We start from the raw sequence: 55,558 nt of genomic DNA, 5'->3' as shown, positions 1-55,558 counted from the left end.
CCCTGGCGGCGAATCGCCAAGGCACCAAACAGGGTGCCAAGAATCACCGCAGCGACAGTGCCAACAATGATGCCGAGCTCCGGCGTCAGGCCCGGATAGCTCGACAGCAGGAAGCCCGTCACGTAGCCCCCTGTAGCGAGAAAGGCGGCATGACCGAAGGACAGCAGCCCCGCGAAGCCAAGCAGCAGATTGAAGGCACAGGCGAACAGTGCGAAGCACAGGACCTTCATCAGGAACACCGGATAGGCGAACAGGGGAGCCACCAGCGCCAGTGTCAGCAGCGCCACCAGCAGCATGCCCCTGCGGCGGCGGGCGGCGCGTGCTCTGGCCTTCCCCGCCACCGGGGAAGCCGTTGTCGTCGTTGTGGTCATGTCACGCCTCCTTACCAAACAGGCCAGCAGGCCTGAGCATCAATACCATGATCATCACCAGGAAGATCACGGTATTGGCCGCTTCCGGGTAATACACCTTGGTCAGTCCCTCGATCAGCCCCATGGCGAGACCGGTGAGGATAGCCCCGAGGATGGAGCCCATGCCGCCGATCACCACCACCGCAAAGACCACGATCAGAAGACTCGATCCCATGGTCGGCGACACCGGGTACAGCGGCGCCGCTAGCACGCCGGCAAAGGCCGCCAGCGCAACGCCAAATCCGTAGGTCAGGGTGACCAGCAGCGGCACATTGACGCCGAACGCCTGCATCAGCGCCGGGTTTTCCGTGCCCGCACGCAGGTACGCCCCCAGCCGAGTGCGTTCGATGATGAACCAGGTTCCCAGGCATACCACCAGTGCCGCCACCAGCACCCAGCCACGATAGGTGGGCAGGAACATGAATGGCAGCTTGATGCCACCCGCAAGGGCCTCGGGAACCGGATAGCTGGCCCCAGAAACGCCGAACAGGTTGATCAGGCTACCCTCGAAGATCAGCGCCAGACCGAAGGTCAGCAACAGCCCGTACAGATGATCGAGGTGAGCGATGCGCCGCAGCACGAGTCGTTCCAGCAGAGCGCCGAAGGCACCGACGACCAGTGGTACCAGCAGCAGCGCCAGCCAGTAATTGATGCCCAGATACTGGGCTCCCAGTAGAGCGGCGAAGGCCCCCAGCATGTACTGGGCCCCGTGAGCAAAGTTGACGATTTTCAGAAGGCCGAAGATCACCGCCAAACCAAGGCTCAAAAGTGCGTAGAAGGCGCCGTTGATCAGCCCCAGCATCAGCTGGCCCATGAATACCGCCAACGGTACGCCAAAGATCATGGTCATGAGGACATCCCTCGAGAAGGGGCGGTAGCGAGACCGCCCCGGAATGATTCAGCGCTTCCTGGAAACACCGTGGCATCGTGCCAACTGACACGGTTTAGTTGCTGACCAGCTTGCAGGAGCTTTCCGACAAGGGGCGATAGGCGTCTTCGGCAGGAATGGTTGCCTTGATCTCGTAGAGATCCCACTCACTCTCGGAATCGGCAGGCGCCTTTACCTCAGCCAGATACATGTCATGGACCATGCGTCCGTCTTCGCGAATACGTCCATTGCGGGCAAAGAAGTCATTGATGGGTGTCTCACCCAGCTTGGCGCGCACCGTGGCAGGATCATCGGTACCCGCCGCCTCGACCGCCTCGAGATACTGTGTGGTGCTGGAATAGATGCCCGCCTGAACCATGGTTGGCATCTTGCCGACCCGTTCGAAGTAACGCTCAGCCCATTCGCGGGAGGCGTCGTCCATATCCCAGTACCAGCCGGTCGTCAGCAGCAGTCCCTGGGTGGTTTCCAGACCCATGGCATGTACGTCATTGAGGAAGATCAACAGGCCCGCCAGCTGTTGCCCGGTCTGCGTCAGGCCAAACTGGCTGGCCGTCTTGATCGCGTTGACGGTATCGGAACCGGCATTGGCCAGGCCGACAATCTTGGCCCCAGAGCCTTGGGCCTGAAGGATGTAGGAGGAGAAGTCGCTGGTCGGGAAGGGGTGACGGACGCGATCAACGATGGTGCCACCGTTGTCCGTGACGACCTTCTCGACATCGCTTTCCAGCGCATGACCGAAGGCATAGTCCGCCGTCAGCATGAACCAGCTGTCACCGCCCTGCTCTACCACCGCCTTGGCCGTTCCGTTGGCCAGGGGATAGGTATCGTATACATAGTGAATATGGTTGGGAGTGCAGTGCTCGTTGGTGATGCTGGAAGCCGCAGAGCCTGAAATGATCGCCAGGCCGCCGGCTTCTTCCAGTACCTTGGTCACGGCGATGGAAACCGATGAGGCCACCATGCCGGCGACCAGGTCCACGTTTTCCTGATCGACCCAGCCACGCACGGTGTTAGCGCCCACATCGGCGCTGTTGCGGTCATCGGCATTGAAGATCTCGATAGGTGCATCACCGACGCTTCCACCGAAATCTTCCACCGCCATCTTCATGGCTTCAAGACCACCCGGGCCAGCCAGGTCGCGATAGGTGCCTGACATGTCCGCGAGATAGCCGATACGGATCTCGCCATCGCTGATTCCGTCCTGGGCCAGCGAGGGTGCGGCCATTCCCAGCATACCGGCCACCAGCAAGGTGTTGGCGGCAACGGCACGAGCCAGCGGCAAACGGCGGAAAGAACGGGTCTGTGACATCATGGAAGGCTCCTGGGCCCATGGCCCTTGTTGTTGTTGAATATGTCGCTGTTGAGTATGTTGTTGAACGTGTTGTAGAGCAGGTGCTGAGACGTCGGTACTGGCCGTCCACACAGCGCCGTCCGCGCTGTGTGCACGGGCAGTGGGAACGGCTTCGCGAAGGGATGGGTGACGCGCCTGGCGAATAGCACGCTAGACCCCCAGCAGTGCATTGAGGTCGTCGCGCCGGGCGTCGAGATCGGCGGCTTCGATGGTATCGATGATGCGGCCGTGCTCCATGACGAAGTGGCGATCGGCTAGAGGGGCCGCGAAGCGGAAGTTCTGCTCCACCAGCACGATGGTCATCCCGCGGGATTTCAACGTCACCAGCACCTCGGCAAGCGCCTGATTGATGACAGGAGCCAGCCCCTCGGTAATTTCATCGAGCAACAGAATGTCGGCACCGGTGCGCAGGATGCGCGCCATGGCCAGCATCTGCTGCTCGCCACCGGACAGGCGGGTCCCCTGACTGCGCCGGCGCTCGTAGAGATTCGGAAACATCCCGTAGATATCGTCAAGGCTCATGCCACCGGAGCGTACCGTAGGCGGAAGCAGCAGGTTCTCCTCGACGTCCAGGCTGGCAAAGATACCCCGCTCTTCGGGGCAGTACCCCACGCCAAGGCGCGGTATGTGGTGGGGCTTCATGCCCAGCGTTTCCTGGCCATTGATGACAATGGAACCGCTGCGCGAGCCGACCATGTTCATGATCGTCTTCAGCGTGGTGCTGCGGCCTGCGCCATTGCGCCCCAGCAGCGTCACCAGTTCACCCCGCTTCACCCGCAGGTCGACGCCGTGCAGGATATGTGATTCACCGTAGAAGGCGTTGACGCCCGCCAGGCAGATCGCTTCATCGCTGCTGGTGCTGATCCCATGGGGGGAGCGGGTAGCGTTCATCACAGAGGTCATGTGGTGGCCTCCTCGGCAACGCTGGCTTCGCTGCCCATGTAGGCCTCGCGCACTGCTGGGTCCGCCGAGACGCTGGCATAGTCACCCTCGGCCAGCACAGCGCCCCTGGCCAATACCGTGATGCGGTCGCATAACCGGCTGACAACGCTCAGGTTGTGCTCCACCATCAGCACCGTTCTGCCCGCCGAGACCCGGCGAATCAGCGCGACGATGCGATCCACGTCCTCCGCCCCCATGCCTTGGGTGGGCTCATCCAGCAGCATGACAGTGGGCTCAAGGGCCAGGGTGGTGGCGACCTCCAGCGCTCGCTTGCGGCCGTAGGGCAGTTCCACCGTCAACACATCTGCGACGTCCGCCAGACCGACCTCCTCCAGCAGCTCCATGGCGCGCTGATTCAGCGGCTCCAGCGAACGCTCCGACTTCCAGAAATGAAAAGAGGTACCGAGCTTACGCTGCAAGGCGACTCGTACGTTTTCCAGCGCCGTCATATGGCCAAACACGGCAGAAATCTGAAAGGAACGCACCAGCCCCAAGCGCGCGATTTCATTGGCACGCATGCGGGTGATGGGCTTGCCGCGGTAGAGGATATCGCCCCTGGTAGGCGGCAGAAATTTCGTCAACAGGTTAAAGACCGTGGTCTTGCCCGCTCCATTGGGGCCGATCAGAGCATGAATATGCCCCTCCGTGATCTTCAGATCCACGCCGTCCACGGCGGTAAAGCCTCGAAACGACTTGGTCAGGCCACGGGTCTCTAGCACGTACAGCTGGCTCATGTGGCGTCCTCGCCGGGACCGTAGCCCCTGTCTTGAGGTTGTTGTGGTTGTTCGACTCAGTACTGGAGACGCTTAACTTTACGTTTACGTAAGCTAGAAGAGACGTGCGTCCGACGCAATTCGCCATGCGTTGAACTCGACCAAAGATGTATCCCACCGAATTTCAATAGGTTGCTTACTTAAAGCCCACAAGGTTTCCGCTCAGGTCCTCTGCGGCAGGACACAACACTTCGGTACGTCGCTGACACTAGGGCAAAAAAGCGCGGCCCGGGGAGCCGATCCCCGGGCCGCTGCTGGCATACGAATGGTCAGGTGGACGTCAGCACTCGATGACGTTGACGGCCAATCCTCCCTTGGAGGTTTCCTTGTACTTCTCCTGCATGTCGGCGCCGGTATCACGCATCGTGCGAATCGCCTTGTCCAGAGACACGAAATGTTCGCCATCCCCACGGCATGCCATCAAGGCGGCATTGATGGCCTTCACCGCCGCAATCGCATTGCGTTCGATACACGGCACCTGAACCAGCCCGCCTACGGGGTCACAGGTCAGCCCCAGGTTATGCTCAAGGCCAATTTCAGCGGCGTTCTCGACCTGAGGAACGTTGGCCCCCATCACCTCGGCCAGACCGGCAGCCGCCATCGCGCAGGCAGACCCCACCTCCCCCTGGCAGCCCACTTCGGCCCCGGAAATGGAGGCATTCTTCTTGCACAGGATGCCAACGGCACCCGCCGTCAGCAGAAAATTGACGACGTCCTTCTCCGATGCGCCAGGCTGAAACTTCATGTAGTAGTGCAACACGGCAGGGATGATGCCAGCAGCGCCATTGGTAGGCGCCGTCACCATGCGCCCGCCGGCGGCATTTTCCTCGTTGACGGCCAACGCATACACATTGACCCAGTCCATCGCGGAAAAGGTCGAGGCGATCAGACCCACATCGTCAGACATGGCTTCCAGGCGACGATACAGCGAGGCGGCGCGGCGCTTGACGTTCAGCCCGCCAGGCAGCACGCCCTCTGCCTGGATGCCCTGGTTCACGCAGGCCTGCATCGCCTGCCAGATGTCCCACAGGCCCGCGCGCACCTCGGCCTCGCTGCGCCAGGCCTTTTCGTTCTCCAGCATCAGCTCACTAATGCTCAGACCATGCAGACGGCACAACGCCATCAACTCAGCGCCGCTGTTGAAGTCATAGGGCAGCGCCGTGTTATCGGCGTCCAGCGCGCCATCTTGTGCCTGGGCCTCGTCCACCACAAAACCCCCGCCGACCGAATAGTAGGTCTCGCGCCGGATGTCACCTGCGTGCCCCTTGGCGACCAGGGTCATGGCGTTGGGGTGATAGGGAAGACTCTCCTCATGCCAGACAAGATCACGAGCCCACAAGAAGGGCACGGCGACCTGCCCTCCCAGCATCAGGGTCTGGCTCTCCAGTAGCTCCTCGATGCATGGCCCGATCACCGCGGGATCAATGCGGTCAGGGCGCTCCCCCATCAGCCCCATGACACAGGCACGATCCGTGGCATGCCCCTTGCCCGTGGCAGAAAGTGACCCATAAAGGTGAATCTCGACCGCTGCGACCCGCTCCAGAGCGTCATCGCGTCGTAGCGCCTCGACGAAATCATGGGCTGCCTTCATCGGGCCAACGGTATGCGAGCTCGATGGGCCGATGCCAATCTTGAAAAGGTCGAAAACGCTGATGGCCATGAGGTGCCTCTTGAAAGTAGATTCGCGTCTTGAAGGGATGCTGGTAGCCGACGATAGAACACTGCGCTGTCAGACGTTCCGATCAGTCTCGCTAAAGCGACAGGATGTCGTCGCATGCCATTATGGGTATGCTGGCTGCCAAAAAGCCCTGGGACAAGGCAGAATATCTTGTCTTCAATATAGCTCAGCTAAATCATAAGCCCACAAGAGCGCATCCATGAGCCGACTTCTCAATGCCCAGACCCATGCCTGGCTCAAGGGCTTTGCGGTCAGTGCAAGACACCTCTCGTTTACCCGCGCAGCAGAAGAGCTGCATGTCACCACCGGGGCGGTCAGCCAGCAGATCAAGCAACTGGAGGACAGGCTGGGATTCAAGCTGTTCCGGAGGTTGCCACGCCGGCTGGAGCTGACAGAGGAAGGCAAACGCCTGGCTGCCGTGGTCGATGACGCCTATCAGGCGGTCGGGCTCGAAGTCAGCCGGCTGCGCAGCGGTGTCATGAGCGGCGTGATCCGACTACGCTCGATCCCCTCGTTCCTGAACAAGTGGCTGATGCCGAGACTGCCGCGACTGCAGGCACGATTTCCGGATATCGAGCTGCACATCAGCTCGGAAGACAGCAACATTTCCCTGCGCGACGGGGATTTCGACCTGGCCCTGGACCTCAACGACGGCCACTATCCGGGGCTATCGATCACCCCCTTGATGGAGGAGCGCATCTTTCCGGTATGCTCACCCAGCCTGCTCAAGGGGCGTCCTGCCCTGCGTCGTCCAGAGGATCTGTCCTGGTATCCGTTGCTGCACGACATCACCGCCTGGCGCGGCAGCCAGGAGTACGGTGAATGGCGCCACTACCTGTCTGCCATCGGTGCGCCGTCGATCAATCTTGAAAGAGGCTATACCTTCAACCGAAATCACCTCACCATGGAGGCGGCTATCGCCGGCATGGGCGTCGCGATCGCCAGGGAAACCCTGATGACCAGCGAGCTCAAGAGTGGTGCCTTGATCGCTCCCTTCAAGTCACGGGTCGATACCGGCAAGCACTATGGCATTGTCCACGCACCGGGGGCGACCGATGATCGCCGGATCAAGGCCGTGCACGACTGGCTGGTGGAGGAAGCGCGGCGATAACGTGCAACGAGCGACAGCGCAAACGAGTCAAGAATACCTCGGGGAATTTCACACACACATGCAAAGCTGTAGGTATAATCCCCGCCTGATACACGCCTTACCTGGAGATTGAGAGGGATGCTAGATACCCCCCCATCCGCCGCGCCCACGATCAGTTTCCGCGCGACCTGCGCCAGAGCCCTGCTCTACCTCCTGGTCATCGGCGCCATGATGCAGGGCGTGCTGTGGGAAACCGGCCTGCCGGAAGAGATTCGTTTCAGCGAGACGGGCTTTACGGAAAGCATGCAGACGCTTTGGCTGACGATCAGCTGTCTACTGCTGGTGTATGCCCGGCAAGTGCTGGGCGGGCTACCGCGGGTGACGCTACTGATGTTTGGCCTGCTGGCCGCCGCCCTGATTCGTGAGCAGGATGCCTTTCTCGACGCCTATGTGTTCGACGGCGCCTGGCAGACCTTGGTCACGCTGCTGCTGCTGCCGATCCTGTATATCGTCCTGCGCGAGCGCCACGCCTTCGTGCGCGAATTCGAGGGCTACGTCGAGAGTTTTTCCTTTGGCCTGTTCGCCGCAGGCTTTCTCGGCACCTTTGCCTTCTCGCGGCTCTACGGTCGCAGCGAGATGTGGGAGTCGCTGCTGGCGGAGCGCTATATCCGGGTGTTCAAGGACGCCGCGGAGGAAGTGACCGAGCTCTTCGGCTATACCCTGCTGCTGTTCGCCATGATCGAGCTGGTGCTGTGGATTCGGCGTCGCCAGGCCAAGCAGGCCTGAGCCGCCGCGAGTCCCTACCCTGCAGTACAGCCGCTACAGCCCCAGACGTCATGACAACGCCCGCTCATCGCGGGCGTTGTCATGTTGGTGGTACCCACATGAAGAGCGAGGGCAGGCGCCGACATCCGCCTGACGCGACACCCCCAGCAGATTGGCGAAGGGACACACCACAAAAAACGCCCGCGGCATGTGCCGCGGGCGTCTTGTATGACGACTGTCTGACCAAGGGCGTCGTCAACGCCCTCGGCCGACAAGGCGTGCGCTGAGCTTACTCGTCGAGGAAGGAGCGCAGCGGCTCCGAACGAGTCGGGTGGCGCAGCTTGCGCAGTGCCTTGGCCTCGATCTGACGGATCCGCTCACGGGTGACATCAAACTGCTTGCCCACTTCCTCGAGGGTGTGGTCAGTGTTCATGTCGATCCCGAAGCGCATGCGCAGCACCTTGGCTTCGCGAGCCGTCAGGCCGCCCAGCACGTTGCGCGTGGCTTCCACGAGCCCTTCCCCGGTGGCCGAGTCGATCGGCAGCACCATGGTGGAGTCCTCGATGAAGTCGCCCAGATGCGAGTCGTCATCATCGCCGATGGGCGTCTCCATGGAGATCGGCTCCTTGGCGATCTTGAGCACCTTGCGGACCTTGTCCTCCGGCATCTCGAGACGTTCGCCCAGCTCTTCCGGGGTCGGCTCACGCCCCATTTCCTGCAGCATCTGACGCGATACGCGGTTGAGCTTGTTGATGGTCTCGATCATGTGCACCGGGATGCGGATGGTGCGTGCCTGGTCCGCAATCGAGCGCGTGATCGCCTGACGAATCCACCAGGTCGCATAGGTCGAGAACTTGTAACCGCGACGGTACTCGAACTTGTCCACCGCCTTCATCAGGCCGATGTTGCCTTCCTGAATCAGGTCCAGGAACTGCAGGCCACGGTTGGTGTACTTCTTGGCGATCGAGATGACCAGGCGCAGGTTGGCCTCGACCATTTCCTTCTTGGCACGGCGGGCCTTGGCTTCACCGATGGACAGGCGACGGTTGACTTCCTTCACCTCGCTCACCGGCAGCTGGATCATCTCTTCCTCGAAGGCGATCTTGCGCTGAGCGCGCTGCACGTCGGCCTTCAGCGGCTCGAGGCGGTCGGCATAGCGAGCGTTCTCGGCCATGAAGTCGTCCAGCCAGTCCAGGCGCGACTCATTGCTGGGAAATGCCTTGATGAAGGCCTTGCGCGGCACCTTGGCCTGCTTGACCAGGAGCTGCATCACGGTCTTTTCCTGAGCCCGCACCTGCTCGACGCTGATGCGAACCTGCCCCACCAGACGCTCAAAGTGCTTCGGCACCAGCTTGATCGGCGAGAACAGCTCGGCCAGACGCGCCAGCTCTTCCTTCGCCTCGGGTGACTGGCGCCCACCGCGTTCGATAGCGGCATTGGCAATGCCGCTCTGCTCGCGGATCTGCTCGAAACGGGCACGCGCCTCCTCGGGATCCGGACCGCCGCCAGAGTCGTCCTCTTCGCCCTCGTCCTCGTCGTCATCCTCGTCGGAGCTGCTTTCCTGCTCCTCCACTTCCGGGACTTCCGCCTCGGCAACGCCGGGGATTCCCTCATCAGGGTCGATGAAGCCGGAAAACAGGTCTGACAGGCGTCCAGGAGCCTCTTCGTCCTGAGTGGCGTCGTAGGCGTCAAGAATGGACTCGACCGCGCCCGGCACGTAGGCCAGCGCCGACATCACCTCGCGAGTCCCTTCTTCGATGCGCTTGGCGATCTCGATCTCGCCTTCGCGGGTCAGCAGCTCGACCGTCCCCATCTCGCGCATGTACATGCGCACCGGGTCGGTGGTCCGACCGACGTCGCTTTCCACCGCTGCCAGCGCCGCTACCGCCTCTTCGGCAGCGGACTCATCGGTTGAGTGATCCGACATCATCAGGGTATCTTCGTCGGGAGCTTCCTCGACGACGTTAATACCCATGTCATTGATCATGCCGATGATATCTTCCACCTGGTCGGGGTCGGCGATATCTTCGGGAAGGTGGTCGTTGACCTCGGCATAGGTCAGGAAGCCCTGCTCCTTGCCGCGCGCGATCAACTCCTTCAGACGTGACTGCTGCTGCGCATTTCCAGCCATAGAAACCCTATCTCGACGAAGAAGAATGAAGCACCTGAAGCGCTAAGGTGGAGAAAACTCGGTAAGCCGGACAGTATAGCGGTTTTGGGGCCACTTCTGCCAGTCTGGAGTGTTTGCGCGATGTCTCAGGTGTGTTAGCTTATCTGGTTGCGCCCAATATCAGCGCCTAGTCCCTTAGATGGTGATAGTAGTTGAGAATTCAACCCTGACACCTTCTATACCTCCTATTCGTCGCCAGCAAAGCGTGAAGGCTTACCTCAGAAGGTAGACCAGTGACGCTGCGGGATCGTTCGCTGCGACGTCTTCAATCACGTGCGGCCAGCAGACTCATCAGTCGCGAGCGCTCCTCACTCGAGAGACGCTCCCCTGATTGCTGCTTTGCCAGCAACGTATCAATCTCCTGCTGTCGCGACGGGGTCTTGCAGGCCCGCTGAAAATAGCTCACCAGACCGTCCAGCTCCGCCGCCCTTGCCGGCCCAGGGATCAACAGCTCCTTGCGCGCCAGTGCGGCCAGACGCTCGCCGTCCTCACTGCCATGAAAGTGCATCAACAGCACCTGAGCACTGGAATACCCCCCAGCACGCAACAGCTCGATCACGTCGCGACAGAGTCGCGCATCGTCGCCCTGACCGTCACACCACTCAAGCGATTCGGGGAGACGCTCCACCAGGCGCGGCTCGTGCACCAGCAGCTGCAGGGTACGGCCCATCAGGCCCAGGGCCGCGGAGGACTTTCTGCGCCGCTGCGGCAACTGGCCCTCTTCAACAGCGGGCTCCATGGCGTCGTCGAAGGGCATCAGCTCGGGCTCTTCGGCAACCACGGGCGCCAGAAGCGCTTCAAAACGCGACTGTTCGACCCCGGTACGTCGCGACAGCTCAGTCAGCATCAACGACTTGAGCACTCCCTGGGGCATCTTCTCGATGGCCGACAGCACTTGGCTGGCGTAGCGTTCGCGCGACTCCAGCTGCGCCAGGTCACGCCCCTGGGCGGCGTGCTCGAACAGAAACTCCGACAACGGACTGGCGCACACCACGCGGTCTTCGAACGCACTGGCACCCTCACGCCGCACCAGACTGTCCGGATCCTCGCCCTCAGGCAGGAACAGGAAGCGCGCCTGACGCCCGTCGATCATCTCAGGCAACACGGTTTCCAGCGCCCTGGCCGCCGCCTGACGTCCGGCCTTGTCACCGTCGAAGCAGAACACGACCTCACTGACCAGGCGAAACAGGCGCCGCAGATGATCTGCCGTGGTGGCCGTGCCCAGGGTGGCCACCGCATTATGGATGCCGTACTGCGCCAGCGCGACCACATCCATATAGCCTTCGACGATCAACAACCGTTCCAGTTTCGGGCTGGCCTGGCGGGCTTCGTACAAGCCATACAGCTCGCGCCCCTTGTGGAACACGGGGGTCTCGGGAGAGTTCAAGTACTTGGGCTTGGCATCCCCCATGACCCGACCGCCAAACCCCAAGGTCCGCCCGCGAATATCGCGGATCGGGAACACCACTCGATCGCGAAAACGGTCGTAGCTGCGACCACTATCTTCATGGTGAACCAGCAGGCCATACTCGATCTGCACCGACTCGTCGACGCCCTGCCCGCCGAGGTGCCGCTTCAGCGCCTCCCATTGGGCCGGCGCATAGCCAATGCCGAATAGCTCGCGGATCTCGTCTGACACCCCGCGCTGTTCCAGATACTCTCGGGCAACCTGGCCCTCCGGCATCTTGAGCCGCTCGCGAAAGTAGCTGGCAGACATTTCCAGCAGGTTGACGCCTTCCTTGCGCTTTTTTTCTCGCGCCTGGGCTCTGGGATCGTCGGCCCCCTCTCTGGGCACCTCCATCCCCAACCTGGAAGCAAGCTGCTCGACCGCTTCCGGGAAGCGTAGCTTGTCGTACTCCATCAAGAAGCGCAGCGCGTTGCCGTGGGCACCACAGCCAAAGCAGTGATAGAACTGCTTGTCCGCGCTGACCGTGAACGATGGGCTCTTTTCCTGATGAAACGGACACAGACCAGAGTGGTTGCGCCCGGCCTTTTTCAGCTTGACGCGCTCACCCACCACCTCGACCACGTCCACGCGCGCGAGGAGGTCATCAATGAAGCGCTGGGGAATCTGGCCGGCCATAGTCTCCTCGACAGGAGCGGTATCCTGAGAAGAACAAGAATCGTCCAGAGGTCTGGACGGGACACCCTCATAGGATGTCAGAAAAACAAGCGGCCACCTCAATGGCGGCCGCTTGGCGTCCTCCTGAATCGAGAGCGGCGAACCACGCTCGACTCAAGTACGGATCAATAGAGCCGTTCGAAACGCTTGCGCTCGCGCTGGAGCTTCTTGGCGTGACGCTTTACAGCGGCAGCGGCCTTGCGCTTGCGCTCGGCAGTCGGCTTCTCGTACTGCTCACGACGACGGACTTCAGACAGAACGCCGGCTTTTTCACAGGAACGCTTGAAGCGACGCAGAGCGACGTCAAACGGCTCGTTATCACGTACTTTGACAGAAGGCATTAAGCACTCACCTACCTTAGGTAACTTGAGTTCGGTTTGTACGCACACCTTCAAGGCCAATACCCCACGACACTTCGTTCGACCGCCTTAACTCATACAGGAAGGCAACGCTATCGCGAATGCCATAATCAGCAAGGAAACGAAACAGTGACGGGGGACAGCGAGCCCTGGATGCACGACCCAGTCTTGCAGCGGACAGTATTTTAGTGAGCGAAGCCGAGCCTTGCAAATTCTTTTTGGAAAGATAGCGCCTACCAGCCAACCAGCACGCACCACAATGCGGACGCCACTCTGCCCATGGGATCAGGCGAAAACAGCGAGTTGCAGGACACAGGTGCGCCCGTGAGACGGCATCACGCTGGCCGCCGCCACACTTTCCCTCGCGCGCCCACTGTCGCAGCCACTCTCAAAACGGCGTAGAATCACGCCCCTTCCCGCTTTTGCTTCCCGAGTCGACCCATGCGAGTACTAGGCATCGAAACCTCCTGCGACGAGACCGGCGTCGCGCTCTACGACACCGAGTGCGGTCTGGTGGCCGACGCCCTGCACAGCCAGGTTGCCATGCACGCCGACTATGGCGGCGTGGTGCCGGAGCTGGCTTCCCGCGACCATACTCGACGCCTGCTGCCATTGATCGACCAGGTTCTGGAGCAAGCCGCTATCGGGCGCGAACAGCTGGATGCTATCGCCTACACGGCAGGCCCGGGGCTGGTAGGCGCCCTGATGGTGGGTGCCAGCACCGCGCACGGCATGGCCCGAGCGCTCGATATCCCGGTTCTTGGTGTCCATCACATGGAAGGCCACCTGTTGGCCCCCATGCTCGAGGATGAGCCTCCGGCCTTCCCCTTTGTGGCGCTGCTGGTCTCCGGGGGCCACACGCAGTTGGTGGAGGTCGCCGGTATCGGCCAGTACCGCTTGCTGGGCGAGTCCGTGGATGATGCAGCGGGTGAAGCCTTCGACAAGGCAGCCAAGATGCTCGACCTCGACTATCCGGGCGGCCCCCGGGTCGCCGCATTGGCGGAAACCGGTGATCCGGGGCGCTTCCAGTTCCCGCGTCCCATGACCGACAGGCCGGGACTCGACTTCAGCTTTTCGGGATTGAAGACCCACACCCTCACCACCATCCGCCAGCTGGAAAGCGCGGGACAGCTGGATGCACAGGCCCGTGCGGATGTGGCGCGTGCGTTCGAGGAAGCCGTGGCGGACACCCTGGCCATCAAATGTCGCCGTGCGCTCAAGCAGACTGGACTGAAGCGTCTGGTGGTCGCTGGAGGCGTCAGCGCCAATGTCCGCCTGCGCGCTCGGCTTGAAGACGCCACCGCCAAGCAGGGAGCCAAGGTGTACTACCCCCGCGGCCGTTTCTGTACCGATAACGGCGCCATGATCGCCTATGCCGGTGCGCAGCGCTTGCTGGCGGGCGAGCGGGACGTGGTAGGTCAGATGCAGGCCGTGCCGCGCTGGCCGATGGACCAGCTGAGCGCCCCTGCCTGATCGGGCCGGGCTTGGCCAGTCCAAGCCAGGTCAGGTCAGGCTAGAACAGGTCAGGCCGGATCATGCCCAGGCCAGCGCGCTAGCTGCCTCGGCGCCCTAACATGTCAAAGCCGCGTCAAAGCCGAATCATAGCCGAATCACAGCCGTGGCTCCTTGCCACGGCGCAATCGATCTATATTGAGCGCATGCCGGGCCAGCACCAGCGCGGCAAACACCAGCACCACCCAGGCAAACTCGGGGGACAGCCACAGGCTCAGCAACGGTGCCAGGGTGGCACTGGTCAGTGAGGCGACCGCCGCGGTATGCACCCGCCAGGCCAGCAGCCCCCAAATCACGGCACATGACAGCGCGACACCGGGGGTCAGCAGCAGCATCACGCCAAAGGCACTGGCAACAGCCTTGCCGCCGCGAAAGCGATACCAGGCGGGATAGCAGTGCCCCAGCAGCACCCCCAGGCCCACCAGTCCGAGCCCCCAAGGCGTCAGCCCCTGGTGCATGCCCAACAGCAGCACGGGCCAGCCCTTGAGCGCATCGATGGTCAGGGTTGCCAGCGCCAGCACGGGCCCATGCAGCCGCAGCACATTGGAAAACCCCGGATTACATGACCCGCTCAAGCGCGGGTCAGCAAGCCCCGCCACCCGGCATACGGTGATCGCCCCCAACCAGGTTCCACTGAGATAGCCCAGCGCCGTCAGCGGCAGTAATACTTCTATGGTCGGACCCACAACGACTCCTGCGCCATGAGGACGCCTCGGTGCGCACATGGTAGCCCCATGCGCGCGATCATGCTGGCAGCGCCGCTGCACCAGCGACGCCGGGAACCGCGACAGTGTCCTGGTGGTGCCAGACGATTGGCGTCCGGCCAAACCTCCAGGGAAGTACCACGCAGGCCGCCCCCTTTGAAGGACCAGTTTGCCAGCCCGGGCTCGCTGTCGCCATCTGCGGCCTGTTTCGCGACCGCCTGGTCAAGTACAATTGGACGCCTTGTTCATTCTGCGTTCCCGGCCACGACCGGGACACCACGACCGGGAAACATCATCGATGGATCAGGTGCTGATCGAAGGCCTTGAGCTGGACACCGTCATTGGCGTCTACGACTGGGAGCGCTCCATTACCCAGCGTCTGATAGTGGATCTCACGCTGGCGACGGATATCCGGGCAGCGGCCGCGGATGACGACCTGAGCAAGACGCTCGACTACGACGCCATCAGTCGTCGCATTGGCGTCTTCGCCTCGGAGCATGACTTCCAGCTGGTAGAAACCTTTGCCGAGCGCCTGGCGTCGCTGCTGATGCAGGAATACGGGATCAGCTGGCTGAGAATGACCTTGCGCAAGCCCGGCGCTGTGGCCAATGCCGCCTCGGTAGGCGTGCGCATCGAGCGTGGTACACCAGCGGGAGGACATTGATGCGACTGGTCACCCTGAGCCTGGGCAGCAATATCGAACGGGAGCACCACATCACGGTGTGCCTGGATGCCTTGGCCGACACCTTTGGCCAGTTGGCCGTTTCCCGCGTATTCGAGAGCACACCGGTGGGCTTCGAGGACGGCCGCAATTTCTTCAACCTGGTGGTCGCCCTTCACTGCGACTGGAGCGTCGGCGAGCTGCAAGCTTGGTGCAAGCGATTGGAGAGCGCCAACGGCCGCAGCAAGGACAGTCCAAAGTTCAGCCCCCGCACCCTTGATGTCGATATTCTTACCGTCGACTCGCTGACCGGGGAGGTCGACGGCGTGAGCCTGCCACGCGGCGAGATCCTGCACCACGCCTTCGTCCTGTGGCCGATGGCAGAGCTGCTTCCCGACCATCGCCATCCCGTCGTGGGGCGCCGGTATCAGGAGCTCTGGCAAGCGTTCGGCGACGGCAGCCAACAGCTGTGGCCCGTCGAGTTTCACTGGCGCGGAGAAGCGCTACCGCTGCCCTCCCGTTGAAGGATCAGCGCCCGCCCTGGTGAAAGCACGCCAGGCGACGTCGCCTCAGCTCCTGCCCCAGCTCCGCCCCTTTGAAGCCCTGATCAAGCAGCTCTCGCGGGGCAAGCGAGCGCGCCTGATCGACCCCACGCGCCAACCAGGCTGCCTGCTCGGGCATCTCCATGGCCAGCAACGACAGCAGGGGCGCGACTCGCTCGCTGCGCCGCCAGGCATCGATGCCGTCACACCAGGTCATGGCTATCCTGCTGGCCTCTTCTGAGCCTGCACCGTCGGCCAGCTGCGCCTTGAGCTCACGGGTCAGCGCCAGCTGGTGTCCCAGATCACGATACGGATTGGGCACCTTCAAGGCCTGTTCAAGCTGGCGACGCTGCTCGGCCGGCAGGGCCTCCACCAAACGACCCCAACGCCATACGGGCTGGCCCGCAAGGGCCGGGGGCAATGCGCTCATTCTCTCGCAGGCGCGCTTGAACTCGGCCGCTCCTGGCTGCACCAAGCCAGGCATCAGCCGTGACAGTGCACCGCATGAGTCCAGCGCTTCGAAGTAGCGCCGGGGCTCTGGCTCGCCCAGCGCCTTCTCGGTTTCCACCCAGACTCGCTCAGCCACCAGGTGATCCAGCTCGCCGCTGTCGGCCAGCTGTTTCATCAGCGCTTGCGTACTCTCGGCAATGGCAAACCCGAGGCCGGCGTAGCGAGCGAGAAAGCGCGCTGTGCGCAACACCCTCAGCGGATCTTCGACGAAGGCCTGACTGACATGACGCAAGCGCCGCTGCTGCAGGTCGCGACGCCCGTTGAAAGGGTCCACCAGGTGCCCATCGAGCGACTCGGCCATGGCATTGATCGTCAGGTCGCGCCGCCCAAGGTCCTCCTCCAGGGTGACATCAGGACTTGCATGCACCTCAAAGCCGGTATATCCGTGCCCGGACTTTCGCTCGGTACGGGCAAGGGCATACTCCTCATGGGTACGGGGATGCAGGAACACCGGAAAATCCCGGCCTACCGGCGTGAAACCACGCTCCCGCATCGACGCTGGGGTCTCGCCAACGACCACCCAGTCCGTGTCCTTGACTGGCCATCCCAGCAGCGCGTCACGCACCGCACCCCCCACCCGGTAACGTTCAAGACCGGCACATGGGTCTGTGCTGCCGTGGTGCTTTCCCGGCATCTCAGGGGCCATGTTCAGCCCTTGCTGACGCGTTCAGGCAGAACGTGCTGCCACTGGGTGAAACCGCCGTCGAGGCTATAGACCTGGGTAAACCCCTGAGCGGCCAGCCAACTCGCCGCCTGCTGGCTGGAATGGCCGTGATAGCACACCACCACCAGCGGAGTATCCTTGGCGGTTTTCGCGACAAGCGGGCCCACGCTGTCATTGTCCAGGTGGCGGCTACCGGGGATATGCCCTTGGGCAAAGCTGCCCGGATCGCGAATATCGACAAGGCAAAGCTCACTGCCCTGATCCAGCCATTGTTGAAGGCGTTCGATATCGAGGTGCTCGAAGGTCGCCGGTGTCATGCAAAACTCCAGAAGGCAAAAGCAAGAGGCCCATGGGCAACGCCGCACATGAGCGTGGCGGATGCCGCACAACGGGCTTGGTATCGGTTATCGCGTGATCTGCTGGCGGCTCGGAACGCTGATTCGCTCTCCGCTTGCCATATCCAGCGCGGTCAGGCTGCCGCCCCAGACGCAGCCGGTATCCAGGGCCTCTGCCCTCACCCTGCGATCTGGCGCAGTGCCATTGAGCGCCGCCCAATGGCCGAACAGCAGCCACGGATCGTCGTCACGGGGATACTGAAACCAGGGGGAAAATCCCTCAGGGGCACTATCCAGGCCTTCCTTGGCGTCAAAATCGAGACGCCCCTCGGCGTCGATGAAACGCATCCTGGTGAGGGTGTTCACGATGGCCCGGTAGCGATCTACGCCCTCCTGATGGGGCTTGAAGCGTCGCGGCCGGTTGCCATACATCCGCGACAGGAAGTCGCCGGACTGCTCTCCCGTCAGCACCCAGGACACCTCTCCGGCGAGCCCCTCGGCCTGCTCCACCGACCACTGAGGCGGTAGCCCGGCATGGGTCATCACGGCCTCTCCGTCACGCAGCAGCAGCGGCCTGGCCTGGAGCCAGTCGAGCAGCGTATCGCGATCGGGCACTGCCAGAATGTCGTCAAGGGTGTCCTTGCGCTTGAGCGAAGCCCCACCTCGTGCCACCGCCAGCAGATGCAGGTCATGGTTGCCCAGCACCACCTTGGCAGCAGAACCGAGGGCCATGACGTCCCGCAGGCAATCCAGGGATCCGGGCCCGCGATTGACCAGGTCCCCCGCAAGCCACAGTTCATCACGACGCGGATCGAAGCTGAGCGCCTCCAGCAGCTCGACAAACTCCTGATGGCAGCCCTGCAGGTCTCCAATGGCGTATCGGCTCATGCGTCTCCCGCTGTCGTCAGACATTCAATGAATCTGGTTGGGCGTGGCCAGGCGGAACACCGAGATCGGCACCTCGAACGGTCGCTGGCTGGCCGTATCGACGCAGGTGTAGGCGCCTTCCATAAAGCCTACCGGCCCATCGAGTATCGCCCTGCTGGTGTACTGAAATGTCTGGCCAGGACCAATCATCGGCTGCTTGCCGACCACGCCCTTGCCACGCACTTCCTGCACCTGCCCGCTCGTCTGGGTGATCTTCCAGAACCGGGCCATGAGCTGGATATTACCGCTTGAGTGATTGTGAACCGTGACCGTATAGCTGAACACAAAGCGATCTTCCAGCGGCGCAGACTCGTCCTCACGAAAGGCCGGTGTCACGTCAACGCGCACGTCGGGGTGCTCGTTCATGCGGGTGTCTCCTCCCCAGTGTCCTGATCCCCCTGTGTGTCATGATCCGCTGAAGCATTACCTTGCTGCTGGTACACCGCATTGGCGATCGCGACAAACTCTGCCACCTCCAGGGTCTGCGGACGGCGACCAGGATCAATCCCAAGTTCGGCCAGGGCATCGCCATCAATGCGCCCCTTGAGGTTGTTGCGCAGGGTCTTGCGGCGCTGGCCAAAGGCCTCTCGCACGATATCGAACAGCAGCGTCTCATCCTGGGCCGGCGCGACCTTCTGCTGACGCGGGGTCATGCGCACAATGGCAGAGTCTACCTTGGGCCGCGGAACAAACGCCTCAGGGGGAACCACAAACAGTGACTCGACCTCGCAGAAATACTGCGCCAGCACCGACAGTCGGCCACGATCTCCGCCACCGGCGGGAGCGGCCAGACGATCCACCACTTCCTTCTGCAGCATGAAGTGCATGTCCTGGACCGCAGAGCCAGCGCGCAGCAGGTGTGAAATCAGCGGAGTCGATATGTTGTAGGGCAGGTTACCGACAACACGCAGCGGCTGTCCGTCGCCACGCAGCGCCTGGAAATCCATCTTGAGGGCATCGCCCTCATGGATCACGAACGCCGGGTGATTGAAGAACTGCACACGCAGGCCCGGGATCAGGTCGCGGTCCAGCTCGATAACCTCCAGGTGCCCTTCGGTCGCCTCCAGCAATGGCTCGGTCAGCGCTCCCTGACCGGGGCCGATCTCGACCACGCGCTCACCAGGGCGCGCGCCGATGGAGCGAACGATGCGGGAAATGACGCCATGGTCACGCAAGAAGTTTTGACCGAAGCGCTTGCGAGCCCGGTGCGCCGTAGGGCGGGATAACATGCTTGAATCCTTTATGAAACCAAGGGGAGCGCCAAATCAATATAGCGAGCGATGATAGGGCGCTGATGGCCAGAGCGCAAAGGCTGGCCAAGGTCGGGCTGGGGAAAACGGCCAGTTCAGCCCGCCTGGGCCAGGGCCCCCATCTGTTCGGCCAGGCTAATCGCCACTGCCAGGCTCTGCGGGCTGGCCTGCCCGGTCCCTGCCAGGTCAAGAGCCGTGCCGTGATCGACCGAGGTGCGCGCCAGCGGCAACCCTAGCGTGATGTTGGCGGCCTGACCGAACCCTGAATACTTCAGGACAGGTAGACCCTGGTCGTGGTACATCGCGAGCACGGCATCGACGCCGGCAAGGTGTCGAGGCGTAAACAGCGTATCCGCGGGCAGCGGACCATCGAGGCAGAACCCTTCGGCCCGCAGCCGCTCCAGCGTCGGGGTGATCACCTCTATTTCCTCACGCCCAAGGTGGCCACCCTCTCCCGCGTGGGGGTTCAAGCCACATACGGCGATGCGCGGAGCCTTCACCGCGAAGTAACGGGTCAAGTCCTGCGCCAGGATCCGCAAGACCCGCTCGAGGCTTGCCTGGGACAGGGCGTCGGCCACTTCTCGCAGCGGCAGGTGAGTCGTGGCCAAGGCTACCCTGAGGGGCGTCGGGAGCGTGTCACTGGCTGCCTCCACACGTCCATGCAAGGCGTGGTCGGTCGCCAGCATCATGACCACCTCCTCTACCCCGCATGCATCGCGCAGGTATTCGGTGTGGCCGGTAAAACCGTCATGACCGCCGTCGCAGATCACGCCCTTGTGCAGGGGCGCGGTGACCATTGCGGCAGCGTTGCCCGCCAGACACTGCGTCACCGCAAGGTCCAGGGTCGCCAGCACATAGTCAGCGTTGGCGGGATCGAGCACCCCGGGAATGCAGCGGGCTTTCATATCCACCGGCCACACCGCCAGGCGCCCGACCCTGGGGCCCGGATGCGGCTGACCCGGCGCCGTGACGGCCACCTCGATGTCCAGCGCCAGCGCCTCGGCCCGCTCCCTCAACAGCACTGGGTCGCCAATGGCGACCCAGTCAGTGGCATCTGCCGCCGCCAGCATCAACGCGAGCTCCGGGCCAATGCCCGCAGGCTCTCCGGTGGTGACTACGATAGGCGCTTTCACTTGCCGCTCACCTGTTGCGCTTTCACATCCACCTCATTGGCCTCTTCACGACAATGACACCCGCCTGCTGACGCGCCTTCACCCCTGGTTCAGGCGCTTCTCGACGAAGGCTTCGCCGCGAATTTCCTGCATCCACTTCTCCAGCTCATCACCCACCTTACGCTGGAAAATCGCCTGACGTGCCTGGTCGCGGGTAGCACCCACGCCTTCCTGCTGCAGGAAGCGCTCGACTTCAGCCTCGGAAATATTGACGCGGCTGGATACCTGAGCCTGCTGGACCTTCATGATCAGCATCTCGCGACGGATCTGGTCACGCACCTGGGCAAGGCTGGTGCCCTGTGACTCTAGTCGATCCGCAAACTGCTCCAGTGTGGCGCCATTCTGGTTGGCCACGGAGCGTACCTGGCGATTGAGCTCGGTCTCGTCGACACTCAGGTTCATGCGCTCGGCCAGCTGCACCTCGATTTCCTCGACAATCATGCGATCGAGAATCTGCTCACGCAGCGCCTGCTCCGGGGGCAGCGCCATGTCGCTGGTGCGCAGGCGTGCCATGGCCTGGTCGACACGTTCGTCCAGGTCCGATGCCATGATGGCGTCTTCATTGACCACAGCAACAATGCGATCCAGCGACTGACGGTAACCGTCCTGGGCATTGGCAGCCACGGTGGTCAGCGCCAGACAGGCGGCCAGCGCCACGGCGGCAAGGGGTCGGCTACGCATAATCTTGCTTCCTCGTTCACTCAGAAATTCGATGCGGCAGGCGTGTTAGAACCCGCCTGCCGCAGGATAGTTCGCAGGAGATACTCAGTTCAGGCCAGGACGATAGCCGGGCACCGCTGACTGGAAGTAGGTGTCGGCCTCGCCACCGAAGCCACCCAGGCCCTTGAGCACGAAGCGCAGGAACAGACCGCGATCCGTGGTGTCATCCTCGATATTGTTGGCCGTGTCCTCGTCCTCGATCCACTCGCGCCAGACGACCTGCACACCATAGCAGCAGTCGTTCCACTGCACACCCGCCATCTGGTCGAGGGCGCGATCATTGGTGTTGTCGTAGAGGACTCGCCCAATGATGTCGAAACGATCCGTGGCCTTGTAGGCAAACGACAGGTCGTATTCTTCCCTGTTGTAGTTACGGATGTCGTCGGCATCGTCCGCGTTGTCGAAGCCTTCCAGCTGCCAGCGGTAGCCAAGGTTGAGCACGTGGCCTGCATCGGCGCGATAGTGCACCCCGAGACCGGTGCTCTCGGTACGGCTCTTTTCATCGTCGTACAGCCACTGCCAGCGGGTGCTCCAGTTGTCGTTGATCGACCAGTTGATCCGTGTCACCCAGGGGGAACGGTCCCGCGTGGCATCGTAATAGTCGAACGACTCTTCGTCTCTGGGCAAGGTATCCGGGTCGCCAGCCATATCGATGTTGCGGTCCTCGAAGTAGGCTGCCTGGCCCACACCGATGGAGAGGCGCTCACGGCCGCTCTGATCTTCCAGGAAGCGACTTTCCACGCCGTAGGACAGTCGGTTCAGGTCACCGAGCCGGTCACCCCCAGAGAAGCGGTAAGGCGACCACAGCTGCCCCCATGAAAACGACAACTCTTCAGTGTCGAAGTCGGGGAAGTCGCTCTGGTCCCTTTCCGGCACGTAAGCGTAGTTCAGGCGTGGCTCCAGGGTCTGGCGCCAGTCATCACCACCGAAGGCGAAATCACGTTCGAAGATCAGGCCAGCGTCGATGGTGGTGACCGGCGCCGTCAGCGACGGACTCTCGGTGTTATCGGTGATGCGGTCATCGTAATCGAGGTCATAGCTGGTGTGCTGCAAGGCCACGCGCGGCTCGAAGAAGCCCCAGCTCGGGTCAAAGCGATAGCCCACCGCAGGCGTCAGGTCGAGGCGTGCCCCCTTGACGTCCTCGCGCAGGGGAATGCGCCGAACCGTGTCCTCGTAGTCGTAGAAGCCGTTCTCATCGCCTTCGATATCACGCCAGAAGTAGGTCGCGTTGGAATTCCACTCCTGATAGAAGCCAAGGTCCTGGGACCAGCGACCGTTGGCCGTGAGGCTAGGCAGACGGTAGAACGGCTTGTCACCTTCGTCGACCGGATCATCAAGCAACTGATAGCCCTGGGCCTTGGCCTGGAGCGACCAGGTGTCACCCAGATAGTCGATCTGGGCCAGGCGAGGCATGTTGCTGGTATCGGCTTCGCCGAAGGTGCGCCCAAAGTCATCGAAATAGCGGCCATCACTGGCGGCCCCATAGCGCAAGCGATACGGAATCCGCGAACTGAACCGACCGTAATGGCTGTAGTCGAAGTACCAGCGCTCGTCCCCGTTCTCGAGCTCGGTGGTCGAATCGTCATCCCCGGCGGACTTGTCGTCGCCGATGTAGGCGCCCTCGACGGTACCCTGGTCCGAGGGAAACAGGTAACGGAACTCACCGCCCAGCAGCAAGCCGCTGTCCTGAATCCAGCGAGGGGTGATGGTGGCGTCATAGTTGGGCGCCAAGTTCAGATAGTAGGGCTGGGCGTAGTCCACGCCGCCGTCGGACACCCCGATGGTGGGCCAGAGAAAACCGCTCTGTCGGCGTTCATCGATCGGGAAGCGTACCCATGGCCAGTAGAACACCGGCACATCGCCGACTTCCAGGCGGGCATGCTTGGCCGTACCAAAGCCCTGATTGCGGTCCAGCAGAATGTCGTTACCGACCAGCCGCCAGGTGCTGTCACCGGGTTCACAGGTGGTAAAGCTGGCTTCTCGCAAGCGGAACACGTTGTCGCTGACGCGCTCCAGCTGAATGGCATCGCCGCGCAGGCGCGCCTCGTGGGCCACGTAATGGGCTGAGTCGATGGTCGCCTGATCGCTGTTCAGCGACACCTGGGCGCTGTCTCCACGTACCAGCAGGCCCTTGTCACGCAGGGTCAGGGGACCACTGGCATTGGCCAGGTCGCGCTCCGGTGGCACCTGGACGCGGGTGGCCTCCAGCTGGGTGTCGCCCTTGCGCAGGATAACCTCGCCATCCAGCACGGTATCGCCATCCGTGCCGTAATTGGCGGTGTTGGATTCGCTGTTGACCTGACCATCAATGGCCGGCGCAGGCAGTCGGTAGTCTGGCTCGACATAGTAGCCTCGACACACGGTCCCCGCGGGACGATCATCGCCCCAGGGCTGCCAATCCAGTTGGCCTGCCGGCAGGGAATCAGGGGGAGCCGCCCACAGGGGCGACGACACCAGACTAGTGGTGGCGAGGCCCGCCAGGGCCGTCCATGCGTATCGCTTGGCCATGTTGCACGCTGTCCTCGACGGGGTGAATCGGTATTATACAGGCCGCGGCCGGCCTGTAACGCCGATCTGCTCCAGCAGGAGTTGCGCCACAGCCGCCCATGATCCATGCACAGCATGCGGTGAGGCCAACGGAGCGTCAACCGACTTTGCCAACCGTCGCCCTTCCGCTATCAGGAGTTCTCTCAGCAATGTCCCAGGCCGAATGCCCCAGCCGACTCGAGCAACTGCGCCATTGGGCACACTCCCAGCACCCGCACGACCCTGGCGCAGGCCAACTGGTCCTGGCAGCCGGTGACGCCAGCTTTCGCCGCTACTATCGTCTGACCTTGAACGATGGCCAGACGCGCATACTGATGGACGCGCCCCCGCCTCAGGAAGACGTCGCCCCCTTTGTCGATATCGCCCGTCGCTGGCGCTCCGCGGGACTGCCTGCCCCAGCCATCCATGCTGTCGACCCCCAGCAAGGATTCGTCGAGCTGGAAGATCTCGGCGACGAGCCGCTGCAGCTCGCTCTCGAACACGCCGATTCAGCCACCACGCGCAGCCACTTCGACGCTGCCATCACCCTGCTCGAGCGACTGCAACAGCTGGCGCCTGACGGGCTACCGCCTTATGACGAGGCGACCCTGGCACGAGAACTGGACCTGTTTCCCGAATGGTGTACCGGTCGATGGCTTGAGCAGGACACCGACATCCCTGGCTGGCAGGCGCTGCGCCATGCCCTGATCCGCGAAGCGCTGGTGCAACCCGTGGTCACGGTGCACCGAGACTTCGATGCCATGAATCTGATGCGCCACGCGGATGCGCTGTGGCTGATCGACTTTCAGGATGCGCTCGCGGGCCCCATCACCTATGACCTGATCTCACTGCTGCATGGCCGCTATCGACGCTTCGATGCAGCACAACGCCGACAGTGGTGCGACGGCTTTTGCGACAGGGCCATCGCCGATGGCCGCCTCACTGACAAGGTCGACCACGACACCTTCTGGCGCTGGACCAATGCCATGGCCGCCCAACGCTCGCTCAAGGTGCTGGGCATTTTCTGTCGCCTTACCCTGAGGGACGGGCGTGACGGCTATCTCCAGCGTCTGCCGCACTTCCTTGATCACCTTCAGGACAGCTTGGTGGAACTCGAAGGCCTGGAAGGCCAGGCCGACTTCCTGTCCTGGACCCAGCGAACGCTGCGCTCGCAGCTGTCAGACCGACTGCAAGGAAGCGCATCATGAAAGCCATGATCCTGGCCGCGGGCTTGGGCAAGCGCATGCGCCCGCTGACCGACCACTGCCCCAAACCGCTGCTTCCCGTGGCGGGCGAACCATTGATCGGCCATCACCTCAAGCGGCTTGCCGCCGTGGGCATTCGCGATGTGGTGATCAATGTCAGCTACCGAGCTGACCAGATCGTGGAGGCGCTCGGCGATGGAGCCGATTACGGCGTATCGATTGCGTTCAGCCATGAGTCACAGCCATTGGAAACCGCCGGAGGCATCGCCAAGGCGCGCCCGCTGCTGGGTGAGGCGCCCTTTCTGCTGATCAGTGCGGATGCCTTCTGCGATATCGACCCCGCCACCCTGTCCTTGGCAGAGGGTGATCTCGCCCATCTGGTGATGGTCGATAATCCGCCGCATCACCCGCAGGGGGATTTTCACCTGACAGCCGCCGGCAGAGTACAGGCAACGGGAGCGCCACGTCTGACCTATTCGGGCATCGCGCTCATCGATCCGCGACTGGTGAACGAGCTACCCGAGCCCTGTTATCCTGTGGCACCACTGCTTCGTCAGGCCATGGCAAGTGACCGGGTAGCCGGCACCCATCACCATGGCGAATGGGTCGATGTGGGCACACCGGAACGCCTCGAGGCGCTCAACCAGCGCTTGAGCTCCGGCCACCGCTCCAGCCGACCCTGAGGTTGTCAATCAGAGGGTTGTCACTCATAGGGTTGTCAACCACAGGGTCGGCCGTAACCGACGACACATGATGTTCCCTGCGCACCTTGACGGTGCGCACCGACAGCAAAACAGAAGGAAGTCCCATGAAAGCCAGCGTCAAATGGACCAGCGGTCGCCAGTTCGTGGCCGAATCCGGTAGCGGCCACAGCGTGGTCATCGACGGACCGCCCGATCACGGTGGTCGCAACACCGGCCCGCGCCCGATGGAGATGCTGTTGATGGGCATGGGAGCCTGCACCTCATTCGACGTGCTGGAAATCCTCGAGAAATCTCGCGCACCGGTGGAAGACTGCGTGGCCGAGATCGACGCAGAACGTGCCGACAGCGTGCCCTCGGTGTTCACCAAGATTCACGTCCATTTCACCGTGACAGGCAAGGGACTGAAAGAAAAGCAGGTGCAGCGCGCCGTCGAACTGTCCGCCGACAAGTACTGCAGCGCATCCATCATGCTGGCCAAGGGAGGCGTCGAAGTCACCCACTCGTACAGCATTGTGGAGTCGTGATCCGGCCTACTTTCTCTATCGCGAAAGCGCTCAACGGGCCTTGCTGAGAAGCTATAGAGAAGGGTACTAGAGCACCAAAGCATCAGAGTGCACGCCGAACACGACAATGCCCCGCCTCAAGCGGGGCATTCCGACCACGGCATACAGCCTGATACAGCCTGATAGCACCCCACGACACGCTGCGGAAAACAATGCCCCAGCGAGTGCTGGTGGGAGTTAGAAGCGATAGACGCTCTTGGTCATGACCTTGGACATCAAGGTCATACCGGCCTTTACCGGCCCAGGAAAGCGCGCACCGCCTGCCTCAAGCGCCTGCTGGGCATGATGCGCTTCATCGATTGCCATCTGCCGCAGAACAGCGCGGGAGCGACGATCCCCCTCCGGCAACGTTTCCAGATGCTCGTCCAGATGCTTGCCCACCTGCTCCTCGGTCGCGGCCACGAAACCGAGACTGACACGATCACCAATGGCACCCGCCAATGCTCCCATGCCGAAAGATGCCGCGTAGAACAGCGGGTTGAGCCGACTGGTATCGGCATTCAGCTCGCGCAGGCGATCCTCGCACCAGGCAAGATGGTCGATTTCTTCCTGGGCCGCCTCTTCCATCTGGCCACGCACCTCCGGCAGCTTGGCCGTGAGACCCTGGCCCTGATAGAGAGCCTGAGCACACACTTCACCGGTGTGATTGATCCGCATCAGACCGGCCGCATGGTGGCGATCTTCGTGGCTCATCTCGCCGTCATCAACGCTGCTGTCTGCAGGCGTCGGACGTGAGGCTCGGGCCGCACCCGGCACCAGCGTGCGCAGCACATTATCGAACTGATGAATGGCGCGATCAGCGGGGGAAAGAGAGCGTGGCATACCTGCATCCTTGGGCGGCGGTAGGAAAGTCGAGTCGCTGAGGCACTATTCTACGCCAGCCCGAGCTCTACGCCAGCCCGAGCTCTACGCCAGCCTGAGCTCGACTTAAACCACTGCGCTATCCGCCCAGACATTGGCGGCGCCCCGCGCACGAAGGCGAGCGGCGCAACGAGCGGCGCCGTCCGGGTCATACCCACCGGACGGCGCCATGGAATGCACGGATGCGTCGATCGCTTGAGATGCCGGAAGAGTCTCCGTCAAGCGCCAGCTAGCCAGCCGGCCAAGTGAAGCGTCGACCGCCCATCACGTGCATATGAATATGATAGACCGTCTGTCCGCCGTCTTCATTGCAATTCATGACCACTCTGAAGCCGTCTTCGGCGAAGCCCTGCTCCTTGGCCAGGCGCGAGGCGATGAACGGCAATCTTCCCACTAGCGCAAGGTCATCCTCGCTGATGTCGTTCAAGGTGGCGATATGCTTTTTGGGAATGACCAGCATATGGGTCGGCGCCTTCGGATCGATATCGTTAAAGGCCAGAACCTGGTCATCCTCGTAGACGATATCAGCGGGAATCTCGCGATTGATGATCTTGCAGAACAGGCAATCCATGGCGGGCTCCGTGGGTGCTCATGACAACAGAGATAGAGTGCCGAGGTTACCGGGCATTATCCTCGCTGTCAGTCTTCCTGTGATCGACGGCTGACCCACGCCGTATGGGGATCGTTCCCAGCCCGCTTGCTGTGCAACGTTGAGCTTTGCGCCCAGGGCTCGCACGCGCCTCGCCCATCGTGGTTGCTGCTGTGATACAACCTACACATTCGATACTTCTTTGGAGTACCGCCGCACATGCATCATGCCGCCTTGCTGCTGATACTGCTGGTCCTCGTGACATTCGCGCTGCTGTCACGGCGCATTTCCGCGTCGCTGATCAGCCTGCCCATGGTGTTCATGACCACCGGCATGGTGCTCGGAATGATGACACCCGACCTGGTCCCGGTGCACATCCAGCAGGAGCTGACCCAGGTGATCGCCGAGATCACGCTGATCATTGTGCTGTTTGCCGACGCATCGGTGGTCAAGCTGAAGTCGCTGCGCAAGGATCTGTCGATTCCCCTGCGCATGCTGTTGATCGGCATGCCTCTGACCGTGCTGCTGGGTACCCTGATGGCAAAGTGGGTATCCCCCGAGGCCGCCTGGGCCACCGCCATGCTGGTCGCTGCCATCCTTACTCCTACTGACGCCGCACTGGGCCAGGCGGTCGTGTCGAGCCCCAGCGTGCCTGAGCGCATTCGGCAATCGATCAATGTTGAAAGCGGGCTCAACGATGGCCTGGCGGTGCCGGTCATTCTGGCATCTGCCCTGATGGCAGCAGCGGCCACAGGGACAGACGTCGCCCATGCGCCAGACAACCTGCTGACCTTTGCCCTGCTGCAGCTGACGCTGGGGCCCCTGGTCGGCGTTCTCTTCGGCTGGGGGTTCGCGCGACTGCTCGACGCGGCCATTGATCGAGGAACCGTCACCGTGGTCTACCAGGGCATTCTGTTTCTGGCGGTGGCGTTCCTGACCTACCTGACCGCTGAGTCCGTGGGAGGCAACGGGTTTATCGCCGTGTTCCTGGGTGGACTGACCTTCGGCAACCTGCTGCGCCACGAGACCACCTTCATCGAAGAGTTCATGGAAAGTGAGGGGCAACTGCTGACCATCGCCACCTTCCTGATCTTTGGTGCGGTGATGGTACCGCTGGCGTTCTCTCACGCCTCGTGGAAGACCGTGACACTGGCCCTGATGTACCTGACGGTCATCCGCATGCTGCCCATCTGGGTGTCGTTGACGGGTCTGGGGCTGTCGACCTATGAAAAGACCTTCCTCGGCTGGTTCGGCCCCAGGGGACTCGCCAGCATTCTGTTCGCCTTGCACGTCTACACCGAGTACCCGATTCCCGGCAGCAACGAAATCCTGGCCTGCGTGGTGTTGACGGTGATGATCTCGGTGGTGCTGCATGGCGTCAGCGCACAACCCATGGCGAAACGCTTTGCCAGGGGACGTGCTGCGAGCTCTCCATCGTCGGAGAAACCACATTGAGAGTGGCGGTGAGAGTGGCGGTGAGAGCGGCGGTGAGAGCGGCGGTGAGAGCGGCGGCCGTCAACGCATCCCCTCTCCCCCTCCAGAGGGTGCCCTGACACATCTCGCCTGCTGGCGACGGAGGTCATGACAGCCGGTCTGACTCACTGCTGTCCGGCGACGCGCTCAAGGGTGCTATCGAGCAGGTCGAACACCTCGGGGCTGGTACACTGGGCGACGTTGAAGCGAAGATAGCGACTGGCCTTGCCATCAGCACTGAAGACCTCTCCAGGCGCCAGCACCAGGCCCACGTTCAGGGCTTCCCGCGCGACCTCCTTGGCCAGCAGCCCGCTGGGCAGGCTCGCCCAGACAAACATCCCACCCGCTGGCTCGATCCACGGCTCAAGGCCTGACGACCTGAGCCGCAGGTTGACTCGCCCCATGGCGTCGCCCAGGCGCGCCCTGAGCAGGTTGAGGTGGCGTCGGTACGCCCCTTCTCTGACCAACTGCAGCACCAACTCCGCAGACAGAGCGCTGGCACCAAAGGAGGTGGCAAGCTTGAGGTCCACGAGTTCTTCGATCCACTCGCCGCGTGCCGCGATGTAACCGCAGCGCACCGAGGCCGACAGGGTCTTGGAAAAACTGCCCACCTGAAGCACCCGGTCCAGTCCATCCAGCGCCGCCAGCCGAGGCGCCTGCTGAATGTCGAAGTCGGCAAAGATATCGTCTTCGATGATCAACAGATCATGCTGTTCGGCCAGGCGCAGGACGCGATGGGCCACCGCCAGCGTAAGGCCGGCGCCGGTGGGGTTATGCAGCCCGGAGTTGGTGATATAAAGACGTGGTCGGTGCTGCTCGAGGGCGTGGCCAAGGTGGACCAGATCTGGCCCCGACGGGGTGAAGGGCACGCCGATCACGGTGACGCGATGGGCCCGCAGCATGGCATGAAAGTTGAAGTAGCAGGGATCGTCCACCACCACGCAGTCACCCGGCTCCAGCAAGAAACGACAGAGCAGGTCAATCGCTTGAGTGCCCGACTCCGCCAGCATGATCTGCTGTGGTGACGCCTCCACCCCGCGCTCCGCCAGGCGGCGCGATAGCACCTGCCGCAATGCCCCCAGGCCTTGGGGCGGAGCATAGTCGGTCAGCGTCGGCAGGGCGCAGGAGCGGCGAGCCAACTGCCTCAAGCCTCGCCGTATATCATCATGCGGCATCCATTCTGCCGGCAGCCAGCCACAGCCTGGCCGCCAGCGGGCCTGATCGCTTTCGAGCGCTTGCCGGGTCAGCCACAGCGGATCGACTTCACGGGCACGAGGAGGACCGAGCTCGGCCAGGGAGAGTGGTGGAAGACGATCCCCCACGAAGAATCCCGCCCCGGGACGAGAGTGAATGGCGCCCTCGCTGACCAGACGGTCGTAGGCGTCGACCACGGTAGAACGCGAAATCGACAGCGACTCAGCCAATGCCCTGATCGAGGGCAGTCGAGCCCCTGGAGCCAGCTGACGCTGCGCCATCCGCCGATGCACCAGGGCCACCACTTGCTCTACCAGAGGAACGGCCGACCGGCGGTCAATATCGGACAGGTGCATCCTTCCCCCTCGACATAGCAAGATGAGTAGTGCAGACCAACGCCATCGGATCGATCCTCTGGGCGATCATTTCAGTCGACACGGCGGCGCACTGTATTGGTCACCGCACCATAACAGTTTTCCCAAACTGTACTGAACTGTATCTCGATACCGCCGACGCTCCAGCCCAACCTAAGCAGATCATTTCGGCACGGAGCCTCACGCATGTCTTCCCCCCACCTTGGATGGGCCTACGGCTTTCTTGGAATGGCCATCTTCAGCGGCTCGCTGCCGGCAACGCGCATCGCCGTCGGAGCCTTCGATCCCCTGTTCCTGACCTTCGCCAGGGCTAGTATCGCCGGTGCGGTAGCGCTGATGCTGCTGCTCTGCATCGGCGGACGTCGCCCAGCACTCGGCGAGCTGGCCTCGCTCGCGCTGATCTCGGGCTGCGTGGTGGTCGGGTTTCCGCTGTTGACCGCGCTGGCTCTCGAACAGGTCAACGCCGCCCACTCTCTGGTCTTCATCGGCCTGCTGCCGATGGCCACTGCCCTGTTCGGTGTGCTGCGCGCAGGCGATAGGCCACGCCCGGTGTTCTGGCTGTTTTCCCTCTGCGGCGGCGGCGTCATTACCCTGTTTGCCCTGAGCCAGCATGGCTATGGCAACGGGTCGGGAGATCTGCTCATGGTAGGCGCTGTACTGGTCTGCGGGCTTGGCTATGCAGAAGGCGCACGTCTATCGAGACGCCTGTCTGGCTGGCGCGTCATTTGCTGGGCGCTGGTTCTCGCACTTCCCGTCATGCTGGCGCTGACAGGACTGTCTCGCCCGTCATCCTTTGCGAATATCGACATCGCTGCCTGGGGGGCCATGGGCTATGTGTCGCTGTTCAGCATGCTGATTGGCTTTGTCTTCTGGTACCAAGGGCTGGCTCAGGGTGGCGTCGCCGCCGTCGGACAGTTGCAGCTGCTGCAACCCTTTCTGGGACTGGGGCTAGCCGCCTGGTGGCTGCACGAAAGCATCAGCCTGATGATGCTGGTCACCTGTGCCATCGTGGTGCTGTGTGTCGCGGGGGCCAAGCGCTACGCGGCCCCCCTGGCGGCACGATGAACGCCGTGGTGAGGTGATTCAGCGAAAGCGACGCTGCGCCAGCAAATGGCGTACCAGTGGCCCCAGGATCAACTCCATCGCCAGAGACAAGCGCGAACCAGGCACGACCAGGGTATGAGGGCGACTCATGAAGGCATCTTGAATCATCGCCAACAGATAGGGAAAGTCCACCGTGGCGGGATCACGAAAGCGGATCACCACGAAGGACTCGGCATCGGTAGGAATGTCCTGCACCTCGAAGGGGTTCGAGGTATCCACCGTGGGCACCCGCTGAAAGTTGATATGGGTGCGCGAGAACTGGGGCAGAATATAGCGAACGTAGTCGTCCATGCGCCCAAGAATGGTGTCGATGACCGCTTCCTGGGTGTATCCCCGAGCATGCATGTCCCGATCAATCTTCTGAATCCACTCAAGGTTCATGGTCGGGGCAACGCCTACCAGCAGGTCGACATGCCGAGCGATATCCACCTCACTGGTCACCAGACCACCATGCAGGCCTTCATAGAACAGCAGGTCGGTGCCCGTCGGTAGCGGCTGCCACTCGGTAAAGGTACCGACCTGATAGCCAGCCTCGATCATCTTCTTGTCTTCGGCATGGATGTAATGGCGGAATGTACCCGACCCACTATCCCCGTACTCCTGAAACAGCGTTTCCAGACGATCGAGCAAGTTGGCTTCGACGGCAAAGTGGGACAGCTCATCCTTGCGCTCGGGCTCCTCGCGGAAGATTCGCGCCAGCTCCTGCCGGGTATAGCGATGAAAGGCATCACCGTCGACGAAGGCCGCATGCACGTCTTCGCGCGCAAACATGCGTTCAAAGGTCCTCTTGACGGTCGTGGTACCCGCCCCGGATGAACCGGTGACCGCGATGACCGGATACTCCCTCGACATCAGCGCACCCTCTCCAGCGCAGCATGCACAGCATCGGGCACCGCCACCGGACGAGCCGCCTGGGGATCCACCACCATCAAGTTGATGCGGGCGGTCGCCACAATGCGCTCGTCACGCTCTCGGCGAATCCGGTGGTAGACCGTGATGGCCTTGCGTCCCGGCACCGGAATCGCCGTGTCGATAACCAGGGCATCCGGCCAATGGGCTTCCGCCTGATACTGGATGGCCAAGTCCGCCGCCACGCTGGGGTAGCCCCCCAGGTCGCCCTCGTGCAGACCAAGTTCGGCCAGGGCGGCTGCCCTGGCCTCGTGCATCAGCGAAATCACCGCATCATGGCCAAGATGTTGGCCGTAGTTCATGTCGGTGATGCGCACCGTCAGCGGGTGGCGATGCACGATCGACTGCTCGGGGAAGTCGAGTTTCACACGTTCCATGCTCGCTCCTTGGAAATTGTTATTGGCCTGGCCACGGGGCGAGTCGGGCATGTTGCCCCATCAGCCCTGGCGAGCCATGGCGCGGTGGGCAATATCGGTTCGCCAGAACGCCCCATCGAATCCGACGCGATCCACGCCGCGGTAGGCAAGCTCGCGCGCAGCCGCAAGGTCATCGCCCAGCGCCGTCACGCACAGCACCCGCCCGCCAGACGTTACCACCTGACCGTCGCTGTCTGCGGTACCCGCGTGGAAAACCTTGAGCCCCAGCGCCTCGGCCTCATCACAGCCAGTAATCGCATCGCCCTTGCGGTAGCCTGCCGGATAGCCCTCGGCGGCCATGACCACACCAATGGCAGGACGCGGGTCCCACTGACACTCATGACCGTCAAGGCGTCCCGTGGCACCCGCCAGGCACAGCTCGGCCAGGTCACTGTTGAGGCGCATCATGATCGGCTGTGTCTCAGGATCACCGAAACGGCAGTTGTACTCGATGACCTTGGGTTCACCGGCTTCGCTGATCATCAGACCTGCATACAAGAACCCGGTGTAAGGGTGCCCTTCTGCGGCCATGCCTTGCACCGTAGGACGAATGACCTCATCCATGATGCGCGCATAGACCTCATCGGTGACCACCGGCGCGGGGGAGTAAGCCCCCATGCCGCCAGTGTTGGGGCCAGTATCCCCATTGCCAACCCGCTTGTGGTCCTGACTGGTGGCCATGGGCACGATGGCGTCGCCATCCACCATCACGATAAAGCTGGCTTCCTCGCCTTCGAGAAACTCCTCGATCACCACCCGTGCACCAGCGTCGCCAAAGGCGTTGGCTTCCAGCATATCGCGGATGGCGGCCTCGGCTTCTGCCTCGCTCATGGCCACGATGACGCCCTTGCCGGCCGCCAGCCCGTCGGCCTTGATCACGATAGGAGCGCCCTGCTCTCGCAGATAGGTCAGGGCCGGCTCGACCTCGGTAAAGGTACTGTAGGCGGCGGTGGGGATGGCGTGGCGTGCCAGAAAGTCCTTGGTGAAGGACTTCGACCCCTCGAGCTGGGCAGCGCCCTGGGTCGGACCAAAAATCGCCAGCCCTGCCGCGCGGAAGCGATCGACGACGCCCTCCACCAGCGGTGCTTCGGGGCCTACGATGGTGAGATCAATGCCTTCGCCTTGGGCAAAGGCAGCCAGGCCATCAAGATCAGCCACGCCGATATCGACGTTGGTCAGGCCTGCCTCGCGGGCGGTACCCGCATTACCTGGCGCGACGAATACCGCAGAAACGCTGGCCGACTGAGCCACTTTCCAGGCCAGCGCGTGTTCGCGGCCACCGCCGCCGATGATCAGGACCTTCATCCGCTCAACCACCTATCATGTACCAAATGAGGCGGCATTATGGCAGAAAAAGGCCCGGCCCGCGCGATAACGTGCGGCACTGCCGCCCCCCGCTGGACGACTCAGGACGATCGTTCGTCGTCATCCGAACGGGTGGTACCTCCTTGACTGATGGTGTTCTGCCAGAAGCGCATATTCTCTTCCGCCAACTCCCGCATCAGCTCCATCGGGGAATGGCGCATGGCCTGCTGCCACTGATCCTGCATCTTCTTCTGCTGTTCCATCATCAGCCGCGTGCCCTGTTCCAGATAGCGCGCCAGCGGCAGCGGCTGGGACATGGCGTACACCCGAATCAGCTGCTGCAGCAGGTCATTGGAGAAGACCTCGGCGTCGCTGTCAGCCTGTTCCTGTTCGATGATGATCGACAACAGAATGGTACGTGTCAGGTCTTCGCCACTCTTGGCGTCCTCGACACGGAAGGGCACTTCTTCGAGAATCAGACTGCGCAGATCCTCGAGGGTCACATAGCGGCTCTGTTCGGTATCATAGAGCCGGCGATTGGCATACTTGCGAATCACACGCACGGCGCTGCTCCTTACATTCTGTGGGAAGCCACCTGACCGCCATCACGGTCATTCGGCTTCGTTCGCATCCATTTTGCACCGCGACACCGCCCTTGCAAGACAAACCGGCATTCGAGGCTCCATGAACCTGATTCTTCTCACCCAGGACGACGTCAATGACTCACGGCTGGCCAGGGTCCGCGATCCCAGACGCCTGGCACACCTGCGTCAGGTTCACCGCGCCCAGCAAGGTGACGTCATGACCCTCGGGATAGAGAATGGCCCGCTTGGTCGTGGAACGCTGCTTTCGTTGGACGAAGATGAAGCTTGCTTCGACGTATCAGGCCTGGACCAGGCACCTCCCGAGGCGCTGCCGGTGCATCTGGTGCTGGCCCTGCCTCGCCCACGCATGCTGGCAAGAAGCATAGAGCATGCCACTGCGCTGGGGGTGAAGCACATCACGCTGCTGCATAGCCGGCGCGTGGAAAAAAGCTACTGGCAGTCGCCGGAACTCGATCCGGCTAAGATTCACCAGCACCTGGTGCTGGGATTGGAGCAAGCGCGTGATACTCGCATGCCCACGGTGGATACGGCGCGCGGCTTCCGTCCATTTGTCGAGGACCGGCTACCGACTCTGCTAGAGGGGCGGCGCGGCCTGCTGGCTCATCCAGGCATGCCGCAGGCATGCCCTCGAGGCATCGATGATCCGGTGGTGCTGTTGATTGGCCCCGAAGGTGGTTTCATCGACTGGGAGGTGGAGCAAATGCTGGCCGCCGGATGTGAGGGCATTCACCTGGGACAACGCATCCTCAGGGTGGAAACCGCCGTGACTGCCCTGCTGGCGCGACTGTTCTAGTGGGCCGGCCCAGGTGTGAGCACACCCTGAGCCACCACCGCTGACGCCGGAATGACGGACCCTGGCAAAGCACACAGGCATGGCAGCGGCAGCCGCCATGCCGTGACGTACTGACCAGCAGACGGCGATCATTCAGCGTCAGCGTCCTGGTCCTCTGCGTCCTGGTCGTCGGTCTCTTCGGCCCTGCGATTGGTGCCGAACTCCCCTTCCCCATCGTGCTCGATCACCGGTGAATTCTCGTCACAGGTCGGCGCGATCAGGAAGGTTTCTCGCACATCGAGAAGGCCGAGCTCACCGATGGTGCGACGTCCCAGCAGCATCGGATAGTTCATTTCCTCGCGATTGCGCAGGCTGAACTGCTCTTCGTGAATGGTATCGCCCATGCACACCTTCATCAGCACGACCAGACGTTCGTCCCGGCCGCCGGCCCCACGTACCGTCATGTCACGATACAAAGGCCGCTCGAGCTCCTTCTTGAAGGTCTCGCCTGTCTCTTCATCTTCCAGCTCGAGCGCAAACCGTACCCAAGGCTCACCGTCCTTGTCGAAACGCTCGATATCTCGCGCATCCAGCGAGGATGTCAGCGCACCGCTGTCCAGCTTGGCCTTGACCTCCACGTCCCAGGGCTCCAGCGTCGCCTTCTCCACCCAACCAAAGACATCGGGTCCGTCATCAGCCAGGGCGGCGTTCATCGGCATCAAGGTCAACGGTAGCGCTGCCAGCGCCACGGCACGTATCCGGCTGACACACCAGCGTTCAAGCGATTCCTTCATCCTGCAATTCTCCCTGTGATGCGGCGCTGTCAGCCAGCGCCAATGTGCCGGGTGCCCAAACCGTCGCTTGGGCACGTCTGAAGAGGATCAGCGATTCAGCTGTTCGAGCAGGCGCAGGGTGGCAAAGCCATCCGGAACCAGCCCCTGATCACGCTGCCAGGCTCGCAGACCCGCGCGAGTATTGGGACCCATGATGCCGTCAGGGGTTCCCACCCCGTACCCCAGAGCCTGCAGCCGTGCCTGCAGCTGGCGCACTTGGGTGCGACTCAGGGGCTGCTCGTCCCTCGGCCATCCTCCCTGAATGCCAGGCCGGCCTACGATGCGCTCGCTGAGTGAGGCAACCGCAAGGGCATAGCTGGTGGCATTGTTGTAGCGAAGGATGGCACGGAAATTGGGACCCACCAGGAAGGCCGGGCCGCGGGCACCCGCGGGGGTAATCACCGAGGCCTCGGCAAAGGCAGGCAACTCGCCACCACCGAACCGGCGCACCCCTTGCTGGCCCCACTCAGCGGCACTCTTGCGGGTGTCGAGCTCAGTCTGGGCGTAGTCGAAGCCAGCAGGCAGCTCGACCTCCACGCCCCAGGGCTGGCCGGGCTGCCATCCGGCACGATTCAGATAGTTGGCGGTAGACGCCATGACGTCTGGAATGCTGGCCCAGATATCCCGGCGACCGTCCCCATCGCCGTCCTTGGCATAGGACACAAAGCTCGACGGGATAAACTGCGTATGTCCCATGGCTCCCGCCCAGGACCCTTTCATGCGCTGGGGCGTGATATCCCCGGCCTGGATGATCTTCAGCGCGGCCAGCAGCTCCCCGCGGGCAAAGTCTCGACGGCGACCGTCGTAAGCCAGTGTGGCCAACGCTTCCAGAGTGGAGAAATCACCAAAATTCTGGCCGTAGTTGCTTTCTATGCCCCAGATAGCCGTCAGCACTTCCACCGGCACGCCATAGCTTGACTGGGCACGACCCGCTGCACTGCGGTTGGCTGCCAACTTGTCACGCCCTTGGGTCACCCGCGCGTTTGACACGGCGGTATCAAGATATTGCCAGACCGGACGCACGAACTCGGGCTGCGAGCCGTCGAGCTCAATCACCCTGGGACGGTAACGCACGCCATCCAGGGCCCGCGCCAGTGTGTCTTCGCTGATACCTTCACTACGAGCCTGGCGACGGAAGTCGGCGAGCCACTGGTCGAAGGTACGACCGTCATGATCGTCAGCACTGGCGTCCTTGGCGGCGGGCGTTGCCGCGTCGCTGTCAGAGCTGGCACTCTCTGTCTCCGAGGCAGCAGGGCTGGCAGGTCCACTCTCTGGGGCGGCAGACGTCGTCTGGCAGCCGACCAAGGCGATAAGAAGAAAGGCGGGAAGCAGTCGCGTCGACATGTTGAAGGCAATCCTTGGCAATCAATGTGCAGGCATGATGACCCACTCCCCGCTGCGGCGCTAGATGCAAACGGAGGGAATCGGCGTCGACCACAGGAGGGGGCTGGGGCTGTCCTTCGATACCACCATGTCACCGCACTTCCCGCCCTTTCGTCCTGCCAGCGCATGGCTCTGATCGCTGCGAACTGAGACGCCGATGGACCTTCTTCTTGTCCTCATGACACCCCCTGTCGCCGTTCAAGCTCGTCCTTCTCGAGCCAGTGTTGGACGTATCGCAACTCGGGGTCGTAACGCCGGACCTGATCATCCATGTCGAAGACTTTGGGCCGAGTGTCACGCCCCACGCCCGCGATGTACTTCCAGTTACCCCAATTACTGGCCACGTCATAATCCATCAGACAGTGCTCGAACCAGGCGGCTCCATGACGCCAATCTCCGCACAGATCGTTCACCAGATAGCTGGCCGCCCACTGACGCGCACGGTTGGATATCCAGCCACAATCGCGCAGTTCCTTCATGGCCGCATCCACCGCCGGCTGCCCCGTCTCTCCCTGCTGCCAGCGTGTGAACGCCTGTCCTGGCGATGGCGCCCGCTTGCCAAACAGTGCGCTCCCCTCCTGCCACGCCGCCCAGTGGAAGTATTCTCGCCATAGCAGCTCGCGATAGAAGTGCTTCGTCGAGGCATTGGCCCCGTGCTCCTGCTCCCAACGCGTCAGCGCGCCCAGCACCTGGGTGGCAGAGATACACCCCGTGGCCAACCAAGCCGACAGGCGTGACGAGAAGTCCGGCCCCACCAACCCGTTACGGGTGTCTTGATAGACACCGATCGCTTGCTGCTTCCAGAAATACTCATCAAGGCGGTCAAGTCCACTCGCTGCGCCGCCCGCATAGCCAAGGCCCAACGGGTCAGGGTGATCATCGAGCGCCGCTGCCGCCGGCGAAAGACGCTGCAGCGACGGCAGCCCGCGAGGCGCCCGATCGGGCCAGGCGGGCTGAGTGGCTGCCGCTGGCAGTGCCTTAGCAGATGGCTTGGCCTTGCCCAGCTTGCGCTTGAACGCGGACCAGCTACCCGGAACCTCCTCCACTGCAATAGGCAAGGTTGCATGCGCCCAGAGCGTGGCGGTACTGAACGTGTCGAGCCGACAACCAGGATGCAATAGCTGTGACAGGCGCTGCACCTGTTGCTGCTCTTCGCTACCGGGATGCTCACCCACACGCACTGCCGAGGCGCCGATACGCTCGGCCAGGTTTGCCACCAGCGTCACCGGCTCGCCCACGGTGACCAGCAGATCGCTGCCACACTTGAGCAACTCGCCTCTCAGCTCCCGTAGGCTCTGCCACAGGAATCGCAGCCTGCGCGCCCCCATTCTGGGAATGTCCAGCGGCGCCTGAGGCTCAAGGAGGGCAGCGTCGATCACGTACACCACGAGCCGCTCGCTGATCCCTCCCGGCGATGCCAGCAGCGGGTTATCCGCCAACCTGAGCTCCCCGCGCAGCCAGACCAGATCTGTCTCCATGCCAACTCCACTCACCATCCATCATGTCGGCCGATAGCGGCCCCTTCACGCCTTCTGGCGCCAGGTATTCGATGGTCCAGCGCCATGAGGATCTCTAAAATATAGGGCTTGTACACTTTTCGTACAAGCCTGTAAGAGAAGACCGAGGTCGTTGAATCCGAACAGGGCAGCGGGGCGTCCATCTTTCGGGTAAAGTGGGGCGGCGCTTCAGGGTAAGGTGACCGCCACTCCAGGGGTACTCATAACACCTTGTAGTCGAACGGCTTTTACAGGCGCGTCAGGGCTTACCACGTTCAAGGACAGGCAGGATGACCAACAGATGACTTTGCTATGGATTCCCTTGCTACCGCTTCTCGGTGTGCTGGTACCCGCATTGACCGGATCTCGAGGCCGCTTACTCTGCACCCTGGCCACCGCTTGCCTTCCGGCAGTGGCGCTGGCCCTTACCCTCAGTTATCTGCCCGCCATCGAGGCAGGCAACATTCCCCGTGCAGGCCTCGAGTGGGTGCCGCAGATCGGCCTTGACCTGGCCTTCCGCCTGGACGGTCTGTCGCTGCTGTTCAATCTGCTGATACTGGGTATCGGCCTGCTGATCATCCTGTATGCCCACTACTACCTGGACGCCAGCGAGAACTACGCCAAGTTCTACGCCTACCTGATCCTGTTCATGGCCTCCATGGTCGGCATTGCCATGGCCGACAATCTGCTGGTCCTGTGGATGTTCTGGGAGCTCACCAGCCTGTCGTCGTTTCTGTTGATCGGTTTCTGGTCACACCGCTCCGAGGCCCGCAAGGGTGCGCGCATGGCCATGACGGTCACCGGTGCGGGCGGTCTGGCCCTGCTCGCTGGCCTGCTGCTGCTCGGCGACATCGTCGGCAGCCTGGATATGCAGGTCGTGCTGGACAGCGGCGCCACCATTCTGGCGGACCCGCGCTACCCCATCATGCTGGTGCTCGTGCTGCTGGGCGCCTTCGCCAAGTCGGCGCAGTTCCCCTTCCACTTCTGGCTGCCCCACGCCATGGCAGCGCCAACGCCGGTCTCCGCCTACCTGCACTCGGCCACTATGGTCAAAGCCGGCATTTTCCTGATGGCTCGCCTGCACCCGGCCATTGCCGGCAGTGAGCTGTGGTCGGCCATCGTGACCGTGGTCGGGATCGTCACCATGGTCTACGCGGCATGGTTCGCGCTGATCAAGGCAGACCTCAAGGGCATCCTGGCATTCTCGACTGTCAGCCATCTTGGCTTGATCACGGTACTGTTGGGGATCGGCAGCCCCATGGCGGTGCTCGCCGCGCTATTTCATATTCTCAACCATGCGACCTTCAAGGCCGCGCTTTTCATGTGCTCGGGCATCATCGACCACGAAGCGGGAACGCGGGACCTGGCCAGGCTGGGCAGGCTTGCCAAGGCCATGCCGATCACCTGCATCGTGATGAGTATCACAGGCGCTGCCATGGCAGGCTTCCCGCTGCTCAATGGCTTTATCTCCAAGGAGATGTTCTTCACGGAAACCCTGGACTCCCAGGCCTTTGGCGGTCTGAGCCTGGTGCTGCCGGTACTCGCCACCATCGGCGGTGTGCTGTCGGTGGCCTACTCGATCCGTCTGGTCCATGCGGTGTTTTTCGCCGAGCCTCGTCACGCTCCACCCAAGGCTCCTCACGAGCCTCCTCACCTGATGCGCGCTCCGTCGGAGTTGCTGGCAACACTGTGCATCCTGGTCGGCCTGTTTCCCGCGGTGATGGCCACCTGGCTGCTGGCACCGGCGGTGGCCGCCGTTTTGCTTGAGCCCCTGGATTTTCACCTGGCCATCTGGCACGGCTTCAACCTACCGCTGGCGATGAGCATCATCGCCACGCTGGCCGGCCTGACAACCTATCTGCTGCACCGCAAGATCCGCCAGTTTGTGCGTGACTTTCCGCCCCGCGATGCCAGCCGCATCTTCGAGGGCGTGGTCCAGACGATCGGCGATCGCGCAGAACGCATCACCGAGTGGTTCGACAATGCGTCGCTGCAGCGCTTCATGACGCTGCTGTTAGGCGCCTCTCTGATCGCCGGCGCCGTGGGTCTGGCGCAAATGGATACGCTCACGGGAGCCAAGGGCAATCAACCGGTCGACGGTGTCCTGCTGGTCGGTGCCCTGCTGCTGATCTTTACCGGCATCGGCACCGCCATCACCCACCGACACCGCCTGATCTCACTGCTGATGCTGTCGGTGGTCGGTCTGCTGGTATCCCTGACCTTTGCCCGCTTCTCTGCGCCTGACCTGGCCCTGACCCAGCTGTCGGTAGAGGTCGTGACCATGATTCTGCTGATGCTGGCGCTGTTCTTTTTGCCACAAAAGACGCCAAGAGAGTCGACTCCGGCACGAGCCTTGCGCGACCTGCTGCTGTGCATGGGGCTTGGGGGCGTGATTGCGGGTCTCAACTACACCGTTCTGACCCGCGATACGGAGAGTATTTCTCAATTCTTCCTCGACAACAGCGTGCCAGGAGGAGGCGGCCACAACGTGGTCAATGTGATTCTGGTCGACTTCCGTGGCTTTGATACCCTGGGCGAGATCACCGTCCTGGCCATCGCGGGACTGGCCATCTTCAAGCTGCTCAATCGCCTGCGCCTGTTCATGCCGCACAGTGACAGCGAAGGCCGGATCTGGGCACCCGATCGCTATCCGATGATCCTGACAACCATCTCGCAGACGGTGTTGCCGCTGGCGCTGCTGGTGTCGGTCTTCATCTTCCTGCGCGGTCACAATCAGCCCGGCGGCGGTTTCATCGCTGGCCTGATCACTGCCGTCGGGCTGCTGCTGGTGTATATGGCCAGGGGGGTTGCCTGGACCCAGCAGCGACTCGACTTCCCCTATCAGCCCGTCGCCATCCTTGGCGTCGGCGTGGCGGCATTGACGGGCTTCGGCAGCTGGCTGTTCGGCGCGCCCTTCCTGACATCGTCCTTTGGCCACTTCCACATCCCCTTGATCGGTGACATCGAGCTGGCCACCGCCATGCTGTTCGACCTTGGCGTCTATCTCGCGGTAGTGGGCGCCACTCTGATGATCCTGGCCAACCTGGGCAAGGTCACCACGCCTCACCGCCCGGCCAAGGAAGACCATGACCAAGGTTCGGTAGAGCAGGGATTGCACCGAACCGCTGCCCCCTCCGACGGCAAGGAGACCGTGTGATATGGAAATGCTCTATGCCATTACCACCGGCGTGCTCGCCGCCAGTGGCCTGTACCTGATGCTTCGCGGGAGAACCTTCCCGGTGGTGGTCGGCCTTACGTTGCTGTCCTATGCGACCAACCTGTTTCTGTTCTCCATGGGCGGGCTCACGGCGGGAGGCTCCGCCATCATCGACGGCAAGAGCCACTACAGTGATCCGCTGCCCCAGGCGCTGGTACTCACCGCCATCGTCATCGGCTTTGCCATGACGGCCTTCGCGGTCATCCTCGCCATGCGCGCCCGGGGCGACATGGGCAATGACCATGTCGATGGGCGCAAGGCCGAGGACAAGGAGGAGCGACGTTGATGTCCCACCTGATCGTGATGCCCATCGTCCTGCCCCTGGCAGCCGCGGTGGCACTGTTGATGACGCGCTTCGGCAACCCGTCCTATAAGCGTGTTCTGGGCCTGGTGACCACCTTTGCCTTGCTGTTGGTCAGCCTGCTGCTGTTGCGTCAGGCCGCCGCTGGCGACATTCACTACTATGCGCTCGGTGACTGGCAGCCACCCTTTGGCATTGTCATGGTGCTTGATCGCCTGTCTGCGCTGATGATTTTCGTGACATCCCTCCTGGCCGTTGGCGCCGTGCTGTTTGCCTGCGGCGGCGACGACGAGAAGGGCAGCAACTTTCATGGCCTCTTCCAGCTGCAGCTGATGGGGATCAACGGCGCCTTCCTGACCGGCGACCTGTTCAACCTGTTCGTCTTTTTCGAGGTGCTGCTGCTCGCCTCCTACGCCCTGCTGGTGCATGGCGGAGGCAAGGGTCGCATCCAGTCCGCCGTGCATTATGCGGTCCTCAACCTTGCCGGATCGGCACTGTTTCTATTCGCGGTTGGGCTGCTCTACGGTGCCACGGGCACCCTCAACATGGCCGACATGGCCCAGGCGGTGAGCCAGCTACCCAGCGAACGCCAGGGCATGGTGGTGGCCGGCGCGCTGCTGCTGCTGGTGGTCTTTGGCCTCAAGGCGGCCATTCTGCCGCTGTACTTCTGGCTGCCACGGGCCTATGCCAGCGCTCCGCCTCCGGTCGCCGCCCTATTTGCGGTAATGACCAAGATCGGGGTCTACGCGATATTGCGGGTCTACTGGCTGATCTTCGGCGACCAGGCCGGCCCCCTCGAGGCATTGGAGCAGAGCTGGGTATGGTGGCTTGCCCTTGGCACTCTGGCGATTTCCGGCATCGGCGTGCTGGCGGCGCGTGACCTGCGCCTGTTGGTGGCCTACCTGGTACTGGTGTCGGTGGGTACCCTGCTGGCCGGCGTCGGCATGCGCTCCCCTGCTGCGGTATCGGGACTGTTGTTCTATCTGGTCCATACCACCCTGGTCACCGGCGGTCTGTTCCTGCTGGCCGACATGATCGGCACCCAGCGTGGCAAGGCAGGCACGCGCCTGGTGCGGGGCCGTGTCCCCCACAATGCCACGGCCCTCGGGCTGATGTTCGTCATCGGTGGTATGGCCGTGGCAGGCTTGCCGCCGCTGTCAGGCGCCTTTGGCAAGGTCATGCTGATGAGTGCTGGCGATAGCGACCAACGCCTGTGGTTCTGGCCTTTACTGCTGGGCACCGGGCTGTGTGCAATCGTGGCGCTGTCCCGGGCCGGCTCCACCCTGTTCTGGCGCAGTCAGGCCAGCGATGACGGCGAGCCGTTGTCGGCCTGGCAGTGGGCCGGCACTGGCTGGTTGCTGGCCGCCTCCCCCCTGCTGGTAGTGCTGGCCGGGCCCCTGGCAGGCTATACCGAAGCCACCGCCGAACAGCTGACCAATCCTGAACCCATGCTCCGCGCCGTGCTGATGCAACAGGGAGACGCTCCATGACCACCCGCTCTCGTTCGTTGTTGCCCACCCCGCTACTGAGCCTGCTGTTGCTGGTTGTCTGGCTGCTGCTGGTCAATGATGTCTCTGTGGGCCATCTGCTGCTGGGCAGCGTCCTGGCGGTGCTGATCCCCTGGCTGACCTACCCCTTCTGGGACTTGCAGCCCGGCGTCAAGAAACCCTGGAAACTGCTGCGCTTCTTCTTGAGGGTCATCGGTGACATTGTGGTGGCCAACCTGCAGGTTGCCTGGATCATCATCAATCCCTGGCGCCGCACTCGGCCGCATTTCGTCGAGTATCCGCTGATGCTCGAAGAACGCTTTACCATCACGCTTTTGGCCAGCACGATCACGCTGACACCGGGTACGGTCTCGGCGAACCTGCGCATGGATGGGAAGACGCTGCTGATACACGCGCTGGACGTGCGCGATGAGCAAACCCTCATCGACACCATTCGGGAACGCTATGAGCGGCCGCTGAAGGAGATCTTCGAATGATCGATATCGCGTTGACCATCAGCCTGACGCTGGTCTCCCTGGCGCTGTTGCTGAACCTGTACCGGTTGACGGTGGGACCTGACATGCCCGACCGGATTCTCGCGCTGGACACGATGTATGTGAACTCCATCGCGCTGATTATCCTGATGGGCATCTGGCTCAACACCAAGACCTATTTCGAGGCGGCGCTGTTGATTGCACTGCTGGGCTTCATCAGCACCATCGCAGTCTGCAAGTACTTGCTGCGCGGCGACATCATCGAGTAATTCAGGAGAGTCTTCATGCTATACGTGTTTCTCGAGGGCCTGATCTCGGTACTGCTGATCGCTGGCGGGCTGTTTGCCTTCATCGGCTCGCTGGGCATGGCCCACCTCAGGGACTTCTACATGCGCCTGCATGGTCCGACCAAGGCCACCACCCTGGGCATGGGCTGCATACTCGCAGGCTCGATGGTGTACTTCAGCGTCACCCAGGGCGGCCTGCACCTGCAGGAAATGCTGATTACCCTGTTCCTGTTCATCACAGCACCTGTCAGTGCCCACATGCTGGCCAAGACCGGACTGCATCAGCGTCTTAACTACCTGGACAAGACCCGGGGCAAGCCCCTCGAGTTTCGGGAAGAGGAAGTCGGTGCAAAGCCGGTCCCCCACCCCGATCCGGAGTAGGCCAGAGCGGTCTGCTAAACGACAATGGGCAGCCAGATGGCTGCCCATTTTGCGATGGCGTCTAGGCTCTCATAACCATCCGGCCAACTCTCGCCTGACGATGCCCGCCAGCGCGTCGATGTGATCGTCGCGATCATTCAGGCAGGGAATATAGACAAACGTCTCTCCGCCGGCCTCGATGAAGGCATCCCGAATTTCCTGCTGGATTTCTTCCAGGGTTTCTACGCAATCGGCACTGAAGGCAGGCGACAGCACTGCAATGCGCTTATGGCCCTGGCGTGCCAGTTCGGCCACCTTGTCGACCGTTGCGGGCCCGACCCACTCCTCTGGACCAAATTTCGACTGGAAGGCGGTAACGACGTCCTCTTCCGGCATGCCGAGCCGCTCTCGCAACAGCCGAGTCGTCTTCACGCATTGGCAGTAGTACGGGTCGCCTTCTGTCAAAAAGCGCTTGGGTACCCCGTGATAGGAGGCCACGATCCTGGTGGGCGGCTGGGTCTCCTGCGCCAGGCGCTCCCTCACCGAGGCCGCCAGAGCGTCGATATAGGCCGGCTCATCGAAGTAGGCCGACGCGGTCCTGATGGCCGGCTGCCACTTCCGTTTCATCAACTGGCGAAAGAACTGATCGCACGCCGTCGCGGTGGTCGGTGAGCCATACTGCGGGTAAAGAGGGAAGAACAGGATACGCCGACAACCCTTGTCCTCAAGCTCCTTGAGCGCCTTTTCTGTCGAGGGATTGCCGTAACGCATTCCGAAACTGACCTCGATATTCTCCCCCACAGCGTCACGCAAGCGCAGCGCCAGCTTGTCCGCCTGGTTGCGGGTGATCGTCAGCAACGGACTTTCGTCCTTCTCGGTGTTCCAGATGCTGCGATATGCCTCCCCTGAGGCAAACGGCCGACGGCTGAGGATCACCAGCTGCAACAGAGGCTGCCACAGCCAACGAGGGTAATCGACGACCCGCTGATCCGATAGAAACTCGCTTAAGTAGCGGCGCATGGACCAGTAGCCCGTATCATCCGGAGTCCCCAGATTGGCGACCAGCACCCCGATCTTGTCACGAGGAATGACAGGGTGGTCCGCTGGGGCATGTGGCGGACGGCGTACCTGCTCGGATGACGGGGAATCAGACTGATCCATGAAAATGGCTTCCTCTTGGCGGTCTCGGTAAGCAAAAAGACTAACACCAGCAGGTGTCAGGCTCGAATCAAGTGTTACTATAAAGAAGATTTGTACAACTGTTGGAAAACTTATGTCCAGATCCTTGATTCTGCTTGCCGGTGATCAGCTGAGCCACGAGCTGGCGGCACTGGAACATGCCTCGGATGACGACGTGATCGCCCTCTGCGAGGTCGCCGAGGAAGGTCGCTATGTTCCCCATCATCCGCAAAAGATTGCGATGATGCTGTCGGCCATGCGCCACTTTGCTGCCAGCCTGCGTGACAAGGGATATCGGGTCCATTACAGCGCGCTCGATGACCCGGACAACGCCCACTCGCTGCTGCAAGAGGCCGAGCGGCTCGCAAAGCTCTATGACTGTCAGCGCATCGTGACCACTCGCCCGGGGGAATGGCGCCTGCTGCAGGCGATCGAGGAGCGTCGCAGCGACGTGCCCTGGGAATGGACTGAAGACACTCGGTTCTACTGCACGCCCGAGGCATTCGCGCAGTGGCTGTCAGGGCGTAAGCAACCCCGCATGGAGGCCTTCTATCGCGAGATGCGGCGCCATACTGGGCTACTGATGGAAGGCGACGAGCCGATGGGCGGTCAGTGGAACTTTGACAAGGACAACCGCAAGCCACTCGACCAGCGCCTCGATGTGCCATCACCGCCTGAGCATGGTATCGATGACACCACCCAGGCAGTGCTCGACCAGGTGGCAGAGCACTTTGGCGATCACTTTGGCGATCTTGACGGCTTCCACTGGCCGGTGACGCGGCGGCAGGCGCTGGTCGACCTGCGCCATTTCATCGATGCGCTGCTACCCGACTTTGGTGACTACCAGGACGCCATCAGCGATGACGACCCCTACCTCTTCCACTCGCGCCTCTCGGCGCCGATGAACCTGGGGCTGATAAGCCCGAGAGAGGTCTGTGAGGCAGCCCAGAATGCGTATCTTGAAGGCAAGGCCCCGATCAACGCGGTCGAGGGCTTCGTGCGACAGATACTCGGCTGGCGCGAGTACGTGCGCGGCGTCTACTGGTCTCAGATGCCAGACTACAAGCGCGGCAACGCCCTCAAGGCGACTCGTGGCCTGCCTCGCTTCTACTGGACCGGAGAGACGGACATGCGCTGCCTGCAGCGCGCTATCGGCATGACTCGCGAGAATGCCTACGCCCACCATATTCAGCGTCTGATGGTCACCGGCAACTTTGCCCTGCTATGCGGCGTCAGTCCGGAGGCACTATGCGACTGGTATCTCGCCGTCTATGCCGATGCCTGCGAGTGGGTCGAGCTGCCCAATACGCTGGGCATGGTGCTGCATGCTGACGGAGGCATCATGGGGTCCAAGCCCTACTGTGCATCTGGCAAGTACATCGACCGCATGTCGGATCACTGTCGCGACTGCCACTACGATGTAAAGAAGACCACAGGCGAGACGGCCTGTCCTTTCAACAGCCTCTACTGGCACTTCCTTGAGCGCCACGCCGACACCCTGAGCAACAACCACCGAATGAAGTTGATCTACGGCTCCTTGAACCGCATGAGCGATGACAAGCGCACCGCCATGCGTGAGCAGGCGGAGTCCTTTCTCGCCACGCTGGAGCTCGAGCCGAGCTACGGCCAAGGCGAACATGTGGCAGGCTATCGCGCCCGGGGGGCATCATCATGAAGCGCTTCGACGACATCACCCCGCCGGTCACCCTGTTCCACGACGGCGGCTGCCCGCTGTGTCGCCGGGAAGTCGCCTGGCTGCGCGGCCATCCCAGACGGGACCGTATTCGCTTCGTGGATATTCGCCATCCCGACTTTGATGCCGCGCAGTGGGGCAAGCGCATCGAGGACATGATGGGCAAGCTGCACCTTCTCGACGCAAGGGGCCACTGGATCGTCGGGATGGATGCCAGCAGAGCTCTGTACGCGACCTTGGGCTACCGGCGCTGGCTCTGGTTCAGCATGCTACCGGGAATGCGGCAGGCGCTGGACCTGGGCTATCGCCTGTTTGCCAAGCTACGTCCCTGGCTGGGGCGACACGGGTCTGGCTAAGACCAGACTGGCAACGTACAGACTGGCCAAGCGCGGTCTGGATAGGGTCGATCTGGATAGGGTCGGTCTAGATAGGGTCGGTCTAGATAGGGTCGGTCTAGATAGGGTCGGTCTAGATAGGGTCGGTCTAGATAGGGTCGATCTAGATAGGGTCGATCTAGATAGGTTAGGTCTGAACAGTTTCGATCTGGAAGGGTTCGACCTAGAGAGGTTCGAACAAGACCGTCACGGGCCCTGGCTATCAGCGCCAGGGACTTGTATCGGTCAGAGGAAGGCAGGAACACCCAGGGGTGTCAGAACGTCAATGGTGGGGTCGAGAGGGCAGCGTCAGAAGACCAGTGGCATGCGCGATGCCAGTGGCTGCGCATAGTGGGTCTCGCGGCCAATCACCTCGTCGTGAGCGACGTGCTGCACCAGGTAGGCTCGATGAATGCCTGCTCGCTTCAGCTCAAGGTAGACATCGTCCAGTGAACGGAACAGCACAGGCTTGCCGCGTCGGCAGAGCATATGACGCGCCCCTTCGACGTCTTCCAGCTCGACTTGATAGAAACGGCTACCCGCGTGGCTGATGACGCGGATCTCGAAGTTGTCGTGTCGGCCCACAAAGGCCTTCAGCTCCTGAAATTCCATAATATCTTTCGCCTCTTTTCATCCTGTAGTGGCGGCCAGCGTCTTGCCACCGCCTTGCTGATTAGCGCTATCTGCCACACCAGTCCATTCTTGCCACCGTCTGGCGCGGGTCATCGTCTCACAGACTGCTCGACACTAGCGCGATGGACGGTGCGACGGTTTGATCATGGCACAGCCTGACGATGGAGAGTGACATTCTGGTTACGCTAACAATAATTTCTCTGACCTGGATACACACCTGCCGTTCCCTGCGCGATGCAATCAAGCACGCTCCAGCAGAAGACAGCTCCATACCGTCAAGACACTCAGTAAAAAGAAAGGGCTAGAGCGAAAAGTGACGCAGCAAGGGAAGCGCGCACAGCGACGAGCGGACAGAGGGAAGAAGGAACAGAAGAAAGAGAATGCAGAAGACACCAAACTCAGACATGCGAGATGCGAGAGGCGAGAGGCGAGAGGCGAAGGAACGAGAACACACCAGGCAAAGGCCACCCCTTCGGTGGCCTCGCGGGCAACCAGACGCCCAACAGGCCAGCCTGTCATGCGCTACAGCGTCACCCTACTGCTGTCCCGACGCCTACTGATACTCGGAAGGATCGATCGCCTTGCCCAGGGAATTTCTGTCGACCCAGTTCCCTGCCTTGGTTTCCTTGTAACGAAAGACCACCTTATCCCCTACAGCCACCGGAAGTTCGGCATCTTCTGTCTGATAACTGTAGTCGACGCCGTCCACCACCAGGTGGTAACGGTACAGATCGGGCATGCCCAGCCATTCCTTGAAAGGACCTTCACGTTCCACCGAAGTCAGCTCACCTCGGGCTTCCAGCTTGGGCGCGCGGCGCCGATTGCCGCGTCGAAATCCACCTGCCATGTCAGGGTCCTCCAGAGTCGGGTTACAGAGTGCAAGGGGCGGCATTATACGAGTCCACCGGTTCAGCTCAAGCCGCACCTCTTGCGCAGGGCCTATTCACCGAAGGTGTCGCCGTAGCTATCTGGTGCAAGATCCTCGAAACGGGTGTATTTGCCGATAAAGGCCATGTGAACCGCGCCGATCGGACCGTTACGCTGCTTGCCGATGATAAATTCGGCCAGCCCCTTGTTATCGGGGTTATCAGGATTGTAGACCTCATCACGATAGACGAAACCGATGAGGTCGGCGTCCTGCTCGATGGCCCCGGACTCACGCAGATCCGACATCACCGGGCGCTTGTTGGGTCGCTGCTCCAAGGAACGGTTGAGCTGCGACAGGGCAATGACCGGGCACCCGAATTCCTTGGCCAGCCCCTTGAGAGACCGTGATATCTCGGAGATCTCACCGGTACGGTTGTCACCGAACCCTGGCACCTGCATCAGCTGCAGATAGTCGATCATGATCATCGCCAGGTTGCCGTGTTCGCGCACGACTCGACGAACTCGCGAGCGCATTTCGTTGGGGGACAAGGCTGCGGTGTCATCGATAAACAGCTGCTTGTCCTTCAGCAGGTTGACCGCGGAGGTGAGCCGCGGCCAGTCCTCGTCTTCCAGCTGACCGGAACGCACGCGAGTCTGATCGATACGACCCAGTGACGACAGCATACGCAGCATGATCGAGTCTGCCGGCATCTCCATGGAAAACACCATGACCGGCTTGTCGCTGGAGACTACCGCATGCTCTACCAGATTCATGGCAAAGGTGGTCTTACCCATGGAGGGTCGACCGGCCACAATGACCAGGTCAGAAGGTTGAAGGCCCGACGTCATGTCATCCAGGTCACGAAAACCCGTCGACAGACCGGTCATCTCGCCCTTCATATTGAACAGTTCGTCGATTCGATCGACGGCCTTAGTCAGCAGTTCGCTCATACCGATGGGACCACCGGCCTTGGGGCGATCTTCGCTGATCTGGAACACCAGACGCTCGGCCTCGTTGACCAGCTCGTCAGCGGGACGACCGTTGGGGCTGAACGCGCCATCGGCGATCTGGTTGGCTGCCTGAATCAGTTTGCGCAGGGTGGCCCTTTCGCGAACGATATCACCGTAGGCGCGGATATTACTGGCGGAAGGCGTATTGCGGGCGAGCTCCGCCAGGTACGCCAGTCCACCCACGGTATCGAGTTGATCGCGAGCCTCCAGCGCCTCGGACAGGGTCACCACGTCCAGCGGGCGACTGGACTCCGCCAGCGCCACCATGGCGTTGAACACCAGACGGTGTTCATAGCGATAGAAGTCATCGGCGACCAGGCGGTCGGCGATGCTGTCCCAGGCCTGATTGTCCAACATCAGACCACCCAGCACCGATTGCTCGGCCTCGACCGAGTGGGGCGGAACCTTGAGCGCTGCGGCTTCCTGATCGATGGTCTGGACGTCACTCATCTGCTTGTCTCTCGCAACACATGTACTGCCGGTCGGTAAAGGGCTTCCAGTCTAGCCGATCTCCACCCTCTCGCAAGACCGTAGCTCCGCGGATCGCGGGCATAAAAAAAGGCGCGGGATATCACTCCCGCGCCCTTGCTGTTGCCGTGGGAGATGACCTTATTCGGCCACCACCACCACGCGCACAGCGGCGTCGACGTCAGCGTGCAGGTGCAGCACGATGTCGTACTCACCGGTCTGACGGATCGGGCCTTCCGGCATACGCACTTCGCTCTTGGCGACATCGATTCCAGCGCTGGAGATCGCTTCCGCCAGGTCACGCGGACCGATGGAACCGAACAGCTTGCCTTCGTCACCGGCCTTGGCGACCAGAGACAGCTCGATATCGTTGAGCTGCTCGGCGCGGGCTTCCGCCTCGGCCTTGCGCTCAGCGGCCTGGGCTTCAAGCTCGGCGCGCTGTGCTTCAAAAGCAGCGATGTTGTCCTTGGTGGCCGGCACGGCAAGGCCGTAAGGCACCAGGTAGTTACGGCCGTAGCCAGGCTTGACGGTGACCTTGTCACCAAGACCGCCCAGCTTGCCAATGTTGTCGAGCAGAATGACTTCCATCTCGTAAACCTCTATGTCAGTTGCTGTGACCTAGACGACCGCGGAAATCCGCGAAGGTGTCGATCAAGGCCACAACCAGCACGATGAGAATCATGGGCCAGGTGGTGATCAGCAGCAGATAGAACGCGACCAGCCACAACCCGTTCATTCCCTTACGTCCAACTACACCATGTGTCAGGCCGATGCCCGCCATCAGTAGCGGTATCCAGGCCAGCATGCCGATGCCAGGCAGTCCAAGCAGCGAGCCAGCAATCACCAGCACCACCAGCAGAATCAGCTCCCGAGGGCTGAGCCGCATGGCGTGGAACTCTTCCCGAAAACCACCGGGGTTGTAGAGTCCCGCCTGCCAGCTACGGGCCAGTGCCAGGCAAGCCACGGAGGCCAGCATGACAACCAGGCCGGTGACCCCGCTGATGACCAGCTCGGCCAGCTGTGTGGGGTCGACGCCCTGGGCCGCCAGCTCGTCGAGCATGGCCGCTACCTCGGACGAGCTCTGACGCAGCTGATCCAGCATCAGGGCGGTGTCCGTCCGGGGCAGAAACACCCCGATCTGGATCATCGCCGCGCCCGCCAGAGACCCCAGGATCAGTGCTTCGCTCCAGCGCATGCGAGAGCGCAGCACGACCGCCATCAACAGCGCCAGCAAGGTCGTCGCCAGAGGAATCGGATCCCCTTGCGTCCACCACCAGCCCGCAGGAACCGCTGCGGCAGCAATCACCGGCAACGCCGGCGCCATGCCCTTGCGCAGCGTCACCAGAGCGGCGATAGCGGCGCCGAACCAGAACAGCCAGGGCACCGCAGACGCCACCAGGGCGACCAGCGCCGCCTGGGGCGTCCCTTTCATCGACCATCGGGCGACAGGCAGCATCGGTTGATGACTTACTGGTGGCTGTCGGTGTAGGGCAGCAGAGCCAGGTAGCGTGCGCGCTTGATCGCGGTAGACAGCTGGCGCTGGTAACGGGCCTTGGTACCGGTGATACGGCTGGGAACGATCTTGCCAGTCTCGGTGATGTAGGCCTTCAGGGTGTCCAGATCTTTGTAGTCGATCTGCTTCACGCCTTCAGCGGTGAAACGGCAAAACTTGCGGCGACGGAAAAAACGTGCCATGGAAAGACTCCTTATACGTGCGTTGCAGAACTAGCGATGCGCGGCTTAGGCGGATTCAGCGGTGCGCGGCTTTTCTTCGCGACGGGCACGCTTCTCTTCCACCGGCTTCATCATCGGAGACGCTTCGGTGATGGCTTCCTTGCAGCGCACCACCAGGCTGCGGATGATGGCGTCGTTGAAACGGAAGATGTTCTCGATTTCCTCGAGAGTCTCGCCGCTGCACTCAACGTTCATCAGCACGTAGTGGGCCTTGTGGATCTTGTTGATCGGGTAGGCCAGGTGACGGCGACCCCAATCTTCGAGACGGTGAACGGTACCGGAGTTCTCGGTGACGATGCTGGTGTAGCGCTCGACCATGGCCGGAACCTGCTCACTCTGGTCCGGGTGGACCATGAAGACGATCTCGTAGTGACGCATGGATTCTCCTTTCGGTTTGGCAGCTTCCGCAGGGGCCTGAGCGGGTGTCAAGAACATCGCTCGACGCCGGGGGAAGCAAGGAGTGAATAACAAATAACCTGTCCCGCGCAGAACGCACGGGCGCATGGATTCTACGGAGTCAAGAGGCGTGATGCAACCTGAACATCACTTTCCTCTCTTTTAGCCAGGTGGCGAGGACAGGCGGTCTTGCTAGCGCTTCTCTCTGTCACCTCTTTCTATCACCTCTTTCTACCACCTCTCTCCACCCTCCCTACCATCCCTATCTACCACTATCAGGACGATGAACGCTGTCGCACTGCCTCAAACAGGCAGATACCGGTAGCAACGGAGACGTTGAGGCTGGAGACCGCCCCGGCCATCGGCAGCTTGACCAGCGTGTCACAGGCTTCGCGGGTCAAGCGGCGCATGCCCTTGCCTTCAGCCCCCATGACCAGCGCCGTCGGGCCGCGCAGATCCGCTTCGAAGACGCTGCCTTCGGCTTCGCCCGCCGTTCCGGTGATCCACACGCCCTCTTCCTTCAGCCGCGCCATGGCCCGCGCCAGGTTGGTCACCTGATACACCGGCACACTTTCAGCAGCACCACAGGCCACCTTGCGCACCGTGGCATTCAGCGGCGCCGACTTGTCCTTGGGCACCAGCACCCCATGCACGCCAGCGGCGTCGGCGCTGCGCAGGCACGCTCCCAGGTTGTGCACGTCAGTGACCCCGTCAAGAATCAGCAGCAGCGGCGGTGTTTCCAGCGGCCATGCCTTCAGCTTATGCCAGAGCGACTCCTCGCTCTCCGGTGCCAACGGCGGACAGAAAGCGACGACTCCCTGATGGGAAGCCCCCTGGGAGAGGCGGTCCAGCTCGTCTCGGGGCACCGCTTTGACACGTGCCCCACGCTGACGCGCCAGCTCGATCAGGTCGTGCAAGCGTCGGCCCGCTTCACCTTCCTGCAGCCACAGCTCGCGAGGGGATTCGCCGCGATCCAACATGGCCCGGACGGCATGCACGCCAAAGACGCCATCGAGACCTGCGGGCGCCGCGGCGCCAGAACCACCCCGTGGCTGACGCTGACGTTGACGCTTGGATTCATGCTTGGCCACGCAGACCCTCCTGTAAACAGATCACGCTGGCGTTACCCCTTATGGCCATTGCCACGCGCATTGCGCCGAGGGCCACGACGACGACGCCCACCCTTCTTCTTCGGCGCC

57 protein-coding genes (2 of these 57 running past the window's edge) are annotated in these 55,558 nt (G+C 62.1%); 19 read left to right on the top strand and 38 right to left on the bottom strand.

The window, feature by feature from the left end; all coding sequences use genetic code 11:
• From KUW18_RS08320 to KUW18_RS08295, 6 genes are all read right to left on the bottom strand, one after another.
• On the bottom strand, window positions 1-371 hold the 5' portion of the coding sequence (locus KUW18_RS08320) for a branched-chain amino acid ABC transporter permease (protein ID WP_222484166.1). Its footprint begins 622 nt before the window's first position; only the first 371 of its 993 coding nucleotides appear in the window; its start codon is at window positions 369-371; its stop codon lies off the left edge, out of view.
• A 1-nt stretch (window position 372) separates the two neighbouring features.
• Window positions 373-1,260: a branched-chain amino acid ABC transporter permease gene (locus KUW18_RS08315; protein ID WP_206941315.1), complete on the bottom strand. Its 888-nt coding sequence runs from the start codon at window positions 1,258-1,260 to the stop codon at window positions 373-375.
• 94 nt (window positions 1,261-1,354) lie between these two features.
• Window positions 1,355-2,533 (bottom strand): ABC transporter substrate-binding protein, encoded by a 1,179-nt coding sequence (locus tag KUW18_RS08310; RefSeq protein WP_206941793.1) that lies wholly within the window; start codon window positions 2,531-2,533, stop codon window positions 1,355-1,357.
• Window positions 2,534-2,800: 267 nt separating this feature from the next.
• Window positions 2,801-3,553, bottom strand: coding sequence for an ABC transporter ATP-binding protein (locus KUW18_RS08305; RefSeq protein WP_374107025.1), 753 nt, complete (start codon window positions 3,551-3,553; stop codon window positions 2,801-2,803).
• Window positions 3,550-4,326: an ABC transporter ATP-binding protein gene (locus KUW18_RS08300; RefSeq protein WP_222561156.1), complete on the bottom strand. Its 777-nt coding sequence runs from the start codon at window positions 4,324-4,326 to the stop codon at window positions 3,550-3,552. The genes KUW18_RS08305 and KUW18_RS08300 overlap by 4 nt, the downstream gene beginning before the upstream one ends.
• Window positions 4,327-4,645: 319 nt before the next feature.
• Window positions 4,646-6,025, bottom strand: coding sequence for an L-serine ammonia-lyase (locus tag KUW18_RS08295; protein WP_222162730.1), 1,380 nt, complete (start codon window positions 6,023-6,025; stop codon window positions 4,646-4,648).
• A 217-nt stretch (window positions 6,026-6,242) separates the two neighbouring features.
• On the opposite strand from KUW18_RS08295, the gene KUW18_RS08290 reads away from it, so the two are divergent.
• Together KUW18_RS08290 and KUW18_RS08285 are read left to right on the top strand one after the other, a co-directional pair.
• A complete protein-coding gene (locus tag KUW18_RS08290; RefSeq protein WP_206941321.1) occupies window positions 6,243-7,154 on the top strand; it encodes a LysR substrate-binding domain-containing protein in 912 nt (303 codons plus the stop codon).
• Between the two features lie 117 nt (window positions 7,155-7,271).
• Window positions 7,272-7,919, top strand: a complete 648-nt coding sequence (locus KUW18_RS08285; protein ID WP_206941322.1) for a hypothetical protein — start codon at window positions 7,272-7,274, stop codon at window positions 7,917-7,919.
• Window positions 7,920-8,187: 268 nt separating this feature from the next.
• Here the strand turns inward: KUW18_RS08285 and rpoD are convergent, their stop codons facing one another.
• From rpoD to rpsU, 3 genes are all read right to left on the bottom strand, one after another.
• The gene (gene rpoD / locus KUW18_RS08280; protein ID WP_222561155.1) at window positions 8,188-10,029 is read right to left on the bottom strand and encodes an RNA polymerase sigma factor RpoD; all 1,842 of its coding nucleotides are present in this window, start codon (window positions 10,027-10,029) and stop codon (window positions 8,188-8,190) included.
• 304 nt (window positions 10,030-10,333) lie between these two features.
• Complete coding sequence (gene dnaG / locus KUW18_RS08275; RefSeq protein ID WP_206941324.1) at window positions 10,334-12,151, bottom strand: DNA primase; 1,818 nt, start codon at window positions 12,149-12,151, stop codon at window positions 10,334-10,336.
• Window positions 12,152-12,315: 164 nt separating this feature from the next.
• Window positions 12,316-12,531, bottom strand: coding sequence for a 30S ribosomal protein S21 (rpsU, locus tag KUW18_RS08270; protein ID WP_013333229.1), 216 nt, complete (start codon window positions 12,529-12,531; stop codon window positions 12,316-12,318).
• Window positions 12,532-12,990: 459 nt separating this feature from the next.
• On the opposite strand from rpsU, the gene tsaD reads away from it, so the two are divergent.
• Entirely contained in the window at window positions 12,991-14,022 is a 1,032-nt protein-coding gene (gene tsaD, locus KUW18_RS08265; protein ID WP_206941325.1) for a tRNA (adenosine(37)-N6)-threonylcarbamoyltransferase complex transferase subunit TsaD, read from the top strand.
• 137 nt (window positions 14,023-14,159) lie between these two features.
• Here the strand turns inward: tsaD and plsY are convergent, their stop codons facing one another.
• A complete protein-coding gene (gene plsY / locus KUW18_RS08260) occupies window positions 14,160-14,747 on the bottom strand; it encodes a glycerol-3-phosphate 1-O-acyltransferase PlsY (RefSeq protein WP_315900653.1) in 588 nt (195 codons plus the stop codon).
• Between the two features lie 316 nt (window positions 14,748-15,063).
• Between plsY and folB the strand changes: the two genes are divergently transcribed.
• Window positions 15,064-15,429 carry a dihydroneopterin aldolase gene (folB, locus tag KUW18_RS08255; protein ID WP_206941327.1) on the top strand — a complete coding sequence of 122 codons (366 nt, stop codon included), beginning with the start codon at window positions 15,064-15,066 and terminating at the stop codon, window positions 15,427-15,429.
• Complete coding sequence (folK, locus tag KUW18_RS08250; RefSeq protein ID WP_222162727.1) at window positions 15,429-15,950, top strand: 2-amino-4-hydroxy-6-hydroxymethyldihydropteridine diphosphokinase; 522 nt, start codon at window positions 15,429-15,431, stop codon at window positions 15,948-15,950. The genes folB and folK overlap by 1 nt, the downstream gene beginning before the upstream one ends.
• 4 nt (window positions 15,951-15,954) lie before the next feature.
• Here folK and KUW18_RS08245 read toward each other — a convergent pair whose 3' ends face one another.
• The 8 genes from KUW18_RS08245 to KUW18_RS08210 all read right to left on the bottom strand — a co-directional run bounded on the left by KUW18_RS08245 (window position 15,955) and on the right by KUW18_RS08210 (window position 24,054).
• Window positions 15,955-17,124, bottom strand: coding sequence for a polynucleotide adenylyltransferase (locus KUW18_RS08245; RefSeq protein WP_261396467.1), 1,170 nt, complete (start codon window positions 17,122-17,124; stop codon window positions 15,955-15,957).
• A gap of 2 nt (window positions 17,125-17,126) precedes the next feature.
• Entirely contained in the window at window positions 17,127-17,459 is a 333-nt protein-coding gene (glpE, locus tag KUW18_RS08240) for a thiosulfate sulfurtransferase GlpE (RefSeq protein ID WP_222561153.1), read from the bottom strand.
• An 87-nt stretch (window positions 17,460-17,546) separates the two neighbouring features.
• The gene (locus KUW18_RS08235; RefSeq protein ID WP_222162725.1) at window positions 17,547-18,365 is read right to left on the bottom strand and encodes a symmetrical bis(5'-nucleosyl)-tetraphosphatase; all 819 of its coding nucleotides are present in this window, start codon (window positions 18,363-18,365) and stop codon (window positions 17,547-17,549) included.
• A 24-nt stretch (window positions 18,366-18,389) separates the two neighbouring features.
• Entirely contained in the window at window positions 18,390-18,770 is a 381-nt protein-coding gene (gene apaG / locus KUW18_RS08230) for a Co2+/Mg2+ efflux protein ApaG (RefSeq protein ID WP_206941334.1), read from the bottom strand.
• Window positions 18,767-19,633 (bottom strand): 16S rRNA (adenine(1518)-N(6)/adenine(1519)-N(6))-dimethyltransferase RsmA, encoded by an 867-nt coding sequence (gene rsmA, locus KUW18_RS08225; protein WP_222561152.1) that lies wholly within the window; start codon window positions 19,631-19,633, stop codon window positions 18,767-18,769. The genes apaG and rsmA overlap by 4 nt, the downstream gene beginning before the upstream one ends.
• A gap of 116 nt (window positions 19,634-19,749) precedes the next feature.
• Window positions 19,750-20,787, bottom strand: a complete 1,038-nt coding sequence (gene pdxA / locus KUW18_RS08220) for a 4-hydroxythreonine-4-phosphate dehydrogenase PdxA (protein WP_222162724.1) — start codon at window positions 20,785-20,787, stop codon at window positions 19,750-19,752.
• 78 nt (window positions 20,788-20,865) lie between these two features.
• Entirely contained in the window at window positions 20,866-21,507 is a 642-nt protein-coding gene (locus KUW18_RS08215) for a SurA N-terminal domain-containing protein (protein WP_206941340.1), read from the bottom strand.
• 84 nt (window positions 21,508-21,591) lie between these two features.
• Window positions 21,592-24,054, bottom strand: a complete 2,463-nt coding sequence (locus tag KUW18_RS08210) for an LPS-assembly protein LptD (RefSeq protein ID WP_222561151.1) — start codon at window positions 24,052-24,054, stop codon at window positions 21,592-21,594.
• Window positions 24,055-24,242: 188 nt separating this feature from the next.
• Here KUW18_RS08210 and KUW18_RS08205 point away from each other — a divergent pair, with 188 nt between their 5' ends.
• The 3 genes from KUW18_RS08205 (at window position 24,243) to KUW18_RS08195 (ending at window position 26,505) form a co-directional block, all read left to right on the top strand.
• Window positions 24,243-25,280, top strand: a complete 1,038-nt coding sequence (locus KUW18_RS08205) for an aminoglycoside phosphotransferase family protein (RefSeq protein ID WP_222561150.1) — start codon at window positions 24,243-24,245, stop codon at window positions 25,278-25,280.
• Entirely contained in the window at window positions 25,277-25,960 is a 684-nt protein-coding gene (gene murU / locus KUW18_RS08200) for an N-acetylmuramate alpha-1-phosphate uridylyltransferase MurU (protein ID WP_222561149.1), read from the top strand. The genes KUW18_RS08205 and murU overlap by 4 nt, the downstream gene beginning before the upstream one ends.
• 125 nt (window positions 25,961-26,085) lie before the next feature.
• Complete coding sequence (locus KUW18_RS08195; RefSeq protein ID WP_206941347.1) at window positions 26,086-26,505, top strand: OsmC family protein; 420 nt, start codon at window positions 26,086-26,088, stop codon at window positions 26,503-26,505.
• 216 nt (window positions 26,506-26,721) lie between these two features.
• On the opposite strand, the gene coq7 is transcribed toward KUW18_RS08195, so the two are convergent.
• Together coq7 and KUW18_RS08185 are read right to left on the bottom strand one after the other, a co-directional pair.
• Window positions 26,722-27,366: a 2-polyprenyl-3-methyl-6-methoxy-1,4-benzoquinone monooxygenase gene (gene coq7, locus KUW18_RS08190; RefSeq protein WP_206941349.1), complete on the bottom strand. Its 645-nt coding sequence runs from the start codon at window positions 27,364-27,366 to the stop codon at window positions 26,722-26,724.
• A gap of 268 nt (window positions 27,367-27,634) precedes the next feature.
• A complete protein-coding gene (locus tag KUW18_RS08185; RefSeq protein ID WP_206941351.1) occupies window positions 27,635-27,976 on the bottom strand; it encodes a histidine triad nucleotide-binding protein in 342 nt (113 codons plus the stop codon).
• A gap of 237 nt (window positions 27,977-28,213) precedes the next feature.
• Between KUW18_RS08185 and KUW18_RS08180 the strand changes: the two genes are divergently transcribed.
• Window positions 28,214-29,449 (top strand): cation:proton antiporter, encoded by a 1,236-nt coding sequence (locus tag KUW18_RS08180; RefSeq protein ID WP_222561148.1) that lies wholly within the window; start codon window positions 28,214-28,216, stop codon window positions 29,447-29,449.
• Window positions 29,450-29,592: 143 nt separating this feature from the next.
• On the opposite strand, the gene KUW18_RS08175 is transcribed toward KUW18_RS08180, so the two are convergent.
• The gene (locus tag KUW18_RS08175; protein ID WP_206941355.1) at window positions 29,593-31,017 is read right to left on the bottom strand and encodes a PLP-dependent aminotransferase family protein; all 1,425 of its coding nucleotides are present in this window, start codon (window positions 31,015-31,017) and stop codon (window positions 29,593-29,595) included.
• Window positions 31,018-31,221: 204 nt separating this feature from the next.
• Between KUW18_RS08175 and KUW18_RS08170 the strand changes: the two genes are divergently transcribed.
• On the top strand, window positions 31,222-32,100 hold the full coding sequence (locus KUW18_RS08170; protein ID WP_222561147.1) for a DMT family transporter: 879 nt from the start codon (window positions 31,222-31,224) through the stop codon (window positions 32,098-32,100).
• Window positions 32,101-32,118: 18 nt separating this feature from the next.
• Here KUW18_RS08170 and KUW18_RS08165 read toward each other — a convergent pair whose 3' ends face one another.
• From KUW18_RS08165 to phaR, 4 genes are all read right to left on the bottom strand, one after another.
• On the bottom strand, window positions 32,119-32,991 hold the full coding sequence (locus KUW18_RS08165; protein WP_206941357.1) for a phosphoribulokinase: 873 nt from the start codon (window positions 32,989-32,991) through the stop codon (window positions 32,119-32,121).
• Complete coding sequence (locus tag KUW18_RS08160) at window positions 32,991-33,425, bottom strand: acyl-CoA thioesterase (protein ID WP_222237629.1); 435 nt, start codon at window positions 33,423-33,425, stop codon at window positions 32,991-32,993. The genes KUW18_RS08165 and KUW18_RS08160 overlap by 1 nt, the downstream gene beginning before the upstream one ends.
• Before the next feature lie 60 nt (window positions 33,426-33,485).
• Window positions 33,486-34,769: a phosphoribosylamine--glycine ligase gene (gene purD / locus KUW18_RS08155; RefSeq protein WP_222561146.1), complete on the bottom strand. Its 1,284-nt coding sequence runs from the start codon at window positions 34,767-34,769 to the stop codon at window positions 33,486-33,488.
• Window positions 34,770-34,870: 101 nt separating this feature from the next.
• Window positions 34,871-35,332 (bottom strand): polyhydroxyalkanoate synthesis repressor PhaR, encoded by a 462-nt coding sequence (gene phaR / locus KUW18_RS08150; protein WP_206941360.1) that lies wholly within the window; start codon window positions 35,330-35,332, stop codon window positions 34,871-34,873.
• A gap of 121 nt (window positions 35,333-35,453) precedes the next feature.
• Between phaR and KUW18_RS08145 the strand changes: the two genes are divergently transcribed.
• Window positions 35,454-36,167 carry a 16S rRNA (uracil(1498)-N(3))-methyltransferase gene (locus tag KUW18_RS08145; protein ID WP_206941361.1) on the top strand — a complete coding sequence of 238 codons (714 nt, stop codon included), beginning with the start codon at window positions 35,454-35,456 and terminating at the stop codon, window positions 36,165-36,167.
• Between the two features lie 128 nt (window positions 36,168-36,295).
• Here KUW18_RS08145 and KUW18_RS08140 read toward each other — a convergent pair whose 3' ends face one another.
• From KUW18_RS08140 to KUW18_RS08130, 3 genes are all read right to left on the bottom strand, one after another.
• A complete protein-coding gene (locus tag KUW18_RS08140) occupies window positions 36,296-36,865 on the bottom strand; it encodes an ATP-dependent zinc protease (protein ID WP_222237794.1) in 570 nt (189 codons plus the stop codon).
• Between the two features lie 162 nt (window positions 36,866-37,027).
• Window positions 37,028-38,323: a lytic murein transglycosylase gene (locus tag KUW18_RS08135; RefSeq protein ID WP_222561145.1), complete on the bottom strand. Its 1,296-nt coding sequence runs from the start codon at window positions 38,321-38,323 to the stop codon at window positions 37,028-37,030.
• Between the two features lie 215 nt (window positions 38,324-38,538).
• Window positions 38,539-39,840 carry a DASH family cryptochrome gene (locus tag KUW18_RS08130; RefSeq protein WP_222561144.1) on the bottom strand — a complete coding sequence of 434 codons (1,302 nt, stop codon included), beginning with the start codon at window positions 39,838-39,840 and terminating at the stop codon, window positions 38,539-38,541.
• A 319-nt stretch (window positions 39,841-40,159) separates the two neighbouring features.
• Here KUW18_RS08130 and KUW18_RS08125 point away from each other — a divergent pair, with 319 nt between their 5' ends.
• Genes KUW18_RS08125 through KUW18_RS08100 form a run of 6 tightly spaced genes read left to right on the top strand, consistent with a single transcriptional unit; the run spans window position 40,160 to window position 46,025 of the window.
• A complete protein-coding gene (locus KUW18_RS08125; protein ID WP_222561143.1) occupies window positions 40,160-43,015 on the top strand; it encodes a monovalent cation/H+ antiporter subunit A in 2,856 nt (951 codons plus the stop codon).
• 1 nt (window position 43,016) lies between these two features.
• Entirely contained in the window at window positions 43,017-43,361 is a 345-nt protein-coding gene (locus KUW18_RS08120) for a Na+/H+ antiporter subunit C (protein WP_206941365.1), read from the top strand.
• Entirely contained in the window at window positions 43,358-44,866 is a 1,509-nt protein-coding gene (locus KUW18_RS08115; RefSeq protein ID WP_222484203.1) for a monovalent cation/H+ antiporter subunit D, read from the top strand. The genes KUW18_RS08120 and KUW18_RS08115 overlap by 4 nt, the downstream gene beginning before the upstream one ends.
• Window positions 44,863-45,360, top strand: coding sequence for a Na+/H+ antiporter subunit E (locus tag KUW18_RS08110; RefSeq protein WP_206941367.1), 498 nt, complete (start codon window positions 44,863-44,865; stop codon window positions 45,358-45,360). Before KUW18_RS08115 ends, KUW18_RS08110 begins: the two co-directional genes overlap by 4 nt.
• Window positions 45,357-45,626, top strand: a complete 270-nt coding sequence (locus tag KUW18_RS08105; protein ID WP_206941368.1) for a K+/H+ antiporter subunit F — start codon at window positions 45,357-45,359, stop codon at window positions 45,624-45,626. Before KUW18_RS08110 ends, KUW18_RS08105 begins: the two co-directional genes overlap by 4 nt.
• A gap of 15 nt (window positions 45,627-45,641) precedes the next feature.
• Window positions 45,642-46,025 carry a Na+/H+ antiporter subunit G gene (locus KUW18_RS08100; protein WP_206941369.1) on the top strand — a complete coding sequence of 128 codons (384 nt, stop codon included), beginning with the start codon at window positions 45,642-45,644 and terminating at the stop codon, window positions 46,023-46,025.
• A gap of 69 nt (window positions 46,026-46,094) precedes the next feature.
• On the opposite strand, the gene hemH is transcribed toward KUW18_RS08100, so the two are convergent.
• Window positions 46,095-47,165, bottom strand: coding sequence for a ferrochelatase (hemH, locus tag KUW18_RS08095; RefSeq protein ID WP_222561142.1), 1,071 nt, complete (start codon window positions 47,163-47,165; stop codon window positions 46,095-46,097).
• 112 nt (window positions 47,166-47,277) lie between these two features.
• On the opposite strand from hemH, the gene KUW18_RS08090 reads away from it, so the two are divergent.
• Together KUW18_RS08090 and KUW18_RS08085 are read left to right on the top strand one after the other, a co-directional pair.
• Window positions 47,278-48,858 carry a cryptochrome/photolyase family protein gene (locus KUW18_RS08090; RefSeq protein ID WP_222561141.1) on the top strand — a complete coding sequence of 527 codons (1,581 nt, stop codon included), beginning with the start codon at window positions 47,278-47,280 and terminating at the stop codon, window positions 48,856-48,858.
• Entirely contained in the window at window positions 48,855-49,232 is a 378-nt protein-coding gene (locus KUW18_RS08085; protein ID WP_206941372.1) for a thiol-disulfide oxidoreductase DCC family protein, read from the top strand. The genes KUW18_RS08090 and KUW18_RS08085 overlap by 4 nt, the downstream gene beginning before the upstream one ends.
• A 327-nt stretch (window positions 49,233-49,559) precedes the next feature.
• On the opposite strand, the gene KUW18_RS08080 is transcribed toward KUW18_RS08085, so the two are convergent.
• The 9 genes from KUW18_RS08080 to rnr all read right to left on the bottom strand — a co-directional run.
• Window positions 49,560-49,862, bottom strand: coding sequence for a DUF6482 family protein (locus KUW18_RS08080; protein WP_206941373.1), 303 nt, complete (start codon window positions 49,860-49,862; stop codon window positions 49,560-49,562).
• A 574-nt stretch (window positions 49,863-50,436) separates the two neighbouring features.
• The gene (locus tag KUW18_RS08075; protein WP_206941374.1) at window positions 50,437-50,730 is read right to left on the bottom strand and encodes a hypothetical protein; all 294 of its coding nucleotides are present in this window, start codon (window positions 50,728-50,730) and stop codon (window positions 50,437-50,439) included.
• 92 nt (window positions 50,731-50,822) lie between these two features.
• Window positions 50,823-52,211: a replicative DNA helicase gene (gene dnaB, locus KUW18_RS08070; protein ID WP_206941375.1), complete on the bottom strand. Its 1,389-nt coding sequence runs from the start codon at window positions 52,209-52,211 to the stop codon at window positions 50,823-50,825.
• 159 nt (window positions 52,212-52,370) lie between these two features.
• Window positions 52,371-52,817 carry a 50S ribosomal protein L9 gene (gene rplI / locus KUW18_RS08065; protein ID WP_206941376.1) on the bottom strand — a complete coding sequence of 149 codons (447 nt, stop codon included), beginning with the start codon at window positions 52,815-52,817 and terminating at the stop codon, window positions 52,371-52,373.
• Between the two features lie 16 nt (window positions 52,818-52,833).
• A complete protein-coding gene (locus KUW18_RS08060; protein ID WP_206941378.1) occupies window positions 52,834-53,685 on the bottom strand; it encodes a hypothetical protein in 852 nt (283 codons plus the stop codon).
• A gap of 11 nt (window positions 53,686-53,696) precedes the next feature.
• Window positions 53,697-53,924: a 30S ribosomal protein S18 gene (rpsR, locus tag KUW18_RS08055; protein ID WP_016853668.1), complete on the bottom strand. Its 228-nt coding sequence runs from the start codon at window positions 53,922-53,924 to the stop codon at window positions 53,697-53,699.
• 45 nt (window positions 53,925-53,969) lie between these two features.
• Window positions 53,970-54,341 (bottom strand): 30S ribosomal protein S6, encoded by a 372-nt coding sequence (gene rpsF, locus KUW18_RS08050; RefSeq protein ID WP_206941380.1) that lies wholly within the window; start codon window positions 54,339-54,341, stop codon window positions 53,970-53,972.
• Between the two features lie 293 nt (window positions 54,342-54,634).
• Complete coding sequence (gene rlmB / locus KUW18_RS08045; RefSeq protein WP_242520778.1) at window positions 54,635-55,339, bottom strand: 23S rRNA (guanosine(2251)-2'-O)-methyltransferase RlmB; 705 nt, start codon at window positions 55,337-55,339, stop codon at window positions 54,635-54,637.
• A gap of 143 nt (window positions 55,340-55,482) precedes the next feature.
• Window positions 55,483-55,558: the final stretch of a ribonuclease R gene (rnr, locus tag KUW18_RS08040; protein WP_206941382.1), read on the bottom strand. 2,357 nt of this gene lie beyond the right edge of the window; 76 of the gene's 2,433 nt are visible here — the last part of the coding sequence; its start codon lies off the right edge, out of view; the stop codon is at window positions 55,483-55,485.

It is taken from the genome of Halomonas sp. DP5Y7-2 (genome assembly GCF_019802025.1).
Lineage (GTDB): Bacteria > Pseudomonadota > Gammaproteobacteria > Pseudomonadales > Halomonadaceae > Halomonas > Halomonas litopenaei_A.
The sequence above is the reverse complement of the archived record's forward strand: the minus strand, read 5'-3'. Positions and strand labels throughout refer to the sequence as shown.

Excerpts from the sequence above, each read along its gene's own strand:
- KUW18_RS08315 (WP_206941315.1), bottom strand. The coding sequence starts at position 1,260 with ATGACCATGATCTTTGGCGTACCGTTGGCGGTATTCATGGGCCAGCTG.
- KUW18_RS08310 (WP_206941793.1), bottom strand. The coding sequence starts at position 2,533 with ATGCTGGGAATGGCCGCACCCTCGCTGGCCCAGGACGGAATCAGCGAT.
- KUW18_RS08305 (WP_374107025.1), bottom strand. The coding sequence starts at position 3,553 with ATGACCTCTGTGATGAACGCTACCCGCTCCCCCCATGGGATCAGCACC.
- KUW18_RS08300 (WP_222561156.1), bottom strand. The coding sequence starts at position 4,326 with ATGAGCCAGCTGTACGTGCTAGAGACCCGTGGCCTGACCAAGTCGTTT.
- KUW18_RS08295 (WP_222162730.1), bottom strand. The coding sequence starts at position 6,025 with ATGGCCATCAGCGTTTTCGACCTTTTCAAGATTGGCATCGGCCCATCG.
- KUW18_RS08290 (WP_206941321.1), top strand. The coding sequence starts at position 6,243 with ATGAGCCGACTTCTCAATGCCCAGACCCATGCCTGGCTCAAGGGCTTT.
- KUW18_RS08285 (WP_206941322.1), top strand. The coding sequence starts at position 7,272 with ATGCTAGATACCCCCCCATCCGCCGCGCCCACGATCAGTTTCCGCGCG.
- rpoD (WP_222561155.1), bottom strand. The coding sequence starts at position 10,029 with ATGGCTGGAAATGCGCAGCAGCAGTCACGTCTGAAGGAGTTGATCGCG.
- dnaG (WP_206941324.1), bottom strand. The coding sequence starts at position 12,151 with ATGGCCGGCCAGATTCCCCAGCGCTTCATTGATGACCTCCTCGCGCGC.
- rpsU (WP_013333229.1), bottom strand. The coding sequence starts at position 12,531 with ATGCCTTCTGTCAAAGTACGTGATAACGAGCCGTTTGACGTCGCTCTG.
- tsaD (WP_206941325.1), top strand. The coding sequence starts at position 12,991 with ATGCGAGTACTAGGCATCGAAACCTCCTGCGACGAGACCGGCGTCGCG.
- folB (WP_206941327.1), top strand. The coding sequence starts at position 15,064 with ATGGATCAGGTGCTGATCGAAGGCCTTGAGCTGGACACCGTCATTGGC.
- folK (WP_222162727.1), top strand. The coding sequence starts at position 15,429 with ATGCGACTGGTCACCCTGAGCCTGGGCAGCAATATCGAACGGGAGCAC.
- KUW18_RS08245 (WP_261396467.1), bottom strand. The coding sequence starts at position 17,124 with ATGGCCCCTGAGATGCCGGGAAAGCACCACGGCAGCACAGACCCATGT.
- glpE (WP_222561153.1), bottom strand. The coding sequence starts at position 17,459 with ATGACACCGGCGACCTTCGAGCACCTCGATATCGAACGCCTTCAACAA.
- KUW18_RS08235 (WP_222162725.1), bottom strand. The coding sequence starts at position 18,365 with ATGAGCCGATACGCCATTGGAGACCTGCAGGGCTGCCATCAGGAGTTT.
- apaG (WP_206941334.1), bottom strand. The coding sequence starts at position 18,770 with ATGAACGAGCACCCCGACGTGCGCGTTGACGTGACACCGGCCTTTCGT.
- rsmA (WP_222561152.1), bottom strand. The coding sequence starts at position 19,633 with ATGTTATCCCGCCCTACGGCGCACCGGGCTCGCAAGCGCTTCGGTCAA.
- KUW18_RS08215 (WP_206941340.1), bottom strand. The coding sequence starts at position 21,507 with ATGCGTAGCCGACCCCTTGCCGCCGTGGCGCTGGCCGCCTGTCTGGCG.
- KUW18_RS08210 (WP_222561151.1), bottom strand. The coding sequence starts at position 24,054 with ATGGCCAAGCGATACGCATGGACGGCCCTGGCGGGCCTCGCCACCACT.
- KUW18_RS08205 (WP_222561150.1), top strand. The coding sequence starts at position 24,243 with ATGTCCCAGGCCGAATGCCCCAGCCGACTCGAGCAACTGCGCCATTGG.
- murU (WP_222561149.1), top strand. The coding sequence starts at position 25,277 with ATGAAAGCCATGATCCTGGCCGCGGGCTTGGGCAAGCGCATGCGCCCG.
- KUW18_RS08195 (WP_206941347.1), top strand. The coding sequence starts at position 26,086 with ATGAAAGCCAGCGTCAAATGGACCAGCGGTCGCCAGTTCGTGGCCGAA.
- coq7 (WP_206941349.1), bottom strand. The coding sequence starts at position 27,366 with ATGCCACGCTCTCTTTCCCCCGCTGATCGCGCCATTCATCAGTTCGAT.
- KUW18_RS08185 (WP_206941351.1), bottom strand. The coding sequence starts at position 27,976 with ATGGATTGCCTGTTCTGCAAGATCATCAATCGCGAGATTCCCGCTGAT.
- KUW18_RS08180 (WP_222561148.1), top strand. The coding sequence starts at position 28,214 with ATGCATCATGCCGCCTTGCTGCTGATACTGCTGGTCCTCGTGACATTC.
- KUW18_RS08175 (WP_206941355.1), bottom strand. The coding sequence starts at position 31,017 with ATGCACCTGTCCGATATTGACCGCCGGTCGGCCGTTCCTCTGGTAGAG.
- KUW18_RS08170 (WP_222561147.1), top strand. The coding sequence starts at position 31,222 with ATGTCTTCCCCCCACCTTGGATGGGCCTACGGCTTTCTTGGAATGGCC.
- KUW18_RS08165 (WP_206941357.1), bottom strand. The coding sequence starts at position 32,991 with ATGTCGAGGGAGTATCCGGTCATCGCGGTCACCGGTTCATCCGGGGCG.
- KUW18_RS08160 (WP_222237629.1), bottom strand. The coding sequence starts at position 33,425 with ATGGAACGTGTGAAACTCGACTTCCCCGAGCAGTCGATCGTGCATCGC.
- purD (WP_222561146.1), bottom strand. The coding sequence starts at position 34,769 with ATGAAGGTCCTGATCATCGGCGGCGGTGGCCGCGAACACGCGCTGGCC.
- KUW18_RS08145 (WP_206941361.1), top strand. The coding sequence starts at position 35,454 with ATGAACCTGATTCTTCTCACCCAGGACGACGTCAATGACTCACGGCTG.
- KUW18_RS08140 (WP_222237794.1), bottom strand. The coding sequence starts at position 36,865 with ATGCCGATGAACGCCGCCCTGGCTGATGACGGACCCGATGTCTTTGGT.
- KUW18_RS08135 (WP_222561145.1), bottom strand. The coding sequence starts at position 38,323 with ATGTCGACGCGACTGCTTCCCGCCTTTCTTCTTATCGCCTTGGTCGGC.
- KUW18_RS08130 (WP_222561144.1), bottom strand. The coding sequence starts at position 39,840 with ATGGAGACAGATCTGGTCTGGCTGCGCGGGGAGCTCAGGTTGGCGGAT.
- KUW18_RS08125 (WP_222561143.1), top strand. The coding sequence starts at position 40,160 with ATGACTTTGCTATGGATTCCCTTGCTACCGCTTCTCGGTGTGCTGGTA.
- KUW18_RS08120 (WP_206941365.1), top strand. The coding sequence starts at position 43,017 with ATGGAAATGCTCTATGCCATTACCACCGGCGTGCTCGCCGCCAGTGGC.
- KUW18_RS08110 (WP_206941367.1), top strand. The coding sequence starts at position 44,863 with ATGACCACCCGCTCTCGTTCGTTGTTGCCCACCCCGCTACTGAGCCTG.
- KUW18_RS08105 (WP_206941368.1), top strand. The coding sequence starts at position 45,357 with ATGATCGATATCGCGTTGACCATCAGCCTGACGCTGGTCTCCCTGGCG.
- KUW18_RS08100 (WP_206941369.1), top strand. The coding sequence starts at position 45,642 with ATGCTATACGTGTTTCTCGAGGGCCTGATCTCGGTACTGCTGATCGCT.
- hemH (WP_222561142.1), bottom strand. The coding sequence starts at position 47,165 with ATGGATCAGTCTGATTCCCCGTCATCCGAGCAGGTACGCCGTCCGCCA.
- KUW18_RS08090 (WP_222561141.1), top strand. The coding sequence starts at position 47,278 with ATGTCCAGATCCTTGATTCTGCTTGCCGGTGATCAGCTGAGCCACGAG.
- KUW18_RS08085 (WP_206941372.1), top strand. The coding sequence starts at position 48,855 with ATGAAGCGCTTCGACGACATCACCCCGCCGGTCACCCTGTTCCACGAC.
- KUW18_RS08080 (WP_206941373.1), bottom strand. The coding sequence starts at position 49,862 with ATGGAATTTCAGGAGCTGAAGGCCTTTGTGGGCCGACACGACAACTTC.
- KUW18_RS08075 (WP_206941374.1), bottom strand. The coding sequence starts at position 50,730 with ATGGCAGGTGGATTTCGACGCGGCAATCGGCGCCGCGCGCCCAAGCTG.
- dnaB (WP_206941375.1), bottom strand. The coding sequence starts at position 52,211 with ATGAGTGACGTCCAGACCATCGATCAGGAAGCCGCAGCGCTCAAGGTT.
- rplI (WP_206941376.1), bottom strand. The coding sequence starts at position 52,817 with ATGGAAGTCATTCTGCTCGACAACATTGGCAAGCTGGGCGGTCTTGGT.
- KUW18_RS08060 (WP_206941378.1), bottom strand. The coding sequence starts at position 53,685 with ATGCTGCCTGTCGCCCGATGGTCGATGAAAGGGACGCCCCAGGCGGCG.
- rpsR (WP_016853668.1), bottom strand. The coding sequence starts at position 53,924 with ATGGCACGTTTTTTCCGTCGCCGCAAGTTTTGCCGTTTCACCGCTGAA.
- rpsF (WP_206941380.1), bottom strand. The coding sequence starts at position 54,341 with ATGCGTCACTACGAGATCGTCTTCATGGTCCACCCGGACCAGAGTGAG.
- rlmB (WP_242520778.1), bottom strand. The coding sequence starts at position 55,339 with ATGTTGGATCGCGGCGAATCCCCTCGCGAGCTGTGGCTGCAGGAAGGT.